The sequence below is a fragment of the Micromonospora sp. LOL_021 genome (assembly GCF_048060215.1).
Taxonomy (GTDB): domain Bacteria; phylum Actinomycetota; class Actinomycetes; order Mycobacteriales; family Micromonosporaceae; genus Micromonospora_E.
Genome location: NZ_JBHMIN010000032.1, coordinates 1 through 57,671, shown reverse-complemented (window position 1 = coordinate 57,671; position 57,671 = coordinate 1). Strand labels below are relative to the sequence as shown.

The window sequence follows — 57,671 nt, the reverse complement described above, 5'->3', positions numbered from 1 at the left end:
CGACCGGTTGACCGGCCGACCGGTGCTGCCGCCGAAGTGGGCGTTCGGCACCTGGATCTCCTCCGGCTTCTTCGTGGACAGTCAGGAGAAGGTCCTGGACCGGGCCCGACGGATCCGTGCCGACGGCATCCCGTGCGACGTGCTGCACCTGGACTGCTACTGGCAGGCCGACGGTGCCTGGTCCGACCTGGCCTGGGACGCCACCAACTTCCCCGACCCGGCCGGCATGCTGGCCACCCTCGCCGAACAGGGGTTCAAGGTGAGCCTCTGGATGAACCCGTACATCATGACCGGCAGCCCGGTCTTCGCGCAGGCCGACGCGGCCGGCTACTTCCTGCGCCGCCCGGACGGCTCCACCTACATCGCCGACGTCTGGCACGGCTCCTACCCGGTCTGCGGGATCGTCGACTTCACCAACCCGGCGGCCACCGAGTGGTTCACCGGTCTGCTGCGCGACCTGCTGCGGCAGGGCGCGATGGTGTTCAAGACCGACTTCGCCGAAGGGGTGCCGGCCGACGCGGTGGCGCACAACGGGATGACCGGCGTCGAGCTGCACAACGTCTACACGCTGCTGTTCAACGACGCGGTCGCGGCGGTCACCCGGGAGGTCGCCGGGCACGGCATGGTGTGGGCCCGGTCGTCGTTCCTCGGCGGGCAGCGGCATCCGGCCCAGTGGAGCGGCGACGTCAACGCCACGTACCCGGGGATGGCCAGCACACTGCGCGGCGGGCTGTCGCACGGCCTGTCCGGCGTACCGTTCTGGAGTCACGACGCCGGCGGGTTCCACGGCACCCCGACCCCCGACCTGTACGTGCGGTGGGCGCAGTTCGGTGCGCTGTCGCCACTGGTGCGCTTCCATGGCACCACCAGCCGGCTGCCGTGGGACTTTCCCGACGACGCCGCGCGCGACTCGGTCGAGGCGATCCGGCTGCGCTACCGGTTGATGCCTTACCTCTACTCGGCGGCGGTCACGGCCGCCCGCACCGGTGCCCCGATGATGCGGGCGCTGCTGGTCGACTCGCCGGACGATCCGGCCGCCTGGGGTGCCGAACTGGAGTACCGGCTCGGCACCGACCTGCTGGTCGCACCGATGATCAGTCCGGACGGCCGGCGGCACGTCTACCTGCCGGCCGGTGACTGGGTCGACCACTGGACCGGGCGGACCCACACCGGCGGACGCCACCTGCCGGTCGAGACGCCGCTGGACCGGATCCCGTTGTTCGTCCGGCACGGCGCGCTGATCGCGACGACCGAACCGCAGGACACCGTCGGCGACGGTCCGTTCACCGACGTCACCCTGGTCAGCTGGGGCGGCGTCAGCGCCGAGACGTTGGTCTGCGACGTCGACGGCGACACCACGGTCCGGGCGGTACGCGACGGCGACACGTTGCGGGTCGACGTCGACGGGCCGCTGCCGGTCCGCCGGGTCGAGGTCGTCGCGGTGACCGGCACCGAGCCACCGGCCACTGTGCTGCTCGACGGCGTACCGCTCTGACCAGCGCGGTGCCGGCCGGTCAACCCTTGATCGCGCCGGTGATGACGCCCTTGGTGAAGTGCCGCTGCACGAACGGGAAGATCACCACCGCCGGCAGTACGGTGATCACCACCACCGCCATCTTGACCGCCAGGGTCGGCGGGTACGCGGTGACCCCGGGGATGTTCACCGGCGCGCCGGTGACCGACGGCGACTGCCCGGCCAGGATGTAGCTCTGCAGCACCCGCTGGATCGGCCACTTGTCGTTGTCGTCGATGTAGAGCACCGCGTTGAAGTACGCGTTCCAGTAGCCGACGGCGTAGAACAGGCCGACGACGGCGATCACCGCCCGGGACAGCGGCAGCATGATCCGCCACAGGATCCGGAACTCCCCGGCGCCGTCGATGCGGGCCGCGTCGATCAGCTCGGCCGGCACGTTCATGAAGAACGCCCGGATCACCACCAGGTTGAACACGCTGATCGCGGTGGGCAGGATCAGCGCCCACAGACTGTTCTTCAGGCCCAGCCCGGTCACCACCAGGTAGCTCGGCACCATGCCGGGATAGATCAGGAAGGTGAGCAGGAACAGGAACAGCAGCGGCCGGTGCGCGAGCGAGTCCTTGCGGGACAGCCCGTACGCCGCCAGCACCGTCAGCACCAGGCTGAACGTCGTGCCGACGACGGTGACCAGGGTGCTGACCCACACCGCCCGGCTGATCTGACCGCCGGAGAAGATGTTCACGTACGCCGACAGGTCGATCTCCCGGGGGATCACCACCATGCCGCCGGTGGCGTTGATGGTCTCCCGCGACGCGAGGCTGGTCACCAGGACCGACCACATCGGGAAGATCACGGCCAGCACCATCGCGGCGAGGACGAGCCCTTTGACGCCCTGGCCGACCGGGCTCGGCGGCTCCTCCCAGACCGGCCGGCCGACGCCGGGGCGCCGCCGTCGGGGCGGCTGGTTCACCGGGTCGAGCCGGGGTCGGCGCCCGGCGGTCAGCGTACGTGCGATGCTCACCTGGAATACACTCCCTGCTCGCCGAGGCGGTGGGCGAACTTGTTCGCGGCGATGATCAGCACCAGCCCGATGATGCCCTTGAACAGGCCGGCGGCGGCACCCATCCCCCACTGCTGCGGGATGATCGCCTGGTAGTAGACGTAGGTGTCGAGCACTTCGGCGGCCTGCCGGCCGACCGCCTCACGCTGCAGGATGAACTGCTCGAACCCGACGGTGAGTGCGTCACCGAGCCGCAGGATCAGCAGCAGGACGATCACCGGACGCAGCCCGGGCAGGGTGATGTGCCACAGCCGCCGCCAGCGCCCCGCACCGTCGGCCGCCGCCGCCTCGTAGAGGTTCTGGTCGATGGCGCTGAGCGCGGCCAGGAAGATGATCGCCCCCCACCCGATGTCCTTCCACACGGCCTCGGCGGTGACCAGCACGATGAACGTGTCCGGGTTGCCCATCACGTTGAGCGGGTCGAGCCCGGCGTCGCGCATCCGCTGGGCGAGCAGGCCGGCCCCGCCGAGCATCTGCATGAAGAAGGTGACCACCAGCACCCAGCTGAAGAAGTGCGGCAGGTAGACGACGCTCTGGATGAACCCGCGCACCCGGGTCGACAGGATGCTGTGCAGCAGGATCGCCAACAGGATCGGCAGCGGGAAGAAGAAGACCAGCTGGAACGCGGTGATGGTCAGGGTGTTGACCACCGCGTCCCAGAACGCCGGGTCACGGAACAGGGTCTCGAAGTTGCCGAACCCGATCCATTCGCTGTAGACGAACGCCTCGAACGCGTTGTCGCCGACCCACGGGTTGTAGTCCTGGAAGGCGATCACGTTACCCAGGGTGGGCAGGTAGTGGAAGACCAGCAGCAGCAGCGCGGCCGGCGCGGCCATGAGCAGCAGCGGCCAGTCGCGGCGCAGCCGGGCCCGCAGCGGCACGGTCCGTCGGCGGGTGCGCCGACCATCCGGGGTACGGCGTGATCGGCGGTCGCCGTCCGGGGTGGGCTGGTCCGGCGACGGCCGGAGCCGGCCGTCGCCGGATCCGGCGGTCACGGACGTCTCGACCGAGGTCATCGATCGTTGTCTTCGAGCGCCTTGCGGAAGAAGTCACGCCCCTCGTCACCGCCGCCGCTGCGCCACTCCTGCGTGATCTGCTCGAGGTCGCTGGTCGGCCGCCGACCGCGCAGGACGTCGAGGATCTTGTCCTCGGTCGGCTGCTGCACCCGTGACAGGTTGGCCGGCAGCTCGAACTTGATCCCGGCCCACGGGTTCGGCTCCAGGTACTTCACCGTCTCGTTGGAGTAGCCCAGCAGATTCTCGACGAAGCCGGGGACGTCGGCCGTCTGCACGATTGTCGGGTAACGCCCGACGATGAAGGTGTACTGGTCGGCGATTTCCTGCCGGCCCAGCTCGGTCAGCTCCGGGCTGCCGTCGGCGCTGACCGTGTGGTGCTGGTCGGCGACCCCGTACTGGCGCAGGTGGTACTCCTCGGTGCCGAGCGGCGCGGCGCACCAGTTGAGCACTCGCAGGATCTCCTCGACGCGCTCCTTGCCCAGCCCCTTCTTGATGAAGGTGTAGAAGACCGGCTTTTCCTCGCCCCAGGCGACCGGGGCGCTCTGCCCGTCGGCGGAGAAGATCGGCACCGGCCGCATGTCGAACGTCGGGGTGATCTGCCGCTGCTCCGAGTACATGCCGCGCCAGGCGCCGACGCCGTCCTCGTAGCAGACCATCTTGCCGCTGTTGAACAGCTGCTTGGCGTCGGCGGCGCCCTTGCTCTCCACGATGTCCGGGTGCACCAGTCCTTCGGCGAACAGTCTGGTGGTGAACTCCAGGGCCGCGCGGTACTCCTCGGTCTCGTACTTGAACTCCAGGCCGCCGCCGTCGGTGCGCCGCCACCCGCCCTGTGAGCCGGGGACGCCGTAGAACATCTGCACCATGTTGAAGATCGAGCCGAAGGCCCAGACGCCGTTGGCCGGATCGGTCATCGCCTTGCCGAACTCGTAGAGCTCGTCGATGTTCTTCGGGGCCTGCACGCCGGCGGCGTCGGTGAGGTCCTTGCGGTAGAACAGCGCGTACGGGAACGGGCCGTCGGTCGGCCACGGGACGGCGGCGAGCCGGCCGCCCCAGACCGCGTACTGCCAGGCCCCGGTCGGGAAGCTGGCCAGGTGCGGGTAGGCCAGCGCGGCGTCACCGGCCAGGTGGTCGGTCAGGTCCTCGAACAGCGCCGAGACCGCGTCGGAGAACCGCGGGATCTTGTCGATCTCCCAGTTCGGGGCGCAGAGCAGGTCCGGCACGTCGCGGGCACCGAGGATGGCGCTCAGCTTGTCGGCGTAGGTGTTGCCGTCCTGGACGCTGAAGTCGATCGGCACGCCGAGCCGCTCGTTGACCGCCTGCAGGTAGGCGTTGCGGTCGATGCCGGGCGGGGTCGGCCCCCACCAGGGAGTCATCGCGGTGAGCGGTTCACCGCTGCTGCCGGGCGTCTCGGTGACCGCCCGGACCAGGTCAGTCGGGTACGTCAGGTAGCCGTCGGCGATCGGGCGTACCCCGGCGATGTCCGGGGTGATCAGCTCGACCGGCTGGTATCTGGGCAGAACCGCGCTGACCGCGTCGACGTCGGTCGCCGTGCCCTGGGTACCGGCCGGCCGGCTGCAGCCGGAGAGAAGACCGCCACCGGCCATCGCGGTGGCACCCAGGCCGACCAGGCCCAGGAATCGACGTCGGTTGGTGGCCGCGCCCGCGAGGGATCGATCCACGGCGCGCTCCCTTCGTATCGGCGAGCCAGGCATCCCGGCGACGGTGGGACGAACCAGCTCGAAATGGGGGTGTGGGGGTACAGTTTGCACGCTAGAGTTAGTTCGTCTGCTGACTAAACAAAGTAGCCGACGGTGACAGGTGCCACAAGGCAGGTGCCACAAGGGAGGCCGACATGACGCGAACCGCCGGTGGCGGCCCACCCCGCGGTGACCGCCGCGACACGCCGGCCCGCCGGGCATCCGGCCCGAGCCACCCGGCCGGGACCCGGGGCGTAACGTGATCACCATGCGGAGCGGCCCGCAGCCAGCGGACCTGACCGACGTACGCGCCACCAACCTCGCGGTCGTGCTGCGCTACGTCCGGGCCAACGCGCCCTGCTCCCGGGCGGACATCGCCGGTGCCACCGGGCTCAACAAGGCCACCGTCTCCAGCCTGGTCGCCGATCTGATCGACCGCCGCCTGGTCCGGGAGACCGGCCTCACCGAGCACCGCATCGGACGCCCGGCCACCATGCTGGTCGTCGACGGCGACGCGTACGCCGCGATCGGCATCGAGATCAGCGCCGACCACCTGACCGCGGTCGCGCTCGACCTGGCCGGCGGTGAGCTGCTGTCCTGGCGACGCGCCTTCACCGGGCTGGCCGCCACCCCGGGCAAGGCGGCCAGCACGGTAGCCGCACTGGCCGGCCGGGCGGTGAACCGGGCGACCCGGCAGGGGCGGCAGGTGCTCGGGCTCACCGTCGGGGTACCCGGCCTGGTCGACCAGCAGGGCCGGGTCAGCCTCTCCCCCGAACTGGGCTGGCGCGACGTCGACCTGCACGCCGATCTGGTCCGGGCGCTGCGCGGACCGGCGTACGAGGTGGTGGTGGACAACGACGCCCAGCTGGCCGCGCTCGCCGAGCACCGGCACGGGCCGTACGCCGGCACCGCGAACCTGGTGCACCTGACCGGCGGTGCCGGCATCGGCGCGGGGTTGGTGGTGGACGGGCGGCTGCTGCACGGCGCGCGGGGGTTCACCGGCGAGATCGGGCACATCCAGCTGGATCCCCAGGGTCCGCCGTGCCGCTGCGGTGCGAACGGCTGCCTGGAGGCGTTGGCCGCCGTACCGGCGCTGATCCGCCGGGTGCTGCCGGACGCCGAGACTGACGGGCCGGTCACCGACTTCGCGCCGGAGATCGACCGGGTACGGGCGGCGGCGCGCGCCGGTGATCCGGCGGCGCTCGACGCGCTCGACGAGGTCGGCCGCCACCTGGGCACCGGAGTGTCCATCCTGGCCAACCTGATCAACCCCGAGGTGGTGCTGCTCGGCGGCTACTACGTTCCGCTCGCCCAGTGGCTGCTGCCGGCGGCCCGGCAGCAGCTCGCCGACCGTACGGTGGCTCCGGCGGCCGGTGGCACCGAGCTGGCCGCCTCCGACCTGGCCGGCGGCGCGGCGGCGATCGGCGGCGCGGCCCGGGCGATCGCCGCGATCGACAACGGCCGGATGCCGGCCCGCCCGACCGACTGACCGCACCGGCGGCCGCCGCCCGGCTGACCAGCGGCCCACTGCGGTGGCCCGGGGCGGCGGCCGGGGGCCGGCGGCGGCTGACATCAATTTGTGGCGGGCAGCCCCTTGACCGTCCGTACTGATGGATGTCAACCTCAAAGGGCTCCACGGTTAACACGGCTGAAATCGTGTCGACAGTGGAGCGTTTTTGGGGCGGTCGTCGAAGCGCTTCGAGCCAGCGCTTCCCGGGCTGGCGGCCAACCTCCACCGCGTACCGACGCCTGCCCGTGATCCGGTGACCGCGGCGGTGCCCCGCACCGCCGCAGCGACCCACACGGGTGCCCTTGCCGATCCCGGAAGGCGATCCACGTTATGAGCGACAGCACGTTCCGCGACCCCGACCAACCCGTGGCCGCCCGGGTCACCGACCTGCTCCGCCGGCTCACCCTCGACGAGAAGATCGCCCTGCTGCACCAGCATCAGCCCCCGGTGCCCCGACTGGGCCTGCCCGGCTTCCGCACCGGGACCGAGGCGCTGCACGGGGTGGCCTGGCTCGGCCCGGCGACCGTCTTCCCGCAGGCGATCGGGCTGGGTTCCAGCTGGGACCCGGACCTGCTGCGGCGGATCGGCGAAGCAGTCGGCGACGAGGTACGCGCGTTCCACCACAAGGACCCCGTCAGCGTCGGACTGAACGTGTGGGCGCCGGTGGTCAACCCGCTGCGGGATCCACGGTGGGGCCGCAACGAGGAGGGTTACGCCGAGGACCCGTGGCTGACCGGGGTGCTGGCCACCGGGTACGCCAGCGGACTGCGCGGCGACCATCCCTACTACCTGCGGACCGCGCCGACCCTGAAGCACTTCCTCGGTTACAACAACGAGACCGACCGGGCCACCACCAGCAGCAACCTGCCGCCCCGGGTGCTGCACGAGTACGAACTACCGGCGTTCCGCGCCCCGATCGCCGCCGGTGCCGCGGTCGCGGTGATGGCGGCGTACAACCTGGTCAACGGACGGCCGGCGCACCTGAGCCCGCTGATCGACGAACAGCTGCGCCGGTGGACCGACGACGACGTCCTGGTCGTCGGCGACGCGGGAGCGGCCACCAACATCGCCGGCGCCCAGGGCTACCACCCGGACCACGTCACCGGCTACGCGGCGGCGCTGCGCGCCGGGATCGACAGCTTCACCGAGGACGACACCGACTCGCTGCCGACCGTCGCGCGGATCACCGAGGCGGTGGCGCGCGGGCTGCTCACCGAACCGGACATCGACCGCGCGGTCCGCCGGATCCTCTCCGTCCGGATCCGGCTCGGTGAGCTGGATCCACCCGAACGCAACCCGTTCGCGACGACCGGCACCGACGTGATCAACTGCCCGGCCCACCAGGACCTGGCCCGGATCGCGGTACGCGAGTCGGTGGTGCTGCTGCGCAACGCACCGACAGAGTCCGGAACCGACCCGGTGCTGCCGCTGGACCCGGACAAGATCCGGCGGGTCGCGGTGGTCGGCCCGCTCGCCGACACCGTCCACACCGACTGGTACGCCGGATCGATGCCGTACGCGGTCACCGCCCGCGCCGGGCTGGCCGCGCGGCTGCCGACGGCGACCGTGACCCACCACGAAGGAGTGGACCGGATCGCGTTGCGACTCGGCACCTCGGCGACCTACCTGCGGGCCAGCGGCGCGGCCGCCGGTGGACCGCTGCGGGTCGACAGCACGGCGGGCGGACCGCCACGCGCCGCCGCGCCGGAGGCAGCACCGCAGTGCTGCTTCGACGTGTTCGACTGGGGCGACGGGGTGGTCGCGCTGCGCAGCGTCGCCAACGGCCGGTACCTGGCCGCCGGCGACGACGGGGTGCTGGTCAACGACCGGTCCGGTCCGGGCGGGTGGGTGGTGAACGAGACCTTCCGGCTGGTCCGCGACGCCGACGGCCGTACGGCACTGCACCACCTGGCCCGGGACCGCTACGTCACCGTCGGCCCGGACGGGCTGGCGCGGGCCGAGGCCGCCAGCATCCACACCGCCACCAGGTTCGCCGTCGAACTGGTCACCGACGGCGCCCGGGAGGCGGCGGCGCTGGCCCGCGACGCCGAGGTGGCGGTGGTGGTGCTGGGCAACCATCCGATGGTGTGCGGACGGGAGACCGAGGACCGGGTCGACCTGGCGCTACCCGCCGCCCAGGCAGCGCTGCTGCGGGCGGTCCGGGTCGCGAATCCGCGTACTGTGCTGGTGCTGGCCAGCAGCTACCCGTACGCGGTGGAGTGGGCCGACCGGCACATCCCGGCGATCGTCTGGTCCGCGCACGGCGGTCAGGAGTACGGCACCGGGCTGGCCGAGGTGCTCTGCGGGGACGCCGATCCGGGCGGCCGGCTCACTCAGACCTGGTACCGGCGTACCGCAGACCTGCCTGACCTGTTCGACTACGACGTGATCGCCTCGGACGCGACGTACCTCTACTTCCGGGGGGAACCGCTGTACCCGTTCGGCCACGGCCTGAGCTACACCTGGTTCGACTACCGCGACCTGCGGTTGTCGGCCACCGAGGTGGGTGCCGACGACACGGTCGAGGCCAGCGTCACGGTGCGCAACAGCGGGGCGCGGGCCGGGACCGAGGTGGTGCAGCTCTACACCCGCCAGCGGCACTCCCGGGTCAAGCAGCCGCTACGCCAACTGCGTGCCTTCCGCAAGATCAGCCTCGCGGCGGGGGCGCAGACCACGCTCCGGTTCCGCCTCGCCGCTGCCGACCTGGCGACCTGGGACGTCACCCGGGACCGGCCGGTGGTGGAGAGCGCCCGGCACACCGTGTCGGTCGGCCGGTCCAGCGCCGACCTGGTGGCGACCACCACCCTGACCGTACTGGGTGAACGGATCGGCCCCCGCGACCCGCTGGCCGGACCGTTGTGGGCCGCCGACAACGACGACTACGCCGGCACGGCACCGGCCGACCATCCCGAGGGTCGGGACGCGGTGGGCGCGGCGGAGGACGGCGGCTGGATCGCGTTCACCGACGTCGACTTCGACGCCGGGCCCACTGCGGTCACCGCCCGCGTCGCCCACCGGCCGCTCCGGGCGGGGGCCGGGGCCGGCCCCGGTGCCGTCGGCCGGACAGCGGACGGGTCGACGGTCACCCTGCGGCTGGACGATCCGCTGGCCGGCCCGGTCGCCGGTACGCTTCCGGTACCGGCGACCGGCGGCCGCGACGACTGGGCCGAGGTACGGACGGAGCTGCACGGACTGTCCGGAACCCGAGACCTGTATCTGCTCTTCAGTACGGCAGGCGCTACGGTGAGCTACCTGAGTTTCGCCGGAACCGCCACTGACGGTCCGGCCAGGGACACGGATGGAGGAGCCTAGTGTCAACTCCGTCACAGCCGACCGGCGCCGGACCGGACCCCGCCGGGCCCGGCCCGGCGCGGGACCGGGCCGGGAAGCGGGCCGACATGGTGACGATCGCCGACGTGGCCCGGCACGCCGGCGTCGCGGTCAGCACCGTGTCCTATGTGCTCAGCGGCAAGCGGGCGATCTCGGCGACCACCCGGGAACGCGTACTGGCCAGCATCCACTCCCTCGGCTACCACCCGCACGCCGGGGCCCGGGCGCTGGCCAGCCGCCGGGCGAACGTGATCGCGCTGGTGCTGCCGCTGCGCTCCGGGATGCACCTGCCGGTACTGATGCAGTTCGCCACCAGCGTGGTCACCACCGCCCGACAGTTCGACCACGACGTGCTGCTGGTCACCGCCGACGAAGGGCCGGCCGGGCTGCGCCGGATCGCGGTCAGCGCCATGGTCGACGGCATCGTGGTGATGGACGTGGAGATGCACGACCCACGGGTGCCGCTGCTGCGTGAGCTCGAACGGCCCAGCGTGCTGATCGGTTTTCCGGCCGAGTCCGCCGGTCTGACCTGCGTCGACCTGGACTTCTACCGGGCCGGCGAGGCCTGCGTCGAACATCTCGTCACGCTCGGCCACCGGCAGCTCGCCCTGCTCGGAGCCCCGGCGGTGGTCTACGAACGGGAGACCGGCTTCGCTCACCGGACCCGGGCCGGCTTCACCGAGACGGCGGCCCGCTGCGGCGTCACGGCGGTCGCCCAGCCGTGCGAGGAGAACTACGACGCGGTACGCCGCGAACTGGCCGGGCTGCTGCACCGGCACCCGGGGCTCACCGCGCTGGTGGTGCACAACGAAGCGGCGGTCGGACACGTGCTGGCCGCGTTGCCGACCCTGGGCCGACGGGTTCCCGACGACATCTCGGTGGTGGCGATCTGCCCGGACGAGGTCGCCGAGCGGTCCGGTCCGGCGCTGACCTCGGTGCTGATTCCGGCCGAGGAGGTCGGCCGGCAGGCGGTCAGCCTGCTGATGCGCAAGGTCCAGGGCGACGCGGTGCCGGCCGCGACGCTGCTCGACCCACGGTTGACCGTCCGGGCCAGCACCGGCCCTGGCCCTGCCGCCGCGCTGCCGGGCGCCGAGGCCGGAGACACCGCCGTCGCAGGCACCGGGCCGGAGACGATGGTGGCGCTTGCCCGCCGTACCGATTCCTGATCAACTCGACCGCATGGCAGGCGACGCATCCGCGCCGGGCACCACGTCGGGCGCAGGCACCACGCCCGGCTCGGACACCACGGCCGGCGGGCACATGTCGGCGGACGAGTTCCGCCGGGCCGGGCACGCGGTGGTCGACTGGATCGCCGACTACTGGCAGACGCTGGAGAAACATCCGGTACGGCCGTCGAGCCCGCCCGGTACGGTGGCCCGGGCGCTGCCGGTGACGCCGCCGGAGCACGGCGAGCCGTTCGACCGGATCCTCCCCGACCTGGACCGGGTGGTCGTCGGCGGGCTAACCCACTGGCAGCACCCCGGCTTCTTCGGCTACTTCCCGGCCAACACCTCGGCGCCGAGCGTGCTCGGCGACCTGGTCAGCGCCGGCCTCGGCGTCCAGGGCATGCTCTGGGCCACCAGTCCGGCCTGCACCGAGGTGGAGACGGTGCTGCTCGACTGGCTGGCCCAACTGCTCGACCTGCCGCAACGGTTCCGGTCGGGGTCCACCGGTGGCGGCGTCATCCAGGACTCGGCGTCGTCGGCGACGCTGGTGGCCACCCTGGTGGCGCTGCACCGGGCCAGCGGCGACACCTGGCGCTCGGCGGGCACCGCTGGCGGCTACACCGTCTACACCTCGACCGAGGGCCATTCGTCGATCGAGAAGGCGGCCCGCATCGCCGGGGTCGGTGATCAGGGCGTACGGCTGATCGACGTCGATCCGGTCACGCTGGCGATGCGGCCGGACGCGTTGCGCCGTGCCCTCGATGCCGACCTGGCCGCCGGGCGACGACCGGCGATCGTGGTCGCCACCGTGGGCACCACCTCGACCACCGCCGTCGACCCCGTCGAGCAGATCGGCGCGATCTGCGCCGAGTACGGGGTGTGGCTGCACGTGGACGCCGCGTACGCCGGTGCGGCGGCGGTCTGCCCGGAGCTGCGCTGGACGCACGCCGGGCTGGAGCGGGCCGACTCGTACTGCTTCGACCCGCACAAGTGGCTGCTGACCGGGTTCGACTGCGACGCGTTCTGGGTGGCGGACCGGGCCGAGCTGGTCGAGGCGTTGACGGTGATGCCGGAGTATCTGCGCAACGAGCTCAGCGACACCGGCACGGTGATCGACTACCGGGACTGGCAGGTGCCGCTGGGTCGTCGCTTCCGGGCGTTGAAGTTGTGGTTCGTGCTGCGCTGGTACGGCGCACAGGGGCTGCGGGCGCACATCCGTTCGGCGGTGGCGCACGCGGCCTGGTTCGCCGACCAGGTACGCGCCGACGACCGGTTCGAGCTCGTCGCGCCGGGGCCGTTCGCACTGGTCTGCTTCCGGTTGCGCGGCCAGCCCGACGAGGTCAACTCCGCCCTGCTGGCTGCGGTGAACGCCAACGGCTCGGTGCTGCTGACCCACACCCGGGTGGCGGGCCGGTTCACCTTGCGGCTGGCGGTCGGCGCGCCGCGTACCGAGCGACGGCACGTCGCCGCCGCCTGGAAGCTGATCGCGGACACCGCCACCGGGCTGTTCGCCGACCAGCGCTGACCGTCGCCGGGCAGGTGGCGGTCAGGTCCAGGCGCGCGGGTTGGCGGCCAGATCCCGGATCCGCTCGGGGAGTTTGCCGGTGGCGACGTCGGCCACGGTGACCGACTCGAGGATCTCCCGCTCGCTGGCCCGCAACGCTATCCAGACGTCCTGCAGCGCGACCGCCGCACCCTGGTAGCCGAGCTCCTCCGGCCGGTGGCCCCGCACGTGGGCGAGCGGTCCGTCGATCACCCGGATGAGCTCCGCGAGGCTGATCTGCTCGGCGGGGCGGGCCAACCAGTAGCCGCCGTCCGGGCCGCGCTGGGCCTGCACCACGCCGGCCCGGCGCAACTGCAGCAGGATGCCCTCAAGGAACTTCGGCGGGATGCCCTGGGCCCGCGCGACCTGCTCGGCGGTCAACACGACCCGCGCCGACGCCGCAGCCGCGACCGCCAGCTCGGCGGCGGCCCGCAGCGCGTAGTCGACCCGGGCAGAGAGACGCATACCTCTCAGGTTACGGCACTGTTTCCATTATCGGATCGGCCGACCGCGACGTCGGTCAACCACCCTGGCCACCGCCGCCCGAGCGCCGGTCAGGCAGGTGGCCCGGTCACCCGCCGACCCGCCGGACCAGTCCTTCCTGCACAGCGCTGGCGATGTGCCGGCCGTCGCGGGTGAACATCCGACCGGTGGCCAGCCCGCGCCCGCCGGCGGCCGACGGACTCCAGCAGTCGTAGAGGAACCATTCGTCGGCCCGGAACGGCCGGTGGAACCACAACGCGTGGTCCAGACTGGCCCCGATCACCCCGCCCGGACCCCAGACCTCGCCGTGCACGGACAACACCGAGTCGAGCAAGGTCAGGTCGGAGGCGTAGGTGAGTACGCAGGCGTGCAGCAGCGGATCGTCGGGCAGCTTGCCGTCGGCGCGGATCCAGACCCGCTGGTACGGGTCGGCCGGCCGGTCCCCGGGGGCGACCAGACCCGGTTCGCCGACGTACCGCACGTCCATCGGCCGGGGGATCACCGCCCAGACACCGAGCCGCTCCGGATAGCGGGCCAGCCGCTCCGTCATGGTCGGTACCGCCTCCGGCGGCGGGACGTCCGGTGGCTGCGGGGCCTGGTGGTCCAGCCCGTCCTCGGGCCGGTGGAACGACGCCGACATGAAGAAGATCGGTTTGCCGTGCTGGTACGCCACCGAACGGCGGACCGAGAAGGACCGGCCGTCGCGGATGTTCTCCACTTCGTAGTCGATCGGCTCGGCGCCGTCGCCGGGGCGGACGAAGTAGCCGTGCAGCGAGTGCACCAGTCGCTGCGGGTCGACGGTCCGCCCGGCGGCGACCAGCGCCTGACCGGCGACCTGGCCGCCGAAGACCCGCTGCGGCCCCACCTTGGGGCTCATCCCGCGGAACGCGGACGGCCCGGTCCGGCTCAGGTCGAGCATCTCGAGCAGCTGATCGACGGCGGCCTGCCCGCCGACCGGATCACCGGTCACTGCAACGCCCGGGCCGCCGCGGCGTCGACAAGGCTACCGAGCTGGTGCACCCGCAGCGTGTTGGTGGAGCCGGGGGTGCCGACCGGGCTGCCGGCGACGATCACCACGTACTCGCCGGGATTGGCCCGGCCGAGGCCGAGCAGTGCCTGGTCGACCTGGCGGAACATGTCGTCGGTGTGCTGCACGAACGGCATCAGGAAGGTCTCCACCCCCCAGGAGAGGGCAAGCTGGTCGCGCACCTCGGCGACCGGGGTGAAAGCCAGCAGCGGCAGCTCGCACTGCAGCCGGGAGAGCCGACGCACGGTGTCACCGGTCTGGGTGAAGGCGACCATCGCCTTGGCACCGATCGCCCGGGCGATCTGCGACGCGGCCGAGGTGAGCGCACCGCCGTGGGTACGGGGGTCGTGCTGCAGCCGGGGCACCGAGATCGAGCCGTGCTCGGTCGTCGTGACGATCTTGGCCATGGTGCTGACCGTGAGCACCGGGTACTTGCCGACGCTGGTCTCGCCAGAGAGCATCACCGCGTCGGTGCCGTCGAGCACCGCGTTGGCAACGTCGGAGGCCTCCGCGCGGGTCGGCCGCGAATTCTCGATCATCGAGTCGAGCATCTGGGTGGCGACGATGACCGGCTTGGCGTTCTCCCGGCACAGCTGCACCGCGCGCTTCTGCACCAGCGGCACCTCGTCGAGCGGCAACTCGACGCCGAGGTCACCCCGGGCCACCATCACTCCGTCGAACGCGTCGACGATCGCCTCCAGGTGGGTGACCGCCTCCGGCTTCTCGACCTTGGCCAGGACGGGTCGGCGAACCCCCTCCTCGTCCATGATCGCGTGGACCAGCTTGATGTCCTCGGGCGACCGGACGAACGACAGGGCGATGAAGTCGGCGCCCAGGCCGAGCGCGAACCGCAGGTCGTCGGTGTCCTTGTCCGACAGAGCCGGCACGCTGACCGCGACGTTCGGCAGCGAGATGCCCTTGTTGTTGGAGACCGGCCCGCCCTCGACGACCAGCACCCGGATGTCGTTACCGTCCACCGCGCTGACCTCGACGGCCACCTTGCCGTCGTCGATCAGCAGCCGGTCCCCGGGGCGAACCTCCTGGGGCAGCTTGCGGTAGGTGCAGGAGACCCGCTCCCGGCTGCCGAGGATGTCGTCGCTGGTGATGACGACCGAGTCGCCGGTTCGCCACTCGTGCGGCCCGTCGGCGAACCGGCCGAGACGGATCTTGGGGCCCTGCAGGTCGGCCAGCACGGCGACCGCCCGGCCGGAGGCCTGGGCTGCCTCCCGGACCAGCTGGTACACCTGCTGGTGGTCGTCGTGGCTGCCGTGGCTGAAGTTCAGCCGGGCCACGTCCATGCCCGCCTCGACCAGCCCACGGATACGCTCCGGGGACGCGGTCGCGGGGCCAAGCGTACAAACGATCTTTGCGCGGCGTGTCACGCCCATGAGGCTAGTCTCTCCCCTGAACCGGCCGATCGGCCGACCCTGTCTGATGTCCGAACGGAAGTGCCCACCAGCGCTCGGCGCTCCGCGAGACATCGTACTGGTGGATGGAACCGTGACGGTGGACCGGCGGGCATCGACGACCGCGCCCTCAGGGTAGCGCGGTAATTGACCATCGCGGTACGCCCGGACGGCCGACGCCCGGACGTTCGGAGATCATTCGCCGAACCGTCACATAGATCCGGTTAACTGGTCACCCCACGACCGGAGGGTGGCACGGTGACACAACGGGTACGGACACGAACGGTGACCGCTCTGATGGCGATGATCGCCACCGGTATGGCGGCAGGACTGGCGCCCGGGACGGCGACGGCAGCCGGTACACCGGCCGGTGGGCACGGCGGCGTCCGGTTCGCCACCTTCAACGCCTCGCTCAACCGGGGTGTCGACGGCGGCCTGGTGGCCGACCTGTCCACCCTGGGCGACCGGCAGGCCGCCAACGTCGCCGAGGTGATCCAGCGGGTCCGCCCCGACGTGCTGCTGATCAACGAGTTCGACCACGACGCCGAGGGGCGGGCCGTCGAGCTGTTCCAGCGCAACTACCTGTCCCGCGGCCAGGGCGGGGCCCGGCCGATCCACTACCCGTACCGGTTCAGCGCCCCGTCCAACACCGGCGTGCCGTCCGGGCACGACCTCAACCGCGACGGTACGGTCGGCGGCCCGGACGACGCGTACGGCTTCGGGCTGTTCCCCGGCCAGTACGGCATGGCGGTCTACTCGCGCCACCCGATCGACCGGCGGTCGCTGCGTACCTTCCAGACGTTCCGCTGGCGTGACATGCCGGGAGCACTGCTGCCGGACGACCCGGACACCCCGGAGCCCGCCGACTGGTACTCCCCCGAGGCCCTCGCGGACGTGCGGCTGTCGTCGAAGAGCCACTGGGACGTGCCGGTGCGGATCGGCCGGCGGACCGTACACCTGCTGGCCAGCCACCCCACGCCGCCGGTGTTCGACGGCCCGGAGGACCGCAACGGCCGGCGCAACCACGACGAGATCCGGTTCTGGGCCGACTACGTCACCCCGGCCCGGTCCGGTTACATCTACGACGACCGGGGCCGCCGCGGCGGGCTGCGTCCAGGTGCCCGGTTCGTCATCGCCGGTGACCTCAACTCCGACCCGTACGACGGCGACAGCATCCCGGGATCGGCCCAGCAGGTCACCGGGCATCCGCTGGTTGACGACCGGCGGCCGCCGACCAGCGCGGGCGGGCCGGCGGCCAGCCAGCGCCAGGGCGGGGCGAACCTGACCCACGAGGGCGACCCCCGCTACGACACCGCCGACTTCGCCGACGGCACGCCGGGCAATCTGCGGGTCGACTACCTGCTGCCCAGCCGCCGACTACCCACCGCGGGCAGCGGGGTGTTCTGGCCGACGCCGGACGATCCGCTGTTCCGGCTGGTCGGCGACTACGACCCGGCGCTGCCCGGCGGGTTCCCCACCTCGGACCACCGGCTCGTCTGGCTCGACCTGCGCTGCTGAGCGGCGATTCCAAGCGGTCAGTCGGTGCCGGTGGCGGCGAGCGATCCCGGTGGGCGGGCGTCGCGGGAGGCGATCGCGTTCATCGGGATCTGCACTGCCCGCACCCCCATGTCGAGCCGAGCCTGCTGGTAGAACCGCGCCCGGGCACGGCGGTAGTCGGCGAACCCGGCCCGCCAGGTCTGTTCGTCGACCGGTTCGTCGCCGGTGGCGAACCCCTCCAGCCGCCACAGCGTCTCGGTGAGGGCCTGCGCGGCGGCGATGGTCGGCCCGTCGGCGAGCAGCAGGATCGACTCGAAGCACACGGACCGGTCCGACTCCGCCTGCCCGAGCCGGGCCAGCCCTTCCTCTCGACCGATCGGGCTGATCGCGGTGACCAGACTACGGCTGGCCAGCACCCGTGAGGTGAGCAAGGCAATCTGCTTGGCGGTGGCGGCGAACTCGACGTAAGCGGCGAGCCGCCGCTCGTCCCAACGCACGGACTGCTCCCGGCGCCACCGGTTGCGCTCGGTGATCCCGGTGCCGACGTAGGTGAGCACCCCGCCGACGACCACCGCGAGGATGGTGGGCAGGTGTTCCAGCAGAGACATCACACTCTCCGTCGCATCGCCGGGCTTCAGGGTAGGAAGCCGTCACAAGGCCGCCTGCCCGCCACAAGCTCCGGCCTCCCGGCGATCTCCGCTTGCTGATGCCTTACGCCGTAAGTTACTGTGCCTTACAGCGTAAGACGACCGGTGACGTCGACGGGCGCCCGGAGGACGAGGAGGAGATGGTTCTCATGAGCGATCTGGTCCGCACGGCGCGGCTGACCGGCCTGTTCTATCTGGGCCTCGGCATCACCGCCATGCTCGGATTTCTGATCGTCCGGCCCCAGTTGTTCGCCACCGGCGACCCCGCTGCGACACTGGGAAACCTGGTCGGGCACGAGACGCTCGCCCGCGTCGGTATCGCGCTCGAATTGGGCGTCGTCGTCACCCAGGCACTCGCGGCCGTCTGGTTCTACCGCCTCTTCCGCACCGCCGACCCGCTCGCCGCCGGAAGCATCGGCGCGTTCGGTCTGGTCAACGCGGTGGCGATCATGGGCAGCGCGGCGATGCTCGCCACCGCGGTCGAGATCGCCGGCGAGCCGATCGGCGACGCAGCGACCACGGTCCAGACCCTCTACCTGGCCAGCGAGAACCTGTGGGGGGTGGGCAACCTGTTCTTCGGCCTGTGGCTCATCCCGATGGGCACCTGTGTGCTCCGGTCACGCTGGATGCCCCGGCCACTCGGCTGGGTGCTCCTCGCCGGCGGCGTCTGCTACCTCGCGAGCGGCTTCCTGCTCTACCTCGCACCCGACGCCCAGATCGTCGCCGACCTGCTCGTAGCGCCGGCCACCGTCGGCGAGCTCTGGATGATCGGTTACCTGCTGACTGTCGGCGTCCGGCGGCAGATGCCGTCGCGGGCGTTACCGCACCCTCAGGGCGGGTAAGCGAAGGTTGCGGCGAGTCACGCGCATCGCCGCGATCGCGCCCCGACGACGTACGGAGAGTTGGCGATGATGAACCGGAGCTACCTGCGGCTGGGCGTCGCGTTGACGCTGAGTTTCGTAGTGATGCTGCTGCTGACGTACTCGATGATCTGGACCATCGACGACTTCTATCTGAACCTCAGCAACACCTACATGGCGCTGATGATGGTCGCCCCGATGGGGGTGATCATGCTCGGGGTGATGTGGATGATGTTCGGCAACCGTACGCTGAACGTGATCCTCGCGGTCGGGTTCGTCGTCCTGTTCGGGGTGGCGTTCTACTTCGGCCGGCAGGAGAGTTTCATCGGCAACGAGCAGTTCCTCAAGTCGATGATCCCGCACCACTCGCGGGCGATCCTGGTCTGTGAGCGGTCGGACATCACCGACCCGGAGATCATCGAACTGTGTGGACAGATCGTCGAATCGCAGCAGGAGGAGATCGACCAGATGAAGCAGATCCTGCAGCGGTACGAGTGAGCCACGTCCGCACGGCGCTCGGCGTCGTCCTCGCCGTCGGCGGGGCGGGCACTGTGGCGGGCTGCACCGCCGGCCCGCCACAGGCCGACACCGGCCCACCCGCCACCAACGCCGACCCGGTCAACCAGCGGTCAGCGGCACAGCCGCCACCGGACGCGCCCGCGCCGACGATCGCGCCGCTGCCCGACCCGGCGACCGACACCCGGCCCGTCGCCTCGGCGACCGCCACCAGTGGTCCGGCGTCGGTCGACACGGTCGAGATCCCGGCCGGCCGGCTGTGGGTCAGCCTCGACTGCGTCAGCGGTGGCCGTGGGGATGCCGCCGCCGCCAGCGGAGCTGCCGATGTCGCGGTGTTCCTCGACCCCGGGATGCGGTTCGAGCTGCAGTGTGCCGCCGACGAGGTGACCCTGATTCGCAACGTCGACCAGGACCACCCGGGCGGGCCGGTCACCATCCGGGTCGAGGCCGGCACGGACGTGCGGTGGAACCTGCTGGTCGAGCATCAGCCGGGCTAGGCTGCGGCGGTGAACGGGTGCGTGTTCTGCCGGATCGTCGCCGGTGAGTCCCCTGCCTGGCGGGTCGCCGACTCCCCCGCCGGAGTGGCGTTCCTGGACACCCGGCCGGTGTTCCCGGGGCACGTGCTGGTCAGCCCGCGCCCGCACGTGGTCACGCTGACCGACCTGCCGCCGGCCGATCTGGCCGGATACTTCTCGCTGGTGCAGCGGGTCGCGGCGGGGGTCGAGGCCGGGCTCGGCGCGGGCGGCTCCTTCGTCGCGATCAACAACCGGGTGTCCCAGTCGGTGCCACACCTGCACACCCATGTGGTGCCCCGGACCAGGGGCGACGGGCTGCGCGGCTTCTTCTGGCCGCGCCGCCGTTACGCCGACGACGCCGAGGCCCGGCGGTACGCCGAACGGATCGCCGCGGCGCTACCTCCTGGACCCGGTCCGCAGTGACGACGCAGCCCGGTTGGACGGCCGCAGGGGCGACGCGAACAGCACCACGCTGACGCTGACGCACAGCGGCCGACGGCCGGCGGCCGGCGGCCGGAAGGAATGCTGCCAGCGGCGCCGGGTACTCGGTCGATGACTGGAGAAGGAGGGATTTCAGATGAAAGTGACCCAGGAGAAAGTCACCTCCCTGTACGGTTCGACGGTCCAGGACAGCCTCGGAAAGAAGGTCGGTACGGTCGGCCAGGTCTGGACCGACGCCGCCGGTCAGCCGAACTGGGTAAGCGTCAAGACCGGACTCTTCGGTAGGCGGGAGTCGATGGTGCCTCTCGAAGCCGTTGAAATGGAGCGCGACCACCTTTCCATCCCGTTCGACAAGGAAGTGGTCAAGAAGGCACCGCAGGTCGATACCGACGCCGATCAGCCGCTGAGCGACGCCGAGGTCGACGAGCTGTACGCCCATTACGATCTCGAACCCGCGCCGGCCGTGCCCAGCCCGCCGGAGCCGACCAGGGCTCAGGTCGCACAGGAGGAGTTGACCCGGTCCGAGGAACGTCTGCGGGTCGGCAAGGAGAGCCGGCCGGCCGGCACGGCGCGGCTCCGCAAGTACGTTGTCAGCGAAGACGTGCACACCAGTGTGCCGGTCGAGCACGATGAGGTGCGGCTGGAGCGTGAGCCGATCACCGAGGACAACCGGGGTAGCGCAAGTCCGGAGATCGGTGACGTGGAGCGCGAGTTCGCGTTGACCGCCGAGCGTCCCGTGGTGAGCAAGGAACGGGTCCCGCTCGAGCGGGTGCGGCTCACCGAGGAACAGGTGACCGAGGATCAGGCGGTCGACGAGGAACTGCGCTCGGAACGGATCGAGGCAGAACTCCCGGAGCGCAGTCGAAGCCGGCGCGGAAGCTGAGACGGGTTCACGGGTGAATTGACCCGCGGATAGTAGCAATCCCGTTCCGGATGCCAATCGATTGCCGGCATCCGGAACGGTCCGAACAGTCCGGTTCCCGTGTTTCAGGATCGCTATCAGCGGCGGAAGATGGTGATCGAGTGACCGACCTGATCGATCGGCTCACTGCTGTCGATCAGCTCGCGCAACTCACCGCCGGTGGTCGCCACCCAGGTGTTGGAGACCACCAGCAGACCGCGTACCTCCTCGGGCGGCACCTCGCGCGGATCGGTGGCGGTGATGCCGTAGTACTCCGGCACGCCGGCGCCCTTGTAGGCCAGCCACACCCGCTCGTCCGGGTACCGCTCCCGCAGCCGGTCGGCCAGCCGGCTCAGGTCCTGCCCCCAGTCCACGTTCGAGTCGTGCAGGTGGTGGTAGGTGCGGGCCGGGCCACCGAACGCCTCGTTGGCGTACGGCAGGTAGAACGGGAACGCGCGGACCGAGCTGACCGCGACCAGCCCGACCAGTACCGCCGCCGCCGGCCGGGTGTACCGGGCGGCGGCGGCCGGCCACCGTACGACGGTCACGGCCGCCGCCGCCACGGCCAGGAAGACCGGGACGACGATCGCGTACCGGACGCCGAGGTCGCGGGAGCCGGTCATCGCGACGGCCAGCAGTACGCCTGCCGGCGCCAGCAGGTACCCGGCGGCCGGGCGCAGCCGGGGCACCGACAGCATCGCGACCGCACCGACCAGCCACAGCGCCAGCGCCCCGAGCGGCGTCTTCACCAGTAGCGCGGCCGGCAGGTAGTACCACCGGTGACCGGAGTACGTCTCGCCGAACAGGTACCCGCCCCATTTCCAGTCCTCGAAGCCGAACTGGATCCGCATGCCGTCCCGGAACGACTCAGGGAACGGCAGCCAGTCGACCACTGTTGCGCGGAGGCCGTCGATCGCGGGAACCGAGCCTGGTGGCACGGTCTGCAGCCGCGGGTCGACGACGAGGTAGCTGGCCCACACGGTCAGCAGCGCGAGGAGTCCGATCGCGGTCGCGGCCGCGCCGGCGACGACGAACCGCCGGGCCCGGGGTGAGGACGGACGAGGCGGCCAGGCCGGCCGCGCGTGCCGGACCGACCAGGCGGCCAGCGCCAGCAGCACCGGCACCGCCGCCAAAGCACTCATCTTGGTGGCCAGTGCCGCGCCGAGCGCCAGGCCGGCCAACGGCAGGTAGACCCACGGCCGCCGCCGGGCCCGCCAGAGCAGCCAGGCCGAGGTCAGCAGGAACCCGGCGGTGGGTACGTCGAGGGTGGCCAGTGAGCCGTGGGCGATGACGTCGGGGGTGAACGTGTACACCGTCAGGGCGATCAGGGCCCCGGCCCGGCCGGTGAGGTCGCGGGCGAACGCGAGGACCACCAGCCCGAACGCGAGGGTCAGCCCGATCATCGGCAGCCGGGCCAGTAGCAGCAGCCGGTCGGCGTCGTTCCCCGCCTCGTACAGCACGTGCCGGCCGAGGTCCGTCTGGTTGCCCTGGAAGGACGGCTCGATGTACGGGTCGGCGAACGCCAGGCCGGCGCCGATGATCAGTTTGCCCAGCGGCGGGTGTTCCGGGTTGACCTGCAGTCCGCCGCCCTGCAGGTAGAGCGCCGCCGCACCCACGTACACCGGCTCGTCGATGGTCGGCGCCTGCGCCACTGCGGTGGTGACCATCGCGACCGCCATCTGCCCCAGCAGCAGCGCCACGACCAGCGGATACCACCAACGTCGGTGCCGTCGCAGCCAGCCGGGCCGATCCGATCTCTCCGTCACCGTTGCCGGATGGTCATCCGAGGTGACGGGGACATCCCGGTCGAGGACCCCCGACTTGCGCAAAAGGCTCACGGGCCGGCAGCCTACCCCGTCACTCGGCCGCGACCGTCACCTTGCTTGGGCGATACCCCCGTCGCCTTCTGCCGGCTGTACCTCGCTCAACCGCTGGCGAGCCCACTCAGCCAGCCGGGGAACGCGGAACCGCCGCCGGCTTTGCCTGCCGGCGGCGGTTCCGCCCGCGGTGCGGACCCTGTGGCGGAGACCGAGCAGGGTGTTCAGGTAACCCGGGCACCCCTGCCGGACACGGCCATCTTCAGATCAGGTGTGTGTTGGGCTCCAGCCCGCACAGCACGCGCCCGTACAGCTCGAGGTTCGTGTCCGGGTGCACGACGCCGTGCAGACTGATCGTCTGGACGTCCCGCTCAATGCGTTGCATCGACTTGTCCGAGTAGATGGACGACCCACCGCTGGCGGTGTTGAGGATTTCCACCGCCTCTTTTGCAAGTTGGGTGGACATACCCAACTCCATGCGCGCGAGGGCACGCTCCTGAATGCTCCAGGACTCGCTATTGCGGACCTTGCTATCCACTCGCTCGGCGGCGCGGCGCACATGGAACTCGGCCTCGTCGATTTTCATCGCAGCCCGAGCCACCTGCAGGTGGGTGAGGGCGGATTCGGCCTGGCGTTCGTTGTTGGTGTAGGCGATCCTACGGCTCGGCAGTTGCTCGAAGAAGGCGTCTCGCGCAGCCTTGGCCATGCCCAACGGGACAGCGGCGGCACCAGCTGCCGTAATTGGAGAGAAAGGCGCTCTCCACATCAGTGAACCGGCATTCAGCCGGGAACGGTGCTGGTTCTGCAACACCAAGGGGGCGATCGGCAGAATGCGCCCCTCAGGGACGAACAGGTCCGACACGATGGTCGTCACGCTACCCGTACCGCGCAGACCCACGGTGTGCCAGTCGTCGACGATCGTCATGTCTGACGTAGGCACAGCGACCATCACCGGAGCGGGTTCGCCGTCCGCGCCGGCCAGCACGGCCGAATGGATGAACCACCGGCTGTGCAGCACACCGGTGCTGAACGCCCACGTGCCGTTGAGGACCGCCCCACCCTCGACCGGCGTGGCGACACCGTTCGGGCTGACACTGCTGCCGATGAGGACGTCGGGGTCGGCGAAGATCTCGTCCTGCGTCTCGTCCGGCAACAAGCCGGCCAACCATGAGCTGATCGTCATCGTGCTCACTGTCCACCCCACGGAGCCGTCGCCGCGGGCAAGCTCGGCGATCACGTCGCAGACCGTACCCACAGCGGACTCGAAGCCGCCGTAGCGGATCGGTACCCGCATCTTCATCAGGCCGGCATCGGCGATTTCCTGGAGAACCTCCTCGTGCAGGACCCGATTTTCCTCCTGCCATGTTGCGTGCCTGCGGATTAGCGGGACCAGCTCGGTTGCCCGGCGGACGAGCTCGGCGCCCGGCGGCGCCTCGATAGCCGTCATCAATGCTCCCCAAGAGGATGGCGAGGAAGGAACTTTTCCCTCCAAGCTCGATGCCGATTAATCACCGGCATTAACAACTTTGACACGCTGTTACATTAGCCAACTTCTCTCAAGTTGCCGAGTTCTATTGCATACACGAGGCGAATTAACCACAGTGCCTACAGCCTGGCAGAAGGCTCTCCAAAAAACCGAACGACCGACCCTTTGCAGGGAGGAGTATTATTGTACGCCTCTGTCGTACACATGGTCCGGGATGTGTCGCCGGACCGGGTCTCGTCGGCGACGTCGAAGCCGCGTGACACCAGGTCGCGGTAGCCGAAGTCGCGAATGAAACCGGTGCACCTGGCACGCGTCCTGGTCACGGTTGGCCCTGCGGATGTCTGGGCCGGCCGACAACCCCCCGCCGACGCCGGCACAGACGGCGCTGCGGGAGACATGAGGGATTCCTGGTGGGCCGCGGGTGCTGACGGGCCGCAGGTGGCGGATGCCTCCTGCGGCCCATCGGTCCGGTTCGTTCGGTGAGATTGGTCGGCTCCGCCGGCCCCGGGGTCACCGTGGCCGTCGGGTCAGGCGCAGATCGCCTGGATCGCCAGACCATCGGTGGGCACACCGGTCAGCGTGAGGTGCACCGTGCTGAGGCCGGCGTTCGGGTAGAGCGAGCTCAGGAAGGTCTGCCCGGAGGCACCGGGCCCGGTGGCCGCACCGACCGAATGCACCTCCTCGGTGCTGGACGAGCAGGTGTGGTTCGCCGAGGCGACCCCGGTCTGCACCGACCCTTCGGCAGCCGCCCCCACCGGGTTCGCGCAGATGGCGTACGCGGTGACCCGCCAGTTGCCCGAGTAGGCGCCGTCCTCGGCGGCGGCGGCCCGGGCGATGTCCAACGGCCCGGAGGCCCGGGACATCTGCAGGCCGACGTTGCCGAACCCGCCACCGGTGATGCTCGCCCCGGTGCCGATCACCCGCTGGCTGCCCGAGCAGCCCGCAGCGGTGCTGCGGGTCGGCGACGAGGAGTAGGTGGAGTTCCCGGGGACGATGTTGTAGCCGGGCACGGAAGCCGCCGGTGCGCAGATGGCGTACCCCTCCAGTGCCCAGTTGCCGCTGACGCCGCCCGGCGGTTCGTCCGCCCAGACCTCGTACCGGTCGGTCTGGCCGGGGCCGCTGACCGGCTGCAGGGCGCTGAGTCGGATCGACCCGGCGGCCGGTCCGGTCACCTGGGCGCCGCCACCGATCACCCGGGTGTCGCCCGGGCACTCGGCGGCCCGGAACTTCGGTGACTGTGAGTTCGTCGCGGTGGCCAGGTGAGTCGTCCGGAACAGGCCGCTGACCGCAGCGGCCGGCGCGGTCGCGACGAGTTGGGCGGCCGCACCGACGGTCAGGGTGGCGAGCAGCGCCGCCACGCGCAGACCGGTGCGACGGTGTTTCGTGTTCATCGCTCCTCTTTTCGGATTGATCGAGGTGACTGGCGTGTGCCGTCGATCCAGACGGTGACCGGTGGATCTTCGGAAATGTTTCGGCAGTCGTTAAATAGGCTGCTCAGCCGCGAAAAGCGGAGCATTCTGCAGAGGTGGAGACGGCGCGGGTGCAGGTCGAGCTGCTGGTCCTCGGTGAGGTGACGGTGCGGGTCGACGGGGTCGACCTCGACCTGGGGCACGCCCGGCAACGCTGCGTCCTGGCCGCGCTGCTGGTCGACGCGAACCGGCTGGTGCCCACCGACCGGCTGCTGGACCGGGTCTGGGGCGACCGGCAACCGCAGCGGGCCCGCAACGCGCTCGCCGGCTACCTGTCCCGGCTGCGGCAGGTGCTGGCCCCGGCCGAGCCGGTGCGGATCGTCCGCCGGTCCGGCGGCTACCTGCTGCAGGTCGACCCGGCCCTGGTCGACCTGCAGCAGTTCGGCCAGCTGGTCCGGCGGGCCCGGGCCGGCACGACCGCCGCGCGGACCGACGCGACGTCGGCGACCGTCGACGATCCGACGGCGCTGCTGTCGCGGGCGTTGTCGCTGTGGCGCGGTACGCCGTTCGGCACCCTGGAGTCGGCCTGGCTCGACACGGTACGCACCGCGCTGGCCGCCGACCGGCTCGCCGCCCGACTGGACCTGGTCGACCTGCGGTTGGCCGCCGGTGGGCACGCCGACCTGCTCGGCGAGTTGACCGCGCTGGCCGCCGAGAACCCGCTCGACGAGCGGATCGCCGGTCAGTTGATGCGGGCGCTGTACGGGGCCGGCCGTCAGGCCGAGGCGTTGCGGCACTACCAGGTGGTCCGTACCCGGCTCGCCGATGAACTGGGCACCGATCCGGCGGCGGCGCTGCGGCAGACGTACCACCGGATCCTGACCGCGGACCCGGCACTGGGGACGGCGGTCGCGTCCCCGGAGGCGGCCGCACCCTCGGAGGCGGCTCTGACTCCGGCCCCGCGCGCCGCGCCGGAGGCGGCCGACGTACCACGTCAGCTGCCGGCCGCGCCGACGGCCTTCACCGGCCGGGTCGCCGCGCTGGTCGAGTTGGACGCGCTGCCGATCGACGACCCGGGTCAGCCACCGTTGGCGGTGGTCACCGGCACCGCCGGGGTCGGCAAGAGCAGTCTGGTGCTGCACTGGGCGCACCGCAGCGTCGACCGGTTCCCCGATGGACAGTTGTACGTGAACCTGCGCGGGTTCGACCCGGCCGGTGCGGCGCTGGACCCCGCCGAGGTGGTACGCGGATTCCTGGCCGCGCTCGGGGTCGCCCCGCAACGGGTGCCGATCGGGCTGGCCGCGCAGGCCGCCCGCTACCGCAGCCTGGTCGCCGACCGGCGGATGCTGATCGTGCTGGACAACGCCCGCGACGCCGAACAGGTCCGCCCGCTGCTGCCCGGCGCGCCGGGCTGCGTCACCGTGGTGACCAGCCGGGGCCAGCTGGGCGGTCTGGTCGCCGTGGACGGGGCCCGGCCGGTCGCCCTCGACCTGTTCACCGACGCCGAGGCGCGACGGTTCCTCGCCCGGCGGCTGGGGCCGGAAAGGGTACGGGCGGAGCCGGCCGCCGCACAGCAGATCGTCGACCGGTGTGCCCGGCTGCCGCTGGCGCTGGCCGTCGCGTCGGCGCGGGTGGTGGTGAACCGGACGGTCACCCTCACCGACCTGGCCGCCGAGCTGACCGAGGCCGGTGCCGGCCTCGACGCGTTCGACGCTGGCGATCCGGCGGCCGACGTTCGGGCGGTGTTCTCCTGGTCGTACCGGGCGCTCGACCCGGCCGCCGCCGGGCTGTTCCGGCTGATCGGGCTGCATCCCGGGCCGGAGCTGACGGTGCCGGCGGTGGCGAGCCTGGCCGGTGAAACGGTGCCCGCCGCCCGGCGGCTGCTGTCCGTGCTGACCCGCGCCAGCCTGGTCACCGAGCACTCGCCGGGGCGGTACGTGCTGCACGATCTGCTGCGGGCGTACGCCGCCGAGCTGGCCGAGGCGCAGGAGCCGGCGACGCGGCGGCGGGCCGCGACCCGGCGGCTGCTCGACCACCTGCTGCACACCGCGTACGCCGCCGACCGGCTGCTCTACCCGCACCGGGACCCGATCCTGCTGGACTGCCCGGCGTCCGGGGTGGTGGTGCCGGCGTTGGCCGACGGCGCGGCGGCGATGAGCTGGCTGGTGGCCGAGCACCGGGTGCTGCTCGGTGCGGTCGATCTGGCGGCCCGCGGGCGCTGGGACCGGCACGCCTGGGAGCTGGCCTGGAGCCTGACCAGCTACGTCAACCTGCGGGCACTGTGGCACGACCAGGTGACCGTGCAGGGTGCCGCGTTGCCGTCGGCGGTGCGGCTGGGTGACCAGGCGGCGCAGGCGCACCTGCACCGCAACCTGGGTCGGGCGTTGACCCAGCTGGACCGCACCGACGAGGCCGCCCGGCACCTGACGCAGGCGCTTGAGCTGTTCGTGGCCGTCGGGGACCGGGCCAATCAGGCACAGACCAATGTCAACTTCGCCCGGGTGCGGGAGCGGCAGGGCCGCGATGCCGACGCCCTCGACTACGACCTGCGGTCGCTGGAGCTGTACCGGCAGGCCGGACACCTGACCGGTCAGGCGCGGGCGATGAACAACATCGCCTGGACCCGGATCCGCCTCGGCGAGCCTGACCAGGCCCGTGAGCTGTGCCGGCAGGCCCTGGCCATCAACACCGAGCTCGGCAACCGGCACGGGGCGGCCACCAACTGGCGTACCGCCGGTTGTGCCGAGGCGGCGGCCGGTGACCATCGCGCGGCGGTCGACTGCCACGAGCGGGCGCTGCGGCTGTTCCGGGCGATCGGCGACCGGGGCGGCGAGGCGGAGACCCTGGTCGACCTCGGCGATGCCCGGTACGCCTGCGGCCAGGTCGACCCGGCCCGGGGCGACTGGGCGGCGGCGCTGGTGCTGTTGACGGAGGCCGGCCACCCGGATGCCGCCGCCGTACGCACCCGGCTGGCGCATCCGGCAACGTCGCTGCGCTGAAACGCTGGGGACGGGTGCCCGCCACGTCACCGCGCGGGGCGGATCGGGCAGATCGTTGACACTCGACCATATTGAACGTTAGCGTTAACAATGATCGATTTCGATGCTCTAAATGACCGGATCGACCTGCCCGCGACCATCGCCCGGTACCGACCACTCTGGAGAACCCACCATGTCTGAAGTGACCCGACGAGGACTCCTGACCGCCGGGGCGGCCGGCGCGGGTGCCGTCCTGCTGCCCGCCGGGTGGACCGCCATCGCCCGCGCGGACCCGGCGACGCCACCGCAGGTGCGGGCCGCCGACGACATGGCGCTCTGGTACGACGAACCGGCTGGCGCCGACTGGCTGCGCGCGTTGCCGTTGGGCAACGGTCGACTCGGCGCCATGGTCTTCGGCAACGTCGACACCGACCGGCTCCAGCTCAACGAGGACACCATCTGGGCCGGCGGCCCCTACGACTCCGCCAACCCGCGCGGCGCCGGTGCGCTGGCCGAGATCCGCCGGCTGGTCTTCGCCGACCAGTGGACCCAGGCGCAGAACCTGATCAACCAGACGATGATGGGCTCGCCGGGCGGACAGCTGGCCTATCAGCCGGTCGGCAACCTGCGACTCGCCTTCGGCTCGGCCAACGGAATGGCCCAGTACCACCGCACGCTCGACCTCACCACGGCCACCGTGACCACCTCGTACACGCTGGGCGGCGTGCGGTACCAGCGGGAGGTGTTCGCCAGCACACCGGACCAGGTGATCGTGGTACGGCTGACCGCGGACCGGGCCAATGCGATCACCTTCACCGCCACCTTCGACAGCCCGCAGCGCAGCTCGGTCGCCAGCCCGGACCCGGCGACAATCGCGCTCGACGGCACCTCCGGGAGCATGGAAGGCGTCACCGGATCGGTGCGCTTCCTCGCCCTGGCCACCGCCGTCGCCACCGGCGGGACGGTCAGCAGTTCCGGGGGCACCCTGCGGGTGTCGGGAGCGACCAGCGTCACGCTGCTGATCTCGATCGGGTCCAGTTACGTCGACTTCCGCGCCGTCGACGGCGACTACCAGGGCATCGCCCGCACCCACCTCGACGCCGCCCGTACCGTCGGCCACGACGAACTGCGCAGCCGGCACCTGGCCGACTACCAGGCGCTGTTCAACCGGGTGTCGATCGACCTGGGTCGCACGGCGGCGGCCGACCAGCCGACGGACGTACGGATCGCCCAGCACGCGAGCGTCGACGACCCGCAGTTCTCCGCGCTGCTGTTCCAGTACGGCCGCTACCTGCTGATCTCGTCGTCGCGGCCGGGCAGCCAGCCGGCCAACCTGCAGGGCGTCTGGAACGACTCGATGACCCCGCCGTGGGACTCGAAGTACACGATCAACGCGAATCTGCCGATGAACTACTGGCCGGCCGACACGACCAACCTCTCCGAATGTTTCCTGCCGGTCTTCGACATGGTCCGGGACCTGGCCGTCAGCGGCGCGCGGACCGCGCAGGCGCAGTACGGCGCGGGTGGCTGGGTGACGCATCACAACACCGACGGGTGGCGTGGCTCCTCGGTGGTCGACGGCGCGTTCTGGGGCATGTGGCCCACCGGTGGCGCATGGCTGGCCACCCTGGTCTGGGAGCACTACCAGTTCACCGGCGACGTCACGTTCCTGCAGACCAACTACCCGGCGATGAAGGGTGCCGCCCAGTTCTTCCTCAACACGCTGGTCACCCATCCGAACCTGGGCTACCTGGTCACCAACCCGTCGAACTCCCCCGAGATCGCCCACCACGGCGACGCCAGCGTCTGCGCCGGGCCCACCATGGACAACCAGATTCTGCGGGACCTGTTCGAGGGGGTCGCCCGGGCCAGCGAGGTCCTCGGCGTGGATCCGACGTTGCGGACCCAGGTCCGGGCGGCCCGGGACCGGCTGGCGCCGATGCGGATCGGCTCCCGGGGCAACGTCCAGGAGTGGCTGGCCGACTGGGTCGAGCCGGAGCGTAACCACCGGCACGTCTCCCACCTCTACGGACTGCACCCCAGCAACCAGATCACCCGGCGGGGCACGCCCCAGTTGTTCGAGGCCGCACGCCGGACCCTGGAGATCCGGGGCGACGACGGCACCGGCTGGTCGCTGGCCTGGAAGATCAACTTCTGGGCCCGGTTGGAGGACGCCGCCCGCGCCCACAAGCTGCTGCGCGACCTGGTCCGCACCGACCGGCTGGCACCGAACATGTTCGACCTGCACCCGCCCTTCCAGATCGACGGGAACTTCGGCGCCACCTCCGGGATCGCCGAGATGCTGCTGCAGAGCCACAACGGGGAGCTGCATCTGCTGCCGGCGTTGCCCACCGCCTGGCCGGGCGGGCAGGTCGCCGGGCTGCGGGGTCGGGGCGGCTACACCGTGGCGATGGCGTGGCGCGACGGCCAGGCCGACGAGTTCCACGTCCGCGCCGACCGCGACGGCACCGTACGGCTGCGGGCCCGGCTGTTCACCGGAAGCTTCACGCTCACCGACGTCACCGACGGCAGCACGCCGAGCGCCACCCGGCCGGAGACCGACGTCGTCCAGTTCGCCGTCCACGCCGGACGCACCTACCGCCTCGCGCGCCCCGGCGTGTCACCGACACCGACACCGACCCTGTCGGCGAGCCCGACCCCGTCGGTCTCGCCGACCCCGTCCCTCTCCCCGACCTTGAGTCCGAGCAGTTCTCCCCCGCCGTCCGGGGCCCGGGCGACCTACGCGATCACCGGGTCGTGGCCCGGCGGTTTTCAGGGCGAGGTGACCGTGACCGCCGGGGCCGCGCCGATCCAGGGCTGGGCCGTCACCTGGACGTTCCCCAACGGGCAGGTCATCAACCAGATGTGGAGCGGAGCCCACACGCAGAGCGGAGCGAACGTACGGGTCACCAACGTGTCCTACAACGGATCACTGCCGGCCGGCGGCTCGACCACCTTTGGGTTCCTCGCCAGCGTCGGCGGGACGAACAATCCACCGACCGACCTGGTCTGCACGTCGACCTGACATCACCCGGCGGCCGCCGCTGCGGGCAGGATTTTGTCCGGATGGTTCCGCAAGACGAGCCAACGCCTTGACGAATCTCGATGTTAGCGCGAACATCGGACAACTCAGCCTTTGCCTAGCCGCCGGGCTGACTGCCGAACCGTCCCGGCAGACCGTCCACACATCAGGAGACTCCATGCGACTACGCACCAGCCAGGCCGCCAGACCCGGACGCCGGTGGCGTGCCGCGCTCGCCGTGGCCGTCACCGCCGGCCTCGCGGTCACCGGCACGGCCATCGCCGTCCAACCGGCCGCCGCCGCCACCGTCGACACGTCCGCGTACTACGTGCTGGTCAACCGGCACAGCGGCAAGGCACTCGACGTCTACGACCTCGCCACCGACGACGGGGCGCCCATCGTGCAGTGGGCCCGCAACGACGGCGCCTGGCAGCAGTGGCAGTTCGTCGACTCCGGCGGCGGTTACTACCGGCTGCGGTCCCGGCACAGCGGCAAGGTCCTGGACATCTACGAATGGTCCACCGCCGGCGGGGCCGAGGTCGTCCAGTGGTCCGACACCAACGGCGCCAACCAGCAGTTCCGCCTCGTCGACTCGGCCGGCGGGTACGTCCGGCTGATCAACCGCAACAGCAACATGGCCCTGGAGGTCTACGAGTGGTCCACCGCCGACGGCGGCCGGATCTCACAGTGGGACGACCTCGACGGCGCCAACCAGCAGTGGCAACTGGTCCGGGTCGACGGCGGCGGCACCACCCCGCCGCCCAGCGGCTGCGGCAGCGGGACCTTCCACGGTGAGGTCACCGTCAGCGGCAGCACCTGGACCGCCCGCAACGGCGGTACGGTCCGCTACACCGGCGGTGACATGCTCGCGGCCATGCAGGCCGCGGTGAACGGCCTCAGCGCCGGCCGGACCAGCAAGCAGCGGGTGGTCGTCCGCGGCTCCGGCAACGTGCCGGCCAGCTCCCGGCTCTCACTGCCCAGCTACACCGTGCTGGACGTGTGCGGCACCATCAACGTGACCGGCTCCGGCTCCGGCGACATGGCCCCGGTGTACTCGCGGGGCACCACCGACGTCGAGGTGCAGAACCTGCGGCTGACCGGCTCGCCGGTCTACGGCATCTTCATGCGCAACGTCAACAACCTCACCCTCGGCCAGATCGACATGCGGCTGTCCGGCGGGCTCGGCGTCCGCATCGACAACCACGGCGGCGATCGAGCGGTCAAGGTCCGCAACGTCCGGATCGACAACGTGTACGTCTCCGGCACCGGCGCGCACGGCGTGGAGACGTACGGCGTGGACGGCGTCACCATCGGCACCGTCACCGCCCGCAACACCGGCTACTCCGGCCTGCTGCTCAACGACACGATCAACGCCACGGTCGGCACCGTCGACGCTCAGGGCGCAGGCACCGGCACCGGCTACGCCGCGTTCCGGATGGCCAACCGCAACGGCCGGGTCGGCAGCAGCTACCCGACCAACATCCGGGTCGGCAACGTCATCGCCAGCGGTGGCGGACGTGGCATCTTCTGCGTGTCCGAAAGCGGCGGCGCGGTCATCGACCGGGTCACCATCGCCAACACCGGCAACAACTCGGTCCTGATCGAGAACTGCTACAACGTCACCATCGCCGGAGTCTCCGGCACGATCACCGGCGGCGGCGAGGTGCGCATCGCGGCCCGCAGCGAGTTCCCGATCTCGTCCGGAATCACCTTCCAGAACCTGACCGTCACCAACACCAACATCGTGCAGAGTCCGTGCGGCGGTGCGAACAACGTGATCCGCAACGTCACCCGGGTCAACTCGTCACTGAGCTGGTGCTGACCCAGGCCAACTGAGGTCGGCGTCCGGTTGAGGCGTCGACCGGACGCAGACACCGCCCGCCGCCGCGCCGCTGGGAACCCGGCGCGGCGGCGGGCGGCCTCCCCTCTCCCGCGTCGCTCGGTACCGCTACGCCCGGGTGTCGACCACCGGGCCGGCAGTGGTGTCGGGGTGGGCGGCACGGCGGGTGACGCGGCGGCGGCGGGTCGGCAGCCCGAGCAGCGGGTTGGCGACCCCCCACGCGGCGCCCCTGCAGACCAGCTCCTTGTAGCCTGCGGCGAGCCGTCCGGTCAGCACCGCCGACCTGGCCCGGTCGTCGGCGGTGACGTACTGGATCAGGCCCTCGCGGCGGCCCAGCGAGATGCACTGGTTGACGTAGCGCAGCGGCGTGTTCGGCAGTTTCCCGCCGGTCAGCCGGGCCGCGATCGTGTCGGCGGCCTGCCAGGCGGTCGGCACCCCGGAGGCGCACGACATCCGCAGCGGTTTGCCGCCGGGACCGATCGCCCAGGCGGCGTCGCCGACGGCGTAGACGTCCGGATGCGACACCGAGCGCATGGTCGCGTCGACCACGATCTGGCCGCTGTCGGCCAGCGCCAAAGCGGTGGTACGGGCGATCGGGTGGACGGCGAACCCGGCGGTCCAGACGGTGACCGCGGCCGGGACGGTGCCGCCGTCGGCGGTGGTGACCCGGCCGGCGGCGACGCCGGTGACGGCGGTGTGCTCGTACACGGCGATGTCGAGCCCGGCGAGGACCTTGCGCAGATGCGCGCGGCCCTTCGGCGAGAGGGTGTCGCCGAGGCCGCCGCGCACGGCGAGGGCGACGTCGAGCTCCGGGCGGGCCTCGGCGATCTCCGTCGCGGCCTCCAGGCCGGTCAGCCCGCCGCCGACCACGACGACCGGCTGCCCGGCGGCGAGGCGGGCCAGCCGGTCCCGCAGCCGCAGCGCGCCGGGCCGGCTGGCGATCTCGGCGGCGTGCTCAGCGACGCCGGGGACGTCACCGGGGTTCCAGCCGCTGCCGAGGGCGTAGACGAGCGTGTCGTAGCCCAGTTCGTCGACTCCGCTGCCGTCGGCGTCGGCGACCGTGACGGTCCGGGCGTCGACGTCGACGCCGGTGACCGTGGCGATCCGTACCTCGACGCCGGTGCCGGCGAACATCTCCCGCAACGGCCGGGGCGTCAGGTCCTGGCCGGTCGCCAGCTGGTGCAGCCGTACACGCTCGACGAAGTCGGGTCCGGCGTTGACGACGGTGACGGCGACGTCTGCGGGGTCGAGCCGCCGGGCGAGGCGGCCGGCGGCGACGGCTCCGGCGTATCCGGCGCCGAGGACGATGATGCGGTGCCGCATGTCCTGCTCCTGTCTGCATGGGGTGTGACAGCACCTGAACCGGGCAGCTCCGCGTTTGCTGACGCGACAGCGGCGTGAAGCACCTCACACGGTGTGGTCAGAAGGCGGTGAACAGGGGTTCCCCGTGGTCGGCGGCGGCCCAGGACGTGGTGGCCCGGTGCAGCTTGTCGGGGTTGACCTGGCTGCGGACCACGGCCACACCGTCGGCGGTGACCTGCAGGCACATGACGCCGATGACCCGGCCGTCGAGGACGACCACGACCGCGGGGTCACCGTTGGCGGTCCAGGCGTAGACCGCTGGCGAGCCGCCGAGCAGGGCACGCTTGGCCGCACCCGGGGTGAACAGGCCGCGCAGGAACTTCGCGACCGCGACGGCACCGACGACCGGCGTGGCTCGGGCCGGGACGTGTCCGCCGCCGTCGCCGATCGAGACGGCGTCGCCGGTGAGCAGGCGTACCAGTGGCTCGATCCGACCGCTGGTGGCGGCGGACAGGAACTCTTCGACGACCCGCCGGGCGGCGGCCCGGTCGACCTCGGTGCGGGCCCGGCCGTCGGCGAGGTGCCGCCGGGCCCGGTGCAGGAGCTGCTGGCTGGCCGCCTCGGAGACGCCGAGGATGCCGGCGATGTCGCGGTGCGGGTAGTCGAACGCCTCCCGCAGGACGTACACGGCCCGTTCGTGCGGGGTCAGGCGCTCCATCAGGGCGAGGACGGCGTACGAGACGGATTCGCGCTGTTCGGCGGTGTCGGCCGGGCCGAGCATCGGATCGCCGTCGAGCAGCGGCTCGGGCAGCCACTGGCCGACGTACGTCTCGCGGCGGGCCCGCGCGGAGGCCAACTGGCTGAGGCACAGGTTGGTGAGGACCTTGGTCAGCCAGGCCTCGGGGACGTCGATCCGCTCAACGTCGGCGGCCTGCCAGCGCAGGAACGTCTCCTGCACGGCGTCCTCGGCCTCACTGGCGGAGCCCAGTAGCCGGTAGGCGATCGCCGCCAGGCGCGGCCGGGCCGCCTCGAACCGGTCGACGTCGTCCGCCGTCAGTGCCATGGCTCCGATGGTAGGCCCGGCCTTCGACCCGGCCGCCACGGTACGACGACCCGGGGCGGGAGCGGGTGTCAGTTCAGCTGCTCGACCTCTCGGTCGCCCAGCGGGGCGGCCAGGCGTACCAGGACAGCCGATTCCAGGGCGATCGCCGGGCATTCCTGGTCGACTGCTTCAGGCAGCCGGCCCACCCGGATCTGGACACGCACCGCCGTCTCGCTCTCCTGCACCTGCGGCTCGGCGCCGTAGCAGTCGGCGGGGCCGGCGGTCACGGTGAATTCGAGCGTACGGTCGTCGACGGCGCGCCAGGTGCGCCAGGCGACGACCTGCGGGTCGACCAGGTCGTCGCGGACCGGCAGCGCCCCCGGGCTCGTTGAGGCGTCCGGCGCCTGGGTGGCGGTGGTGCCGTCGTCGTCGCCGGGCTCGGCCGCCGGGCCGCAGGCGCTCAGCGCGACGACCGCCCCGACCAGCAGTACGGCTGTCAGTCGAGGCGGTCGTCGCGTCAGCATCGACTCAGATTACCAGTCGCCGTTGGCGGCGTTCGTGCCGTCGAGCACCGCGGTATCGAAGTACGGCCCCCGGTTGACTCCGCTGCCGTCAACGGTGGACATGACCGATCGGACATGACCGAGCCCGTTGGCGTTGTTGTAGTTCCAGATCCACGGACCACCCGAGGAACCGCCGCCGAAGTTGCAGGTGATCTTCGAACGGTCGTCGAGAATGCTGTTGTCGACGGCGGTGCCCCAGCAGGCCCACATCTTGTCCCCGCCGTCGCGGTTGCTCGGGTAACCGAAAATCGACACGTCGAACTCGGTGCCGCCGTTGTAGGCGAGGCCGTGCCCACCGACGGTGTCGACGACCGTCGTGTTCCAGTCGCCACCGGAGAACGTGGTCACCCAGCCGACGTCCCGGTTGAGGTTGCTGTTGTTCATCCATTCGTTGAACGTCCGCAACCGGTACGCCTGGAATCGGCCGACCGGGTCGTGGTCGGCGTTGAAGGCGTTGTATTTCGGCACGAAGACGAGATTGCTCAGCCAGTCACCGCCCTGGCCGCTGTGGACACAGTGGCCGGCGGTGATCAATACCCGCTTGGACGAGGTGGCGACCGCCGACGCCGAGCACCACGAGCCGCTCTCGTAGCCACCGATGAACAGTTTGCCGTTGGTGACCGAGAAGTTCGTCACCGGATCCGGGGCAGCGATCTCCTTCGTCGCGATGGTGGCGGCCACCGGCTTCGTCACGACCGTGGGCGTCTTGCTGGCGATGGCCCGCGCGGTGTTCTCGACCCACACGGCGTCGCCGGGCGCGTCCAACGGCTTGGCCGCCTTCATCCGCTCCGGTGTCCAGTAGGCCAGCACGTCGGGGTCTCCGCCGGTGCGCTCGAACGCGTTGAGCTGCGCGGGCGAGTAGGTGCGGGCGGTCTTGTCACCCGGCAGCTGCACCGGCGCGAGCGAGCTGCTGGTGCTCAGATCGGAGCCGGCGACCCGGGTCGGCTTGGTCTCCACCTCGGCCGGACCGGCAGTGGCCCCGGTGGCGGACAGGACTGGCGCGACGGCCACGGCCAGCGCGATGACACCCAGGCGTCGAGCACCCCGAGTAATACGTGTTCTACCAGGCACACCCATACGGCTAACTCCTCTTTGTCGAGCAACCATCCCGGTTGCTTGCGAATCCACGCGTCATTTCCTGGCTTTGAAAATGACGGGGACGGAGGCTGGTGCTGCGAGAACAGCAGCAATGACAACGGCGGCTCGGCGCGACCGGTGGCCTACACCCTGCTTGTTGAACCGCCATTGCCATAGTCAACGACCTATTTAGGTTCGTCAACCCTGGGTCACCGAACCACTACCGGATGATGTTGAAGTCGGCTGTGGACGCGCAGGTGGCACCCTTGTAAGGCACCTTCTCGCCACCCCAGATCTGTGACAGCAGTCACAGTCCTTTATAGATCATCAAGGCGTACCTGGTGAATCTTGGACCAGCGAGCCCGTAGGGCTGGTCCTATCAGGTGAAGCCGACCATGAACGGGGTGTTGACCGGGCTGCCGGCGCTGTCCGCGCAGGTCATTACGGGTGTGGTCAGCAGAACTCGACCGGGTCACCGGAGCGGATGACGCCGAATTCCACCGGGCGCGCGTACACCCCGGCGCACGGCAGAAAGCCGACGCCCTCCAGACGCAGCCGGTTGTGCCGGCTCAGAACCTGCAAAAGCGCGACGTCTCGCTCGACGTCACCGTGCCGCAGCGCCGGAACCACGCACCGTGGAGTCGCGATGACGACCTCGGCGACCACGTCGGGGCCGATCCGCAGCCGCCGCCCCGGCCAGAGGTTCTCGACGAACCCAGCACCCGGGTCGGGCACCTCGACGACGATGTTGGGCCGAAAGCGCCGGCTGTCTGCCGGCCGACCCGAGTGGGCCGCGAGACTGGCCAGCGTCGCGGTCGTCATCAGGTGCAGCGGCGCGAAGTCGAAGAACGTGCCCGGTGGGGAGCCGACAGCCAGCATGGATTCGGCGGTCTCCGCGATGCGCAGGTCGTCGTCGGTGCGTACCTGGGCCGGGTCCATCCGTTCGATGGTCGCGCCCGGCGCGGCCCGGTCGAGCAGCCGCACGTCCCGGCCCAGCAGCGTGGACAGCGCCGGATCGGGGTGACCGGTCACCGTCACGGTCTCGGTCGTACCGTCCGCCATGGTCAACCGGACCGCCGGGGCGCCGGCGGAGTCGGGGGGCGTCAGCGTGGACCGTACGGTCAGCATGTCCCGCCACAGGCGCGGGTTCTTGGCACTGGCCACCTTGCCGGTGACACAGTCGAGCACCGCGAAGAACCGGTCGCCGGCGATGCCCGCCTCGTCCACGTACGCCTGGTCCAGGTCCTCTCCCAGCATCGACTTGACCGGATAGCGCGACAGCTGCCGCACCGTGCCCACCCGACGATCGTGACCCATGCCCAGGAAACCTAGCTGAAGGTCTGCAGCCCGCCGGAGGTTGCCGCTGCGCATCGGATCAACCGCAACCGTCCGCAGCCCTCGATGTGGGGCACGTCCCAAGCCACCCCGGGCCCGGCTCCGACGGCCGCTACTGCTGTGATCATGGCCGACAGCGCCCACCACTTCTCGCTAGACTCGTCGGGCATGGGCCTGCTCACCTTCAGCATCAACCTCACCCTGGACGGTTGCGTCGACCACCGGGAAGGGATCGCCGACGACGAGACGCACGCCCTGTTCACCCGTCTCATGGACGAGAGCGGGGCGATGCTGTGGGGCCGCGTCACCTACGAGATGATGGAGAGCTACTGGCCGGCCGTCGCCCGCGGCGACCGGGAGGCGCCGCCGGCCGTCCGCGAGTGGGCGGTGAAGCTGGAGGCCAAATCCAAGTACGTGGTGTCGTCGACCCGCACGGACTTCCCGTGGACCAACAGTCACCACATCGCCGGTGATCTGCGCGAGGGCGTGCAGAGGCTCAAGGACGCGACTCCGGCCGGGGTCCTGCTCGGCAGCGGCACGCTCGCGACCGAGCTCGACCGGCTGGGCCTGATCGACGAGTACCAGCTGCTCGTCCATCCCAGGATCGCCGGCCACGGCCCGACCCTGTACCAGGGCGGGCTGCCCGGCACCCGCCAGCTCGAACTGCTCTCGGCGCAGCCGCTGCGCAACGGCGCGGTGGCCCTGCACTACCGCCGCGCTCGCTGAATCACCGGGTACGGTCAGCAGAACTCGACCGGGTCACCGGAGCGGATGACGCCGGCCTCAAGCGGGCGGGCGTACACCCCGGCGCACGGCAGAACACCGACGCCCGCCAGGCGCAGCCGGCACCTCGACGACGATGTTGGGCCGGAAGCGCCGGCTGTCGACCGGCCGACCCGAGTGGGCCGCGAGGCCGGCCAGGGTCGCGGTCGTCATCAGGTGCAGCGGCGCGAAGTCGAAGAACGTGCCCGGTGGGGAGCCGGCAGCCAACATCGAGCTGCCGGTCTGCGCGTGTGACAGGTCGTCGTCGGTGCGTACCTGGTCCGGGTCCATCCGTTCGATCGTCGCGCCCGGCGCGGCCCGGTCGAGCAGGCGCACGTCCCGGCCCAGCAGCGTGGACAGCGCCGGATCGCGGTGGCCGATGACCGTCACGGTCTCGGTCGTACCGTCCGCCATGGTCAGCCGGACCGCCGGGGCGCCGGCGGCGTCGGGAGGCAGCAACGTGGACCGTACGGTGAGCATGTCCCGCCACAGGCGCGGGTTCTTGGCGCTGGCCACCTTGCCGGTGCCACAGTCGAGCACGGCGAACGCGCGGTCACCGGCGATGCCGGCCTCGTTGACGTACGCCCGGTCCAGGTTCTCTCCCAGCATCGACTTGACCGGATAGCGCGACAGCTGCCGCACCGTGCCCACCCGACGATCGTGACCCATGCCCAGGAACCTAGCCGAGGATCTGTAGCAGTCGGTCAGCTCCTGGTGAGGTTCGTGACGAGGGTGCGCAGCCAGGGCTGCGCGAGGGCGTGATCGCGTCCCACTGCGCGGGCGACGGCGTGCCGGCCGGCCCGACTGCGGCCGTACGCGACCAGCGCGGCGGCCTCGGCGAGGGCCTGCCGGGTGCGCTCGTCGCGGCCGGGTCCGGTGTCTTCGGCCAGCCACCGGTCGGGGTACAACGAGCGGGTCAGCTTCACCTGGTGGTCACCGAAGTGCGACCAGACCCGCGGATCCAGCGACACGTTGGTCACGGCGGCGGCGGGCAGCGTCCGGGGCCAGTCAGCGTGCTGCTGCCACCGGTACGTCTTCGGGCTGGTCGAGGTCCGGCTGGTGACGCCGACGAAGCGCAGCTTGCGGCGGATGACCGGCCATGGCTCGCGGTCGGCGTCGATCCAGTCGCGCAGCAAGGTGAACAGTTCGGTGAACGTCCCACCTCGATGCACGACGTCGACCAGGACCGCCGGCCGGTCCCGCCGGGCCAGCGCATGAGGCGTCAGCCCGACCGCGTCGAGGAACCGTCGCCCCTGGGTAACCTCGGCGCGGGTCAACGGACGCGGCCGCCACCGGCGGCTCCCGGACCTGACCGCCGGACGCTGGAACGACAGCGGCAGCCGATAAAGTCGCTGTCCGCTGACGGGTCCGGCGAGAACTCCGCCGAGCAGGTCGAACATCGAGTCCAACGATCTGCCGACGAAGTACAGGTCACCGTTTCCGCTGCGGGCCAGCACCTTCCCTGAGCAGGTGACGAGGTCGTCGAGGAACCACAGGTCCGGCGGCGCGGCGCCAGCGAGCAACGTTCCGAGTTGATCCGGTGTGACCAGGTCCCACCGGAACGGCACACTCCCCTGCCAGGTCTGCACTACCAGGTGAAGCCGACCATGAACGGGGTGTTGACCGGGCTGCCGGCGCTGTTCAGGCAGGTCACGCCGACCTTCATGTCGGTGGTGCCGACTGGGTGCCAGTACTGCACGTGGCAGTGCGCGTCCTGGTAGCCCAACGCGTGGGCCACGGCGTGCCCGGAGTAGTCGATGATCTGCGGGAAGACCATCTCGTAGCGTCCGGTGCCGGTCCGGGTCACGGCGTAGTCGCCGCTCACCGAGCTGTCGTTGGTCCAGGTGATCGCCGGTGCCGGCCCACCCGACGGGTACGTGTCGTCGACCGTCGCCAGCGCTGTCGGGGCGATCTGCTGCAGCAGGTTGTGGATCGTCCAGGTGATGGTGAACCGGGAGTCGACGAAGGCTCCGGAGGCGTCCCGGCACCGTACCCGGGCGATCCCGTCGGCGACGTACGAGTCCACCTTGCACTTCACGGCCGCCGACGTGTAGGCGGTGATCTGGTAGAACGTGGTCTGCGTCTGGGCGGCCGAGGCGGGCAGCTCCACCGCGTACGAGCCGGGCGCGTCCCGCGCCACCCACGGCGTGCCGCCGCCGGCGTCGTAGCGGTACCAGCCGCTCGGGGTGTACATCGGCGAGGTCGGATCATTCGACCAGAGGTACGACACGCCGTCGACGGCGAGCGTGGAGCCGCTGGCCTCGACGAAGTTCGCCACGAACGTCGCGTCCTGCCGGGTGCCGCTGGACCCGAAGCAGTAGACGGCGACCAGCAGATCGGCACCGGACGGATACCAGGAGCCGACGGTGCAGAACCGGACCGCCGAACCGTACGCCTGGGCGTGGACCACTCCCCCGCCGCTGGTCACCAGCGACCCGAGCCCACCGAAACGCACCTGGTAGGCGCCGGCACCGGACCTGGTGACGGTGATCGGCCCGCCGCCGGGATTCTTCGCGTACGAGTAGTAGGTGTGCCCGCCGGACGTCCACGTCGGCACCGTGTAGCTCGCGGCGGTGGGGCTGCTGGCCCACACGTAGCTGGTGACGGCCGGGGTGACGTCCGCCGCAGCCGGTACAGCCGCCGTGACGGTGGCGGCCGCGCCGACCGCCGCAGCACCGAGGACGGTCGCGATTCGTCGGAGAAGCCTGCTGGTCATGCGCCGACGCTAACCACCGTCGTCAACCGCCCGCGCCGACCACGTCGCCTACGGCGACTTCTCAGACCGCACGTCTCGGCGGTGCACTCTCGACTGTCAGCCGGTCGGCCCATTCCGGGCTGCGCCGCTTGCCGAGCAAGATGACCGGGTGAAGGCGTTCGTGGGGGTCACCGACGGCGAGTGGCGCAGCTTCCTCGCCGCCCGGCCGCAGATCAACGAGGTCAACTTCTGGCGGCCCGGCGGCGGCAGCTTCAAGACCCTCACCCCCGGCGAGCCGTTCTTCTTCAAGAGCCGCTACCCGCACAACCGGATTGTCGGCGGCGGCTTCTTCAGCGGCTTCGCGAAGCTGCGGCTCTCGGAAGCCTGGGGGCTGTTCGGCGAGGCCAACGGCGCGGGCTCGCTGGCCGACATGGCCCGCGACATCGGCAAGTACCGCAAGGACCCGATCGGCCCCGGCGAGGACCCGGTCATCGGCTGCATCTTCATCCGCGACACCGTCTTCTTCCCCGACGGTCGGCAGCCGGAGCCGCCGCCGGAGTTCTCGCCGAACCTCACCCAGGGCAAAACGTACGACCTGTCGACGGGCGAGCACTTCGACTACTTCGAGCAGCTGACGAAGCTGCTGCTCGGCGGGGAGGTGCGGGTCGACCCGGAAGGCTCCTGGCACCGGCCGGGTCCGGTGTTCGGCGACCCCCGGCTCCGGCCGCAGCGCCTCGGGCAGCAGTCGTTCAAGGCGGTCGTGCTCGACACGTACTCCCGGCGCTGCGCGATCACCGACAGCAAGTTGCGGCCGGCGCTGCAGGCCGCGCACATCCGCCCGGTGGCCGTCGGCGGCGAGCACCGCATCGACAACGGCATGCTGCTGCGGGCCGACGTGCACATCCTGTTCGACCAGGGCTACCTGGGCGTCGACCCGCAGTACCGGCTGCTCGTCAGCCGACGCCTTCGTGACGACTTCGGCAACGGCGAACAGTTCTACGCCCGCGCCGGCACCCAGATCGCCGTACCCGAGCAGACGGCCCGCCGCCCCGACCACGACCTGCTCGAATGGCACACTGACACGGTCTTTCAGCACTGAAGTCCAGGCCCGGAGGCCAGTCGTGGTGCCGCGTACCGTTGCCGTCAGTCTCGCCGCCGGTGCCGTCCTTGTCGGCGGGGTGCTGTTCGTCGCCGCCACCGTCGGCGTCGGCCCGGACCCGGCGGCCGAGGCAGGTGCCACCCCGGCCGCCGCCGGGGTCACCCTGCCGCCGGTCGATGCCCGGTTCGACTACCAGATCGGCCAGCCCTACGCCCCACCGAGCGGCGTCACGGTGGTCAGCCGCGACCGCGAGGCGGACCCGGCCGCCGGCCTCTACACCATCTGCTACGTCAACGCCTTCCAGGTCCAGCCCCACGAGGTCACCTGGTGGCAGCGCAACCACGACGACCTGCTGCTACGCGACGCCGACAGCGAGTACGTCGTCGACGGCGACTGGAACGAGATCCTGCTCGACATCTCCACCGCCGCGAAACGCACCGCGATCGCCGACATCGTCAACACCTGGATCGACGGCTGCGCCGCCAACGGCTTCCAGGCCGTCGAACCCGACAACATCGACTCGTACGACCGCTCCGACGACCTGCTCACCCTCGACGACGCCGTCGAATACCTGAAACTGCTCGCCCCGCACGCCCACGCCGCCGGCCTGGCCATCGGCCAGAAGAACACCACCGAACTCGGCACGAGAGGCAAAGCCGCCAGCCTCGACTTCGCCATCGCCGAGGAATGCGGCCGCTACGACGAATGCGGCGACTACACGACGGTGTACGGCGACCACGTCATCGACATCGAGTACACCGACGACGCCTACACCACCGCGTGCGCCACGGTCGGCGCGACAGTCTCCGTGGTCCGCCGCGACCTCGACGTCACCGCACCCGGCAGCCCGACCTACGTCTACCGGGCCTGCTGAGGACCGGCAGACCCTCTCGCGAGAAGGACGCCGGCAGTGTCAGGTCAGGTGCCCGACCGTACCCGTCGACGGGCGACGACCGTCGTGTTCCAGTCACCACCGGAGAACGTAGTCACCAGTCGACACCTTTGGCTACCCCAGCTCGCACCATGTTGGATCACGAACTACATCGGACCACTTCGGATATAAACAGAGTCTCTACGTCAGCTTCATGACGTGGTCAGGTCCCAACGATCCATTGCCGGAAAAAGTGCGAGTAGGCACGCCTGAGCAGGCGGACCATCCGAGGTCTGCGCACTCGCCCATCCTGTGTCCGACATATCAATTACGAAGTTCCCTCGACGTTGACTCGACAGACCGCCGACATCTAGAGTCCAAGGTGGCCTCAGCGCTTGCCGAGGCCGCGCAGTCCCCGACCTGAGAGGATGTCATGCGCCCAATCACGAGTCGGCCCAAGTCACGCCTACGCGTACAGCTCGCGCAAGCAGCGGTGTTGGGAGTGCTCGCCGCCGGAGCGGTCGGCCTCACCGTCGGTCCCGCATCAGCAGCGGGTACGTCCAGCAAGGCCGGAAACTGCTACACCCAGTGGTGGAATACCGCGTGGGCACAGAAGTGCGATCCCCCGTCCGGAGCTTCCTACAGCACGATCTACCAGTCGGTAATGGAATGTAGTCTACAGGGCCTCAGGTCACTTCCCGTCTACCGCACGCAGGGCAACACGACGACTCACAGCGGCGCTGACTGCACTTTCAGCGCAGTCAGGGGAACGATCAACGTTCACTGACAAATTAGATCAATGGCGGGGAGTGCGTTGATTCGCACTCCCCGCCTCCGTGGGGTTAAGGATCAATATACTGTGACTACGGTTCTCGATTCACTGGTGCAGGGGTATGACAGGAAGACCGTCATCGACAGGCTTGACCTGACACTACGTCCGGGCATAACAGCCCTACTCGGCCCGAACGGCGCCGGAAAGACGACCTTGCTCCGGACTCTCGCGACCATCATGCCACCACGCTCGGGAACCATCTGTATCGACGACGTCTTGATTGACTCCGAACGAACGGCCCGCACCGTCCGCAATCGAATTGGATACCTGCCCCAGGACTTTGGTTTCGATCCTCAGATGACCGTCACTGATTTTGTGACTTATGCAGCGTGGCTTCGCGGTGTTTCCACAACTGATCTACGCCGACATGTTGATCAAGCGCTTGCACAGGTTGATTTGGCCGACCAGCGGCGGAGCCGGATGCGAAAGCTGTCGGGTGGGATGCGGCAGCGGGCCGGAATAGCATGGGCAATCGTTGGGCAACCACGCCTTGTTCTGCTCGACGAGCCCACCGTCGGACTCGACCCACGCCAACGGTTGCACTTCAGAAAGATCATTACCGGACTCAGCAATACAATCGTGCTATTGAGCACCCATCTGATTGATGACGTTGCCGCAACGGCCGACCGAGTTGTCGTGCTCCATGCCGGGGCAGCCAGGTTCGATGGCACTGTTGCCGAACTCGAACGTATGGACCGTGCAGATCTCCCGGGACATACCGCACTTGAACGCGCATACATACACCTGCTGCCAGAGGGAGAGCAGCGGATATGAGAATCCTGTGGCTCCATATTCGCAACTCACCGATCCGGGTGGCTGTGCCCATTCTGATTGCCCTGGACCTGGCGGTGCTGTTTTTGCGTAGCAACTTTTGGATTGGCTCCTGGCCGGAGACTGGCGCCGCAGCACAGGTGCCCGCTTATCTCGTCGGCATACTTGGCGCAGGTGCCGCAGCATGGGCAGCAGGCGCGACGAACAGGCACGGGCTGGACGAACAAATTTCGACCGCTTCAGTTCGCACCCACAGGTTGGAGGCATACCGACTTGGATCGACCGCTATTATCCTGCTAGCCCCCTATCTAACCGGGCAGGCAGTTGCATTTGCAATAACCGCCCGATCATTTCCGCCTGGAGTACAAGTCTGGGCCGGATACTTTCTTCTTGGCATTTTCGTCACCCTGTTTGCCACAGCGATAGGCTGGCTGATCGGCAAGCTTTTCACCCCCGTCTTTGCAGCCATGACCGCCTCTGTTGGGTTCCTGTTCCTTCTTGCCCTGTTGGATCGAGCGGGCGGCTTCATCGTGGTAAGCGGGCATCCGAATGCCATGATCGACCCCCTCGGTATCACATTTCGGATGCTGACCATAGCAGCACTCATTGTTGGGTTGGCCTGGATTCCAACCAAGCCTTCCCGCACTCGCCTTCCCGTCGCCGCAGCACTAATCACCACAATTCTTATGGTCATCGGCGTGGCAGTAGCAAGACCGTTGGCTGTCGACCGCGAACCGATAGGGAGCGACGCCCTCTGCACCAACGGAACGGTCACGATATGCATCTGGCCCGAACACAAAAAGTATTTATCATCGATTACTGGTATCAGCGCTCGAATCGATCAGTTGCCGGCGGAGTTTGAGCGACCGGAACGTATCATCCAATTCGGGGTGGAGCGCACAGTCCGCATCGACGACGGAGTGATATACGAAATCGAGGAGGCTTCGCCCCACTTCTACATACTCGAAGGCAGCCCGTGGTCATATGCAAGCGACATCGCAAATGCCATCGTCACGGCCACTTTCCCGGGCCACTCCGGGGCAGCCTGCATCTGGGACTCATTGACCTCCGCAGACCAGGCCCGCCTCTCCACTCTGAACGCCTGGCTGGAAACCTACCTAGCAGGAAACGGACAGCCCGATTATCAAACCAACGCCCCTGACCACATGCAGGAAGCATTCGCGGCCGGACGCGCGATCGCTAACGATCTCAGACAGGATCAGCAGTTCGACTGGGCTCGGCGGGAGGTAGGTGAAATCCATGGAAGATACTGCAACAAGAGTTCGTGAATTATTCACGACCGCAGCACCTGAACGCGCTTTTCTCGCCGCTCGACGTCTCAGCCATGTCCTTACCGCTACGACGATACTAGCCGCACTTGCTGCTACTTTCGGCGACTACGAGACAGCGCTACCGACGGCCACGCGGGATGGAAGCATCACCGTACCGATTTGGCGTTTCTTGGCCATGGCAGCCGCGACACTTCCCGTTCTCGGCCTGCATAGCCACCTCTCCACGCTAGAAGCGGTCGCGACCAGACGCTTTCGGCGCTGGCAGCGCGGATATCTCTGCGGCACCACGATCACATGCGCAATTGCCTATCTTGGGATCTCATCACTGACGACAAGCCCAGTCGTTCTACTGATGATCGCACGGTCCTGGCTCGCCTGGACCGGCCTGGCGCTTCTATCCGGCTTGTGGCTCGGCTGGCGGTTGGCATGGACAGGGCCGGCGCTGGTAGCCGTAATCCTCTTCTACTGGGGCACCTCCCGGCAGGGCGAGTACTTCTGGTGGGAGTTCACCGCACGCCCAGGAGATGACCTTGCATCGCTCCTACTCAGCGCGGCCATACTCGCCATCGGGTTGGGAGCCTACGCGGCGACGCCGTGGCGGCGCCGGCGGCTGAACTCGTGGCGACGGTCCCGGTGATACCCGAAGGCGTCACGTTTCGTATGCTATATACGGGTGTCGACGGCCGAACCGGCTGTAGCACCGTAGCTCGTAACGCGTCGACGATGAGTCGCACAGCCGGTCTCTGTGGTCCGCCGCGACCTCGACGTCACCGCGCTCGGCTGTCGCACCTACGTCTACCGGGCCTGCTACAACGCCCCGGGCTCACCGAACCGTTCGATGCCCGGGTGGCGGGGGGGTGCTGTCGTCGCCCCCGAGCTCGGCCGCCGAGCCGCAGTCGCTCACCGCAACCATCGCCCCGACCAGCAGCAAACTGCCGGTCGAGGCGACTATCGCATCAGCATCGACTCGGGTTACCGGTCCCCGTTGGCGGCCGGCGCTTCATTGAGGACCGCGTGCCGAAGGACGGCGTATCGATGGACGGCGTGTGGGTGCTTGCTGCGGTCTGCAATCGACGGTGCGTGGACCGCCTCGGTTTCTGCCTCACGGCGTGGCGCATTAGGCCCTGGTGCCGCGCTACGCCACGATCTGACGGACGAGTTCGGCGAGGCCGGCCGCGACTGCGCCACCGGCGAGGAGCACCACCGCGCAACCGCTGCTGCGCGTCGCCGACGCGGCCCTGGCCTGCCGTTCGCGGAGCTCCGCCAGGTCGATCTGGTGCACGTACGGCTCGTTCCAGGTCCGGTCCCGCACCACGAACGTCTGGTGGTACTGGGCGTCGGTCAGCTCGTACTTGCGCCAGGACCCGTGCCACTCGGGTCGGGACTGTCGACCCTCATTGGCACGTTCGGCCACGATCCGTTGGGCGACCTGTTCGCCGGCCTGGTCAGCAAAGAGCCCGGTCGCGCGTTTCGCGGCCTCGTCTTCCAACAGCTTGCGAGCATGCTCAGGAGCAAGTACGTCGACACCGGACGCGGCCGGCTTCGCCAACCGAGGATCGTCGGCCAATGGGTCGTCGCAGACCACCAGGCGTACCGTCTTGGTGAAGCTGACGGCGGCCTTCGCACCGTGCTCCACGGCGTAGTCGATCACCTCGGTGACGGCGGGCGAGTCGCCGACCGGCAGGATCCGCCAGCCCTTGAGCGGACCGTTGGCCCTGGCCCGATTGGCGGCTGCCGCTTCCTCCAGGTCGCTGATGAGGTGCGACGATGCGAGTTCCCGACCAGCCCGCTGCAGTTCCCGGAGCTCCGCCGGCGTGACCACGCCGTCGGCCTCGGCTCGGGCTCGGGCGTCCGCCAGGAACTCTTCGTGCACCTGGCGGGCGGTGGTCTGGGTCAGTCCGGCGTTGGTGGCCGCGACCGCCAGTTGGTTGGCTTCCTCCCCAACGATCCGACCATCGGCCAGGGCGTGGCCGAGCAACGCCCGATAGTCGGCCAGCCCGCCCGGCCGGGGCTGCGGCGGGTACGCCATGCGCGGCAGTCGCGCGGTGAGGGTCGCCAGCCATCCTTCGGTGCCTTTGCGCAGCCCGGCAGCCCTGGGCGCGACGATGCCGGTGCGGGGTAGCGCCGGAATCGGTGCGGGTTGCGGCCCGATCCAGGAGAGCCGCTGCGGCGCCTCGTTGATGAACTTCGTCAGGGTCACGGCAAGTGCCCTTGCGTCGCCGAGCGCCGAGTGCACCGCGTCGAGCCACTCCCCCGTGACCAGATGGTGCACGTTCTCGAGCTTGTAGCCCCAACTGTCAATCTGGGTCCGGGCGGTGACCAACGAACACAGCCCGGGAAGACCACTGAGGTTGACGCCGAGCCGCCCGAACTCGGCGATCAGGAACTTCTCCTCGTGGTCGAGGTTGTGACTGACCACGACGGCATCGCGGAGATAGGCCAGCACGTCGCCGGCGGCCTGTTGAAAGGTCGGAGCATGTTTGACGTCGGCGTTGGTGATGCCGTGGTACTCGTCGTTGTTGATCCGCATGCCTGGGTTGATCAGGGTCGAGTACTCGTCGAGGACGACGCCGTCACCCCGCATCCGCACGATCGCCAGCTCGCACACGCGGGATCCCTTGTTCGGGTGCAGCCCGGTGGTCTCCAGGTCGATGACGGCGTACGTCAGGGCACGCGGGTCGGCGCCGCTTCGGCGAGTTAGTTCACCACGGGTGAACATAAATACGACCTCCATCAAAATCATGTCGATAGCGTCTGCCTCCGCATGATCAGCAGAGGACGGCGTTTCCGAGCTGACGCACGGCGATTCACAACCTCAGCCGACCGGCGAGCACGGATCAGGTCCAAGGCGCTCGAAGCACTTCTCTGTGGATCACTTCCGCTGACTCAGACCGGCACCTTACGTCGCTGGATTCCGCGTCCGGTTCCACCGAAGGGTTCATGTTCACGGTCTATGGTTCAGCCGCAGTCAGCCGGAGAAGTTCCTTCCACCGCCATGCGGGCTGTCCATCCGGCAAGATCGTTCCCCGAGTATCGTTCGCGAAGCCGACAGTATGAGGCCGACCGAGGACCTACTTCATCCGGTACGGTCGAAGCTACTGCGATTGTCCGATGGGGAGGATGTCGGCGTGAGTTCGGTTGAGGAGGTCAAGGCGGGCGTCGCCCGGTTCGGTGACGAGGTCGGCCAGCAGGTCGGCGCGATCCGGGCCAGCGCGGAAGCCCTCGACCGCAGTACGGCGGCGCTGCGCGGCATCACCAGCGGGTCCAGCCACTCGCAGGTGTCCGAGACGATCGCCAAGGTCGAGCAGGCGAAGCAGAAGCTGGCCGAGGCGGCAGCGCTGACACAGAGCGCGATCGAGTCCAGCCGTGGCTACGCCGCGAGCTTCTGACCGGCTGGGAGGATCACCTGATGTCGACTGTGATCGTGCCCGCCGGCCTGAGCATGGGTCCCCGCTACCGGTACGTCCGCCCACCGGACCCGACCCCGGAATGCTACGAGGTGCACCTCGGTGACGACCTGGTCGAACTGACCGAAACCGAGGCCTCCATCTGGGCCGCCGCCTTCCTCTACCCGGAGCGGCACGCGAAACTCACGGTCAACCGCGATTCCCTGGTACGCATGCTGGAGACCGCGCCGAAGCCGGAGCCGCACGCCGCACGCTATGTCGACGACATGATCGCCCGTGGCCTGCTGGTCGAGTTCGACCCCGACGGCGACCTGCGACCAGTCTTCAGCCGCCACAAGCTGCTCCCCCTCGCCCAAGGGCTCGGCACCACGCCCGAGGAACCCGACCTGCACCGCATCGGCATCGGCGACAAGGCGGCGGTCGCGGTACCCATCCAGGTCTACACCCAATGGTCGTACGCCTTCCTGCATGCCAACTTGTGGGACGCGTGCGCCTTCTACGCCGACCAGTCGGAGGAGGAAGCCGCTGGCGAGAAGCTGATGGAGCTGACGGCAGCGGGGGTAGCCCGCGACGTCGCGATCAACCTCCCGATGATGGTCGTCACCGGGTGCGCCTTCTTTGATCCGGTCGTCCAGACATGAGGTATGGCCGGAAGCAGCGCAAGGGCCAGCAGCAGGCCGAGACCTTCGGCCAGCAGTTCCGCCGGGAGTTCTCAAAGGAGTCGCTCGGCAAGTTGGCCGAGCTGGGCGGCGCCGCCGTCGGCATATTGCTCGGGTTGGAGTCGACGAGATTGAAACTCAGCAGGCGAACGCGGCGAACGCGATTTGGTCTGCCAGCTCAGCTTGGCGCAAACCTTCGTCGGCGAATAGAACGACTCCACACAGTTCATCTAACGCGAATAAATGTAACACCCAAATAGTACAAATAGAAGCGAGACAGCAACAACCCGTACACCTCTTTGGAAATTGATGATCATGAGAAGAATTTGGTCCAGATTCTCCACAACCGAAAAGATCGGAGTCTTGGCCATCCTCGCAACGCTCGTCGTGGGGGCCGTCACAGCAACCGCAACCATCATCGCCCCAATAGTCGAAGGGATAATCAAAGGCAGCAATCCTGAAGTCGACGGAGACCCTTCTCCGCAGCCAAGTCTCCTCCATACACCCGCACCAACCATTGAACCATTCTTCTCTGGGACAGTCTTGATAACCGAGAATGGCACGGATCTAGATAGCTATCCACCAATGTATGTAGGCTTGAATAACGATCTATTTGCTTCGGCCGGTGCGATCGATGCGAGCTACTACGCAAAGATTGCCATTTGGGACGGCGAGCAGGATGCAACTCGCGCGGAGTGCGCTAAGGCCCTCAACGATGTTGACGAGGCAAAATCAAGAACAATACTTGACCCAGAGCCAGGTACCGGTTTTTGCGTGCTGACCGGCGACCAAAGGAATCCACGCTACGCGTTCGGCATAGTCGAAGTCATAACCCAGCAGGGATTCAGGACCAAGATCGTGATCTGGTAGTCCCCCGGCAGCCGGTACTGGATGTCAGCCAGCTCGCGCTTCCGCCAGGACCGCGGTTCTGTCGACTGCGCTAAAGGCCCTCGCTAATTCATTGACGAGCCGAGCTTGACAGTCCTGCGCTTGAAGGGCACCGGACCTCCTTCCAGGTGATAGAGCGTCAGGGCGTTAAGGTCGTGGCGTTCGAGTGATCCGGTGGCTTCGACGACCCCTTTGGTCGCGTCGGACGTGAGGGTGATGATCATTTCGGCATCGGCGGAGACGACGAGGCCTGGGCTTCGGGTAGCGAAGATGTACTGTCGACCGCCGCGCAGGTCGCGAAGTTTGGCCACGAGGTACTCCTCGATCCACGGGGCATGGAGCGCGTCCTCGGGCTGGTCGATGATGAGGGGCTCGTTGCCGTCAGCGAGGGCGATGATGAGAATGGCTGTGCATTTTTGGCCATGGGCGAGCCGCTCGATCGGCACATAGCCGTCATTGGCATGCTTGCGGAATTCGACGGAGAGGCCATCGTGCAGGTCGAGGGTCTGCGTCCGCAGGAATCCCTCAATCGCATTCTTTTCCCGAACGTGCTCAAACAGGGTCTCGACATGTTTGCGCTCGGCACCAGTAGCGGCGCACACGCCGTCGACGTCATTGGCGAGGAACGAGCGGACCAATTTCACCGGTAGGGTCTTCTCGCAGATCAGCTTGAGGACTGGGGCACGCAGCCGGGATCCCTTGGCGATGGTGGTCAAGTCGGCCAGGTAGGCCGAGTCGTCGTTCTCGGGTAGCATCTTGATCCGAACGATGCCGCCCATTAGCTTGTTCAGGGCCTTAATCCGTTCCTCGCGCCGCCGCCGACGAGTCCTTCGCGCCTCGATCAACTCGGCGATCAGCTCTTCCCGATAGGCCTTGGCGGTTGCCAGGTTTGGCAGTAACTCGTCGTTGAGCTGAGTCTGTAGCGCGTCGAGTTTCGCCTTCTCCGTCTGGAGCTCGACGAGCCGGGTACGCAGGGCAGCGAGGCCCTTGTTGTCGACGTCGATGCGGCTGACCGCTTCGGCGAGTTCCTGGTCGAACCTTCGGTACCGCTCGAGCCACTCCTGCCGAATGGCGGCCAGCTCCTTGTTTACCACCAGCAAGACCTGCGCCATCTGCGCGTTGGTCGCCTCGATCGCCTCGTGCAATTGCGCATACGTCGCCTGCACTCGCAGGTAAAGGTCCTGGTTGTCGGCGACCGCGGCCGTATTCCGGAACTTATCGCTGTCAGCCGTCCGGAGGTCGAACTTCAGTTCGGGGATGCCGACCACCGACTCAAATAGGGCCCTCTCCCCGCTCCATTTCGCCTGCATCTTGATGGTCTCGCCGTCGAACAGACCAGACAGCTCCTCCAGTCGCTTCTCAACCTCCGGAAGAGTCTCCAACCTCGCATGAGCCTGCGCTATCTTAGACTCGAGCGAGCCGACAAGCCTGCCGTTGTCGTTGAGCCGGGCAACCACGTCCGCTTCGTGTATCTCGAACTCAGTCAAATCGAGGACGGCGTCGATGAGCGCCATCCGGCCGACCGGTGTCCGGGCGTACTCGATGACCTCGCTCTGTGAGAAACCGGTGATCGCGATCCGGCCAGACAGGCCGGTCAGTTGCTCGGCGTCGCCGATGAACTCCGGCTGAGTAGATCCGTCCTCGAAGTACGCTCGGCGCACAAGGCACCGTGCTTGGCCGCGGGTGAGCACGACTTCGACGGTCGACCCGGAGGTGAGCGCGTACTTGAGCCGGGAGTCGACCTCCTTGCGGACCTGCGGAAAGTCGTCGGCGTCGGTCTGCTGGTCGAGGGCGAACCGGACCAGCTCAATCAGCAGCGACTTGCCCGCCCCGGTCCCGCCGAGCAGGCAGTTGAGATCGCAGGAGAACTGGAACTGCTGCCCGTCGAGGAACCCGCCGGCCACGGTCACCGACTCGATCACCGTGTGCTCCGGTGCCGCCGGCTTCTCCAGGCGGACCCGCAGCTCCGGATCCGCTAGCGCATGCCGCAGTCCGCACAGGTCGGGTCGGGACGCCTTGATCCAGGTCCGGCGCTGGCCGATGCCGTGCAGGACATGCCAGCTCACGCCCGAGGCGGTGGTGTCCGAGCTGCGGACAAGCGCTAGACCGCGCCGGCCGTCGAGCCGGGCCTTGATCTTCCCGGCCTCGGCGAGGTCGACGATCTCGACCGCGCCGATTGCGTCGTCAAGCAGTGTCTGGTTGATGCGGTCGGCGACGGCGAGGCGGAGTAGGCCTTTCTCCCGGTCGGCGTGTGCGGGGATCGCCAGGCCGCCTCGGGCGGCGATGATCTTCGCCGTGTCGGCGAACCCCTTGTCCAAGGCCTTGTGGAGGTCGCCGTGGTCGGCGCGGGCGACGCCAAGTTCGACGAGCACGTCCTCAAGGTGCTGCGCCGGGGTGCCCTCCTCCCAGATGGCGAGGAGATGCCCTTCGGCCGTGCTGAGCTCCAGTCCGGGCAGCACCACGAGCCCCGTGTCGCGCGCAGCGTCGGCCATTCTGTCGCACCAGCCGGCGGTGTTGTGGTCGGTGATCGCTATGGCGTCCAGCCCAGCGGCGAGCGCCGCCTCGACGATCTGCCGCGCCTCGGAGGCACCGTAGGTTTGCACGTCGACGTCACGCGACGCCGGGGTGTGCACGTGGAGGTCGACAGCCCAGTACCGCGCGGGTCCGTGCTTCGCGCGGGGCGACGATGCCGCCCGGCTACTCCCCGAAGGTGTCGATGGTGACGTCAATGCACTCGCTCCGTCATCTTTCGCCGTCATCCGAGCGTCCGGCTGGCACTTTAGCGCTCAGTGAACTACAGGACGGGCACGACACACTCGCCCATACGTTCGAATTGGGAGCCACCTGGACGAACCGGCACCGGAGCGTCCGGTGCCGGTTACCCACCGTTTCGCGCATCAGTTCAACGAAGGATCCGTCGCCGCACGTTGTGTCTGGTGGCCGACCTCGCCAACTCGAAAGCCGGCGAGGTCGGCCAGCACCTAGACGGACCCCGGCTCGAAGAACGCCGCCAACGCCATCTCGGCCGAGAGCATCGGATGGGTACATCCGTCGAGCGGCACCAGGAGACGAGCCACCCAACCCTCACACAGCCGGACCCGTTCGAGGTCGAGGTCCGGCCGCAGCGGCAGGACCGTGAGGGCGTGCCACCCGGCTCGTCGGTCGTCGTGGCCCAGGTGTTCGCGAAGGCGATCTCGGACAGCGGCCCGTGCCTTCGGACGGCGGACGCTGCCGACGTACCGGCACCGACCGAAGAGGTCCCACGCGAAGTAGACCGCAGTCGAAGGCGTGGCCCTCGCCCGCAGCACCTCCCGCAGCGTCACGGTTAGGCCGTCGGTGTCGGTGTCGGGCGTCTGCAGAACCGGCTGAAGCGCGTTGACAGCCTTCGTGATCTGCAGGCGCATCTGACGGTGTGGGTTCACTCGTCGTCCTCGTCCTCGTCGTCATCAAGGATCGGCTGCAGTTTCGGGCCATTGGCGTTCAACGCGTCTCGGGCGTCCTGCAGCTGGTTCTTGATCAGGTTGACCATGTCGTAGGAGCCGAAGACGTCTACGCCAAGCGTCTGGGCCAGCTCGGTCAGCCGGGCAACGGCGTCGGCGACGGAATCCGCTCCGGATCGGAGTTTCTCGCGCAGCCGGACCTGCTCTGGCTTCTGGGAGGAGGTGCCGTGCGTTCTGGCGCCTGCGGCGCTGATGGCCTCGGCTGCCCGTACCGGGTCGGCGGTGACGACGACGTCCCACTCCATCTCCAGGTTGGCGTGGGCACCGGCCTTGTCGTAGACGGCGTCGCCGTCGGCCGTGCCCATCTCCGCGTCGTCGATCGAGTAGAACCGCTTCGCCGGCTTGCCAGTGACGTGTGAAACCGCCATCGAGTGCAGCGTCTTAAGCCCGCCAGCAGTTCCCGCGAGCTGTTCGACGATCCGGTACGGGCGGGCCCGGAACGGCACCTGGCGGACGGTGCGTTTGCCGTCCATAGTTTGCTTCGAGCCGCGGTCGCGGCTGATCAGGCCGTTGAGCATGCCGGCGGTGCCGCCGAGCACACACAGCTGCGCGATCGCACCCTTGTCACCGCCAAGCGCCTGCTTCAGCAACGTGTCGAGAACCTGCAGCGGCTCGTTGCCCTTCAGCAAGGCCAACGGAACTCCCAGACCGTTTCGGCGATTGGTCCTCCGTCGCTGAACGCGTTGACCGCGACGTTGATTGTCTTCGCGGACCGATAACCGGACAGCGCCGTCGATGCAACCTGTTTCCCCACCAGGAGACGAGTCGGATTACTGCTGTTGAACTCCTCCCGAAAGAGGGTGCGCATCCCGTCGTACCACGGGTTGAGGATTGCCTGCAGCGTCAGCGCCACCGCCCAGAGCCGGTGCTTGGGCAGCCCGAGCAGCTCGTGCATCTCCTCGACGGTGCACCGGCCCTCGATCACCCGGCGCTTCTCGGGCGTCATTAGCCCTGTGTTGGTGGCCCGGCGCAGCACCCGGGCCATACCCTGCTCCGCCTGCGCCGCCGGGTCCCACGGCGTCGCGTCCGTGTGGATGGTCGCGATCAGGTCCTCGCGGGCGGCGACCATGTCGGTCAGCAGGTCAGTGCCGTCGGTGATCTTGCCGCCGACCACGACTACCGTCGGCGCGGTCAACGTGTGGCCGGCGCGGATGGTGTTCTCGGTGAGCTCGTCTTCGAGCAGCCCTTGGTTGATGAGGTCCACCCGGGCGCTCAGGGCGTCACGGATCTGGCGCTGGGTCGCGCGGCGCCACGATGTACCTACGGGGGTACCGATCACGGTCTCGATGCAGGCGCTGGCTGCCTGGTCGACATTGCCGCCAGTGCGGCCCTTCCACATCGATACGAGCCGCGAGTTGCCATCGATGCTAACCAAGTAGCACTCGTCATCTGCGAAGTCTCTGAAGATCACCCGCATCGGGACGAGCAACAGCGGCTCCTTCACCCCGGACTGCAGGATGCTCGTTGCCAGCTGTGGAGTGGTCGGGCCCGGTCTTCGCGAACGCCTCCCGAACCCGTGCCGCCAACTCGCGGTGATCGTCGACCTCGAGTTCGAGCATCGTCCACGGGCCATGCGGGCCCTTGGCGGTCTCCAGGCGGGCGGCGGGCAACTCGCTGCTCTCCACGTCGAGCCGGTTGTGCAGCGTATGCACCCACCGGGCACCGGCAACATCGGGGATGACGCCCATGTCGATGAACCGGTCGTGCTGCGGAGTGACGAACACGATGCCCTCGCCGACCCGCTTGCGGTTCAGCAATGACGTCGCCGTCCCGTCGTGCCCGGTGTGGGTCTCGGTAAGCATCCGGAACCGGACCGGATCGGTGAGTCCGGCAGTGATCACGCCGGCCGCGTCATCGGGCAGATTGACGTCCGGGAGGCTTATTCAGCAGGGCCCCGATAACCCACAGTGGACCCCCCGATAAATGAGACGGCCC

Annotated in this window: 47 protein-coding genes (1 of these 47 running past the window's edge); 23 read left to right on the top strand and 24 right to left on the bottom strand. The window is 69.3% G+C overall.

Annotated features, from left to right (window positions below; genetic code table 11):
* A protein-coding gene (locus ACFHWT_RS20480; protein WP_416596288.1) for a TIM-barrel domain-containing protein crosses the window boundary here: on the top strand, positions 1-1,495 show its 3' portion. The gene continues 812 nt to the left of window position 1, outside the view; only the last 1,495 of its 2,307 coding nucleotides appear in the window; its start codon lies beyond the left edge, outside the window; its stop codon occupies positions 1,493-1,495.
* A gap of 19 nt (positions 1,496-1,514) precedes the next feature.
* Here the strand turns inward: ACFHWT_RS20480 and ACFHWT_RS20475 are convergent, their stop codons facing one another.
* From ACFHWT_RS20475 to ACFHWT_RS20465, 3 genes are read right to left on the bottom strand one after another with little or no spacing between them, the layout of a single operon-like run.
* Positions 1,515-2,495 carry a carbohydrate ABC transporter permease gene (locus tag ACFHWT_RS20475; protein WP_416596287.1) on the bottom strand — a complete coding sequence of 327 codons (981 nt, stop codon included), beginning with the start codon at positions 2,493-2,495 and terminating at the stop codon, positions 1,515-1,517.
* On the bottom strand, positions 2,492-3,529 hold the full coding sequence (locus ACFHWT_RS20470; RefSeq protein WP_416596286.1) for an ABC transporter permease: 1,038 nt from the start codon (positions 3,527-3,529) through the stop codon (positions 2,492-2,494). The genes ACFHWT_RS20475 and ACFHWT_RS20470 overlap by 4 nt, the downstream gene beginning before the upstream one ends.
* Before the next feature lie 17 nt (positions 3,530-3,546).
* Positions 3,547-5,229 (bottom strand): extracellular solute-binding protein, encoded by a 1,683-nt coding sequence (locus ACFHWT_RS20465; RefSeq protein WP_416596285.1) that lies wholly within the window; start codon positions 5,227-5,229, stop codon positions 3,547-3,549.
* Between the two features lie 286 nt (positions 5,230-5,515).
* Between ACFHWT_RS20465 and ACFHWT_RS20460 the strand changes: the two genes are divergently transcribed.
* The 4 genes from ACFHWT_RS20460 to ACFHWT_RS20445 all read left to right on the top strand — a co-directional run bounded on the left by ACFHWT_RS20460 (position 5,516) and on the right by ACFHWT_RS20445 (position 12,778).
* On the top strand, positions 5,516-6,736 hold the full coding sequence (locus ACFHWT_RS20460) for an ROK family protein (protein WP_416596284.1): 1,221 nt from the start codon (positions 5,516-5,518) through the stop codon (positions 6,734-6,736).
* A 351-nt stretch (positions 6,737-7,087) separates the two neighbouring features.
* Entirely contained in the window at positions 7,088-10,069 is a 2,982-nt protein-coding gene (locus ACFHWT_RS20455; protein WP_416596283.1) for a glycoside hydrolase family 3 C-terminal domain-containing protein, read from the top strand.
* An 86-nt stretch (positions 10,070-10,155) separates the two neighbouring features.
* On the top strand, positions 10,156-11,253 hold the full coding sequence (locus ACFHWT_RS20450; RefSeq protein WP_416596300.1) for a LacI family DNA-binding transcriptional regulator: 1,098 nt from the start codon (positions 10,156-10,158) through the stop codon (positions 11,251-11,253).
* Between the two features lie 13 nt (positions 11,254-11,266).
* The gene (locus ACFHWT_RS20445; protein ID WP_416596282.1) at positions 11,267-12,778 is read left to right on the top strand and encodes a pyridoxal-dependent decarboxylase; all 1,512 of its coding nucleotides are present in this window, start codon (positions 11,267-11,269) and stop codon (positions 12,776-12,778) included.
* A 21-nt stretch (positions 12,779-12,799) separates the two neighbouring features.
* On the opposite strand, the gene ACFHWT_RS20440 is transcribed toward ACFHWT_RS20445, so the two are convergent.
* The 3 genes from ACFHWT_RS20440 to pyk form a co-directional block, all read right to left on the bottom strand.
* On the bottom strand, positions 12,800-13,261 hold the full coding sequence (locus ACFHWT_RS20440; RefSeq protein WP_278170058.1) for an RrF2 family transcriptional regulator: 462 nt from the start codon (positions 13,259-13,261) through the stop codon (positions 12,800-12,802).
* 106 nt (positions 13,262-13,367) lie between these two features.
* Positions 13,368-14,198: an acyl-CoA thioesterase gene (locus ACFHWT_RS20435; RefSeq protein ID WP_282234711.1), complete on the bottom strand. Its 831-nt coding sequence runs from the start codon at positions 14,196-14,198 to the stop codon at positions 13,368-13,370.
* Between the two features lie 47 nt (positions 14,199-14,245).
* Positions 14,246-15,694 carry a pyruvate kinase gene (gene pyk, locus ACFHWT_RS20430; protein ID WP_282231341.1) on the bottom strand — a complete coding sequence of 483 codons (1,449 nt, stop codon included), beginning with the start codon at positions 15,692-15,694 and terminating at the stop codon, positions 14,246-14,248.
* 303 nt (positions 15,695-15,997) lie between these two features.
* Between pyk and ACFHWT_RS20425 the strand changes: the two genes are divergently transcribed.
* Positions 15,998-17,230, top strand: coding sequence for an endonuclease/exonuclease/phosphatase family protein (locus tag ACFHWT_RS20425; protein ID WP_416596281.1), 1,233 nt, complete (start codon positions 15,998-16,000; stop codon positions 17,228-17,230).
* A 17-nt stretch (positions 17,231-17,247) separates the two neighbouring features.
* Here the strand turns inward: ACFHWT_RS20425 and ACFHWT_RS20420 are convergent, their stop codons facing one another.
* A complete protein-coding gene (locus tag ACFHWT_RS20420; protein ID WP_416596280.1) occupies positions 17,248-17,817 on the bottom strand; it encodes a hypothetical protein in 570 nt (189 codons plus the stop codon).
* A 188-nt stretch (positions 17,818-18,005) separates the two neighbouring features.
* Between ACFHWT_RS20420 and ACFHWT_RS20415 the strand changes: the two genes are divergently transcribed.
* The 5 genes from ACFHWT_RS20415 to ACFHWT_RS20395 all read left to right on the top strand — a co-directional run bounded on the left by ACFHWT_RS20415 (position 18,006) and on the right by ACFHWT_RS20395 (position 21,071).
* A complete protein-coding gene (locus ACFHWT_RS20415; RefSeq protein WP_416596279.1) occupies positions 18,006-18,698 on the top strand; it encodes a DUF4386 domain-containing protein in 693 nt (230 codons plus the stop codon).
* Between the two features lie 69 nt (positions 18,699-18,767).
* Positions 18,768-19,214, top strand: a complete 447-nt coding sequence (locus tag ACFHWT_RS20410; protein WP_416596278.1) for a DUF305 domain-containing protein — start codon at positions 18,768-18,770, stop codon at positions 19,212-19,214.
* Entirely contained in the window at positions 19,211-19,729 is a 519-nt protein-coding gene (locus tag ACFHWT_RS20405; RefSeq protein WP_416596277.1) for a hypothetical protein, read from the top strand. Before ACFHWT_RS20410 ends, ACFHWT_RS20405 begins: the two co-directional genes overlap by 4 nt.
* Before the next feature lie 9 nt (positions 19,730-19,738).
* Positions 19,739-20,170, top strand: coding sequence for an HIT family protein (locus ACFHWT_RS20400; protein WP_416596276.1), 432 nt, complete (start codon positions 19,739-19,741; stop codon positions 20,168-20,170).
* Between the two features lie 154 nt (positions 20,171-20,324).
* Positions 20,325-21,071, top strand: a complete 747-nt coding sequence (locus ACFHWT_RS20395; protein WP_416596275.1) for a PRC and DUF2382 domain-containing protein — start codon at positions 20,325-20,327, stop codon at positions 21,069-21,071.
* Between the two features lie 116 nt (positions 21,072-21,187).
* On the opposite strand, the gene ACFHWT_RS20390 is transcribed toward ACFHWT_RS20395, so the two are convergent.
* From ACFHWT_RS20390 to ACFHWT_RS20380, 3 genes are all read right to left on the bottom strand, one after another.
* Positions 21,188-22,855: an ArnT family glycosyltransferase gene (locus tag ACFHWT_RS20390; RefSeq protein WP_416596274.1), complete on the bottom strand. Its 1,668-nt coding sequence runs from the start codon at positions 22,853-22,855 to the stop codon at positions 21,188-21,190.
* Between the two features lie 313 nt (positions 22,856-23,168).
* Positions 23,169-24,353, bottom strand: a complete 1,185-nt coding sequence (locus tag ACFHWT_RS20385) for an acyl-CoA dehydrogenase family protein (protein WP_416596273.1) — start codon at positions 24,351-24,353, stop codon at positions 23,169-23,171.
* Between the two features lie 566 nt (positions 24,354-24,919).
* On the bottom strand, positions 24,920-25,783 hold the full coding sequence (locus tag ACFHWT_RS20380) for a hypothetical protein (RefSeq protein ID WP_416596272.1): 864 nt from the start codon (positions 25,781-25,783) through the stop codon (positions 24,920-24,922).
* Between the two features lie 134 nt (positions 25,784-25,917).
* Between ACFHWT_RS20380 and ACFHWT_RS20375 the strand changes: the two genes are divergently transcribed.
* From ACFHWT_RS20375 to ACFHWT_RS20365, 3 genes are all read left to right on the top strand, one after another.
* Entirely contained in the window at positions 25,918-28,800 is a 2,883-nt protein-coding gene (locus tag ACFHWT_RS20375; protein ID WP_416596271.1) for an AfsR/SARP family transcriptional regulator, read from the top strand.
* 172 nt (positions 28,801-28,972) lie between these two features.
* Positions 28,973-31,804, top strand: coding sequence for a glycosyl hydrolase family 95 catalytic domain-containing protein (locus tag ACFHWT_RS20370; protein WP_416596270.1), 2,832 nt, complete (start codon positions 28,973-28,975; stop codon positions 31,802-31,804).
* A 175-nt stretch (positions 31,805-31,979) separates the two neighbouring features.
* Positions 31,980-33,623, top strand: coding sequence for an RICIN domain-containing protein (locus ACFHWT_RS20365; protein ID WP_416596269.1), 1,644 nt, complete (start codon positions 31,980-31,982; stop codon positions 33,621-33,623).
* A 126-nt stretch (positions 33,624-33,749) separates the two neighbouring features.
* Here the strand turns inward: ACFHWT_RS20365 and ACFHWT_RS20360 are convergent, their stop codons facing one another.
* From ACFHWT_RS20360 to ACFHWT_RS20340, 5 genes are all read right to left on the bottom strand, one after another.
* A complete protein-coding gene (locus ACFHWT_RS20360; protein WP_416596268.1) occupies positions 33,750-34,964 on the bottom strand; it encodes an NAD(P)/FAD-dependent oxidoreductase in 1,215 nt (404 codons plus the stop codon).
* 97 nt (positions 34,965-35,061) lie between these two features.
* Positions 35,062-36,006, bottom strand: a complete 945-nt coding sequence (locus tag ACFHWT_RS20355; RefSeq protein ID WP_416596267.1) for an RNA polymerase sigma-70 factor — start codon at positions 36,004-36,006, stop codon at positions 35,062-35,064.
* Positions 36,007-36,074: 68 nt separating this feature from the next.
* The gene (locus ACFHWT_RS20350; RefSeq protein WP_416596266.1) at positions 36,075-36,509 is read right to left on the bottom strand and encodes a hypothetical protein; all 435 of its coding nucleotides are present in this window, start codon (positions 36,507-36,509) and stop codon (positions 36,075-36,077) included.
* A 9-nt stretch (positions 36,510-36,518) separates the two neighbouring features.
* On the bottom strand, positions 36,519-37,559 hold the full coding sequence (locus ACFHWT_RS20345; protein WP_416596265.1) for a trypsin-like serine peptidase: 1,041 nt from the start codon (positions 37,557-37,559) through the stop codon (positions 36,519-36,521).
* A gap of 519 nt (positions 37,560-38,078) precedes the next feature.
* Positions 38,079-38,924, bottom strand: coding sequence for an MOSC domain-containing protein (locus tag ACFHWT_RS20340; protein WP_416596264.1), 846 nt, complete (start codon positions 38,922-38,924; stop codon positions 38,079-38,081).
* 204 nt (positions 38,925-39,128) lie between these two features.
* Between ACFHWT_RS20340 and ACFHWT_RS20335 the strand changes: the two genes are divergently transcribed.
* A complete protein-coding gene (locus tag ACFHWT_RS20335; RefSeq protein ID WP_281555623.1) occupies positions 39,129-39,686 on the top strand; it encodes a dihydrofolate reductase family protein in 558 nt (185 codons plus the stop codon).
* Positions 39,687-39,743: 57 nt separating this feature from the next.
* Here the strand turns inward: ACFHWT_RS20335 and ACFHWT_RS20330 are convergent, their stop codons facing one another.
* From ACFHWT_RS20330 to ACFHWT_RS20320, 3 genes are read right to left on the bottom strand one after another with little or no spacing between them, the layout of a single operon-like run.
* Entirely contained in the window at positions 39,744-40,373 is a 630-nt protein-coding gene (locus ACFHWT_RS20330; protein WP_416596263.1) for an MOSC N-terminal beta barrel domain-containing protein, read from the bottom strand.
* 53 nt (positions 40,374-40,426) lie between these two features.
* Positions 40,427-41,290 (bottom strand): hypothetical protein, encoded by an 864-nt coding sequence (locus ACFHWT_RS20325; RefSeq protein ID WP_416596262.1) that lies wholly within the window; start codon positions 41,288-41,290, stop codon positions 40,427-40,429.
* Positions 41,291-41,310: 20 nt separating this feature from the next.
* On the bottom strand, positions 41,311-42,438 hold the full coding sequence (locus ACFHWT_RS20320) for a hypothetical protein (RefSeq protein WP_416596261.1): 1,128 nt from the start codon (positions 42,436-42,438) through the stop codon (positions 41,311-41,313).
* Between the two features lie 148 nt (positions 42,439-42,586).
* Between ACFHWT_RS20320 and ACFHWT_RS20315 the strand changes: the two genes are divergently transcribed.
* The 5 genes from ACFHWT_RS20315 (at position 42,587) to ACFHWT_RS20295 (ending at position 47,919) form a co-directional block, all read left to right on the top strand.
* The gene (locus tag ACFHWT_RS20315; protein ID WP_416596260.1) at positions 42,587-43,516 is read left to right on the top strand and encodes an HNH endonuclease; all 930 of its coding nucleotides are present in this window, start codon (positions 42,587-42,589) and stop codon (positions 43,514-43,516) included.
* A 25-nt stretch (positions 43,517-43,541) separates the two neighbouring features.
* Positions 43,542-44,390: an endo alpha-1,4 polygalactosaminidase gene (locus ACFHWT_RS20310; protein WP_416596259.1), complete on the top strand. Its 849-nt coding sequence runs from the start codon at positions 43,542-43,544 to the stop codon at positions 44,388-44,390.
* Positions 44,391-45,246: 856 nt separating this feature from the next.
* Positions 45,247-45,993 carry an ATP-binding cassette domain-containing protein gene (locus tag ACFHWT_RS20305; RefSeq protein WP_416596258.1) on the top strand — a complete coding sequence of 249 codons (747 nt, stop codon included), beginning with the start codon at positions 45,247-45,249 and terminating at the stop codon, positions 45,991-45,993.
* Entirely contained in the window at positions 45,990-47,279 is a 1,290-nt protein-coding gene (locus ACFHWT_RS20300) for a hypothetical protein (RefSeq protein ID WP_416596257.1), read from the top strand. Before ACFHWT_RS20305 ends, ACFHWT_RS20300 begins: the two co-directional genes overlap by 4 nt.
* Before the next feature lie 355 nt (positions 47,280-47,634).
* The gene (locus ACFHWT_RS20295; RefSeq protein WP_281550526.1) at positions 47,635-47,919 is read left to right on the top strand and encodes a hypothetical protein; all 285 of its coding nucleotides are present in this window, start codon (positions 47,635-47,637) and stop codon (positions 47,917-47,919) included.
* Positions 47,920-48,417: 498 nt separating this feature from the next.
* Here the strand turns inward: ACFHWT_RS20295 and ACFHWT_RS20290 are convergent, their stop codons facing one another.
* The gene (locus ACFHWT_RS20290) at positions 48,418-50,025 is read right to left on the bottom strand and encodes a PolC-type DNA polymerase III (RefSeq protein WP_416596256.1); all 1,608 of its coding nucleotides are present in this window, start codon (positions 50,023-50,025) and stop codon (positions 48,418-48,420) included.
* A gap of 385 nt (positions 50,026-50,410) precedes the next feature.
* On the opposite strand from ACFHWT_RS20290, the gene ACFHWT_RS20285 reads away from it, so the two are divergent.
* The 3 genes from ACFHWT_RS20285 (at position 50,411) to ACFHWT_RS20275 (ending at position 52,218) form a co-directional block, all read left to right on the top strand.
* On the top strand, positions 50,411-50,671 hold the full coding sequence (locus ACFHWT_RS20285; RefSeq protein WP_282231370.1) for a hypothetical protein: 261 nt from the start codon (positions 50,411-50,413) through the stop codon (positions 50,669-50,671).
* 20 nt (positions 50,672-50,691) lie between these two features.
* Positions 50,692-51,330: a hypothetical protein gene (locus ACFHWT_RS20280; protein WP_416596255.1), complete on the top strand. Its 639-nt coding sequence runs from the start codon at positions 50,692-50,694 to the stop codon at positions 51,328-51,330.
* 333 nt (positions 51,331-51,663) lie between these two features.
* The gene (locus tag ACFHWT_RS20275; protein WP_416596254.1) at positions 51,664-52,218 is read left to right on the top strand and encodes a hypothetical protein; all 555 of its coding nucleotides are present in this window, start codon (positions 51,664-51,666) and stop codon (positions 52,216-52,218) included.
* An 83-nt stretch (positions 52,219-52,301) separates the two neighbouring features.
* On the opposite strand, the gene ACFHWT_RS20270 is transcribed toward ACFHWT_RS20275, so the two are convergent.
* The 5 genes from ACFHWT_RS20270 to ACFHWT_RS20250 all read right to left on the bottom strand — a co-directional run bounded on the left by ACFHWT_RS20270 (position 52,302) and on the right by ACFHWT_RS20250 (position 57,577).
* The gene (locus ACFHWT_RS20270; RefSeq protein ID WP_416596253.1) at positions 52,302-54,869 is read right to left on the bottom strand and encodes a Nuclease sbcCD subunit C; all 2,568 of its coding nucleotides are present in this window, start codon (positions 54,867-54,869) and stop codon (positions 52,302-52,304) included.
* Positions 54,870-55,217: 348 nt separating this feature from the next.
* Positions 55,218-55,640 carry a hypothetical protein gene (locus ACFHWT_RS20265; protein WP_416596252.1) on the bottom strand — a complete coding sequence of 141 codons (423 nt, stop codon included), beginning with the start codon at positions 55,638-55,640 and terminating at the stop codon, positions 55,218-55,220.
* Between the two features lie 14 nt (positions 55,641-55,654).
* Positions 55,655-56,371, bottom strand: a complete 717-nt coding sequence (locus ACFHWT_RS20260) for a hypothetical protein (RefSeq protein WP_416596251.1) — start codon at positions 56,369-56,371, stop codon at positions 55,655-55,657.
* Positions 56,359-57,180, bottom strand: a complete 822-nt coding sequence (locus tag ACFHWT_RS20255) for a hypothetical protein (RefSeq protein WP_416596250.1) — start codon at positions 57,178-57,180, stop codon at positions 56,359-56,361. Before ACFHWT_RS20255 ends, ACFHWT_RS20260 begins: the two co-directional genes overlap by 13 nt.
* Entirely contained in the window at positions 57,122-57,577 is a 456-nt protein-coding gene (locus ACFHWT_RS20250; RefSeq protein WP_416596249.1) for a hypothetical protein, read from the bottom strand. The genes ACFHWT_RS20255 and ACFHWT_RS20250 overlap by 59 nt, the downstream gene beginning before the upstream one ends.
* Positions 57,578-57,671 lie beyond the last annotated feature (94 nt).

What these genes read in the sequence shown, in the direction of transcription:
- ACFHWT_RS20415 (WP_416596279.1), top strand. Translation starts at nt 18,006, where the DNA reads ATGAGCGATCTGGTCCGCACGGCGCGGCTGACCGGCCTGTTCTATCTG.
- ACFHWT_RS20410 (WP_416596278.1), top strand. Translation starts at nt 18,768, where the DNA reads ATGAACCGGAGCTACCTGCGGCTGGGCGTCGCGTTGACGCTGAGTTTC.
- ACFHWT_RS20355 (WP_416596267.1), bottom strand. Translation starts at nt 36,006, where the DNA reads ATGGCACTGACGGCGGACGACGTCGACCGGTTCGAGGCGGCCCGGCCG.
- ACFHWT_RS20320 (WP_416596261.1), bottom strand. Translation starts at nt 42,438, where the DNA reads ATGACCAGCAGGCTTCTCCGACGAATCGCGACCGTCCTCGGTGCTGCG.
- ACFHWT_RS20455 (WP_416596283.1), top strand. Translation starts at nt 7,088, where the DNA reads ATGAGCGACAGCACGTTCCGCGACCCCGACCAACCCGTGGCCGCCCGG.
- ACFHWT_RS20440 (WP_278170058.1), bottom strand. Translation starts at nt 13,261, where the DNA reads ATGCGTCTCTCTGCCCGGGTCGACTACGCGCTGCGGGCCGCCGCCGAG.
- ACFHWT_RS20360 (WP_416596268.1), bottom strand. Translation starts at nt 34,964, where the DNA reads ATGCGGCACCGCATCATCGTCCTCGGCGCCGGATACGCCGGAGCCGTC.
- ACFHWT_RS20370 (WP_416596270.1), top strand. Translation starts at nt 28,973, where the DNA reads ATGTCTGAAGTGACCCGACGAGGACTCCTGACCGCCGGGGCGGCCGGC.
- ACFHWT_RS20300 (WP_416596257.1), top strand. Translation starts at nt 45,990, where the DNA reads ATGAGAATCCTGTGGCTCCATATTCGCAACTCACCGATCCGGGTGGCT.
- ACFHWT_RS20335 (WP_281555623.1), top strand. Translation starts at nt 39,129, where the DNA reads ATGGGCCTGCTCACCTTCAGCATCAACCTCACCCTGGACGGTTGCGTC.
- ACFHWT_RS20385 (WP_416596273.1), bottom strand. Translation starts at nt 24,353, where the DNA reads ATGACGGCTATCGAGGCGCCGCCGGGCGCCGAGCTCGTCCGCCGGGCA.
- ACFHWT_RS20445 (WP_416596282.1), top strand. Translation starts at nt 11,267, where the DNA reads ATGGCAGGCGACGCATCCGCGCCGGGCACCACGTCGGGCGCAGGCACC.
- ACFHWT_RS20450 (WP_416596300.1), top strand. Translation starts at nt 10,156, where the DNA reads ATGGTGACGATCGCCGACGTGGCCCGGCACGCCGGCGTCGCGGTCAGC.
- ACFHWT_RS20295 (WP_281550526.1), top strand. Translation starts at nt 47,635, where the DNA reads ATGATCGCACGGTCCTGGCTCGCCTGGACCGGCCTGGCGCTTCTATCC.
- ACFHWT_RS20265 (WP_416596252.1), bottom strand. Translation starts at nt 55,640, where the DNA reads ATGCGCCTGCAGATCACGAAGGCTGTCAACGCGCTTCAGCCGGTTCTG.
- ACFHWT_RS20280 (WP_416596255.1), top strand. Translation starts at nt 50,692, where the DNA reads ATGTCGACTGTGATCGTGCCCGCCGGCCTGAGCATGGGTCCCCGCTAC.
- ACFHWT_RS20275 (WP_416596254.1), top strand. Translation starts at nt 51,664, where the DNA reads ATGAGAAGAATTTGGTCCAGATTCTCCACAACCGAAAAGATCGGAGTC.
- ACFHWT_RS20365 (WP_416596269.1), top strand. Translation starts at nt 31,980, where the DNA reads ATGCGACTACGCACCAGCCAGGCCGCCAGACCCGGACGCCGGTGGCGT.
- pyk (WP_282231341.1), bottom strand. Translation starts at nt 15,694, where the DNA reads ATGGGCGTGACACGCCGCGCAAAGATCGTTTGTACGCTTGGCCCCGCG.
- ACFHWT_RS20460 (WP_416596284.1), top strand. Translation starts at nt 5,516, where the DNA reads ATGCGGAGCGGCCCGCAGCCAGCGGACCTGACCGACGTACGCGCCACC.
- ACFHWT_RS20395 (WP_416596275.1), top strand. Translation starts at nt 20,325, where the DNA reads ATGAAAGTGACCCAGGAGAAAGTCACCTCCCTGTACGGTTCGACGGTC.
- ACFHWT_RS20420 (WP_416596280.1), bottom strand. Translation starts at nt 17,817, where the DNA reads ATGTCTCTGCTGGAACACCTGCCCACCATCCTCGCGGTGGTCGTCGGC.
- ACFHWT_RS20380 (WP_416596272.1), bottom strand. Translation starts at nt 25,783, where the DNA reads ATGAACACGAAACACCGTCGCACCGGTCTGCGCGTGGCGGCGCTGCTC.
- ACFHWT_RS20435 (WP_282234711.1), bottom strand. Translation starts at nt 14,198, where the DNA reads ATGCTCGACCTGAGCCGGACCGGGCCGTCCGCGTTCCGCGGGATGAGC.
- ACFHWT_RS20290 (WP_416596256.1), bottom strand. Translation starts at nt 50,025, where the DNA reads ATGATTTTGATGGAGGTCGTATTTATGTTCACCCGTGGTGAACTAACT.
- ACFHWT_RS20350 (WP_416596266.1), bottom strand. Translation starts at nt 36,509, where the DNA reads ATGCTGACGCGACGACCGCCTCGACTGACAGCCGTACTGCTGGTCGGG.